General features: G+C 36.3%; 44 protein-coding genes and 2 tRNA genes (2 of these 46 cut by a window edge). 29 read left to right on the top strand and 17 right to left on the bottom strand.

Annotation, left to right across the window (positions count from 1 at the left end):
- The 4 genes from J4050_RS11175 to J4050_RS11160 all read left to right on the top strand — a co-directional run.
- Positions 1 to 591 carry the 3' portion of an energy transducer TonB gene (locus J4050_RS11175; protein WP_208154666.1) on the top strand. The gene continues 255 nt to the left of window position 1, outside the view, so only the last 591 of its 846 coding nucleotides appear in the window; its start codon lies off the left edge, out of view; it ends in the stop codon at positions 589 to 591.
- 2 nt (positions 592 to 593) lie between these two features.
- On the top strand, positions 594 to 1,811 hold the full coding sequence (locus tag J4050_RS11170; protein WP_208154665.1) for a bifunctional folylpolyglutamate synthase/dihydrofolate synthase: 1,218 nt from the start codon (positions 594 to 596) through the stop codon (positions 1,809 to 1,811).
- A 60-nt stretch (positions 1,812 to 1,871) separates the two neighbouring features.
- Positions 1,872 to 1,949, top strand: a tRNA-Val gene (locus tag J4050_RS11165).
- 30 nt (positions 1,950 to 1,979) lie between these two features.
- A tRNA-Val gene (locus tag J4050_RS11160) sits at positions 1,980 to 2,054 on the top strand.
- Positions 2,055 to 2,345: 291 nt separating this feature from the next.
- Here the strand turns inward: J4050_RS11160 and J4050_RS11155 are convergent.
- Together J4050_RS11155 and gldJ are read right to left on the bottom strand one after the other, a co-directional pair.
- Entirely contained in the window at positions 2,346 to 3,626 is a 1,281-nt protein-coding gene (locus tag J4050_RS11155; RefSeq protein ID WP_208154664.1) for a UDP-N-acetylmuramoyl-tripeptide--D-alanyl-D-alanine ligase, read from the bottom strand.
- Positions 3,627 to 3,688: 62 nt separating this feature from the next.
- Positions 3,689 to 5,368 (bottom strand): gliding motility lipoprotein GldJ, encoded by a 1,680-nt coding sequence (gldJ, locus tag J4050_RS11150; RefSeq protein WP_208154679.1) that lies wholly within the window; start codon positions 5,366 to 5,368, stop codon positions 3,689 to 3,691.
- Between the two features lie 295 nt (positions 5,369 to 5,663).
- Between gldJ and porU the strand changes: the two genes are divergently transcribed.
- The 8 genes from porU (at position 5,664) to J4050_RS11110 (ending at position 16,662) form a co-directional block, all read left to right on the top strand.
- Positions 5,664 to 9,518: a type IX secretion system sortase PorU gene (gene porU, locus J4050_RS11145; protein ID WP_208154663.1), complete on the top strand. Its 3,855-nt coding sequence runs from the start codon at positions 5,664 to 5,666 to the stop codon at positions 9,516 to 9,518.
- A gap of 63 nt (positions 9,519 to 9,581) precedes the next feature.
- Positions 9,582 to 10,871: a type IX secretion system outer membrane channel protein PorV gene (porV, locus tag J4050_RS11140; protein ID WP_208154662.1), complete on the top strand. Its 1,290-nt coding sequence runs from the start codon at positions 9,582 to 9,584 to the stop codon at positions 10,869 to 10,871.
- 72 nt (positions 10,872 to 10,943) lie between these two features.
- Entirely contained in the window at positions 10,944 to 11,426 is a 483-nt protein-coding gene (gene cdd, locus J4050_RS11135; protein ID WP_208154661.1) for a cytidine deaminase, read from the top strand.
- Between the two features lie 113 nt (positions 11,427 to 11,539).
- Entirely contained in the window at positions 11,540 to 12,538 is a 999-nt protein-coding gene (gene pdhA / locus J4050_RS11130) for a pyruvate dehydrogenase (acetyl-transferring) E1 component subunit alpha (protein ID WP_208154660.1), read from the top strand.
- Positions 12,539 to 12,541: 3 nt separating this feature from the next.
- Positions 12,542 to 14,173, top strand: coding sequence for a pyruvate dehydrogenase complex dihydrolipoamide acetyltransferase (locus J4050_RS11125; protein WP_208154659.1), 1,632 nt, complete (start codon positions 12,542 to 12,544; stop codon positions 14,171 to 14,173).
- A gap of 8 nt (positions 14,174 to 14,181) precedes the next feature.
- Entirely contained in the window at positions 14,182 to 14,940 is a 759-nt protein-coding gene (locus J4050_RS11120; protein WP_208154658.1) for a hypothetical protein, read from the top strand.
- A gap of 86 nt (positions 14,941 to 15,026) precedes the next feature.
- Positions 15,027 to 15,986, top strand: a complete 960-nt coding sequence (locus tag J4050_RS11115) for a M28 family metallopeptidase (RefSeq protein ID WP_208154657.1) — start codon at positions 15,027 to 15,029, stop codon at positions 15,984 to 15,986.
- Entirely contained in the window at positions 15,979 to 16,662 is a 684-nt protein-coding gene (locus J4050_RS11110; RefSeq protein ID WP_208154656.1) for an SDR family NAD(P)-dependent oxidoreductase, read from the top strand. The genes J4050_RS11115 and J4050_RS11110 overlap by 8 nt, the downstream gene beginning before the upstream one ends.
- Before the next feature lies 1 nt (position 16,663).
- Here the strand turns inward: J4050_RS11110 and J4050_RS11105 are convergent, their stop codons facing one another.
- Together J4050_RS11105 and J4050_RS11100 are read right to left on the bottom strand one after the other, a co-directional pair.
- Positions 16,664 to 16,963, bottom strand: coding sequence for a chaperone modulator CbpM (locus J4050_RS11105; RefSeq protein ID WP_208154655.1), 300 nt, complete (start codon positions 16,961 to 16,963; stop codon positions 16,664 to 16,666).
- 1 nt (position 16,964) lies between these two features.
- Positions 16,965 to 17,864: a DnaJ C-terminal domain-containing protein gene (locus tag J4050_RS11100; protein ID WP_208154654.1), complete on the bottom strand. Its 900-nt coding sequence runs from the start codon at positions 17,862 to 17,864 to the stop codon at positions 16,965 to 16,967.
- Between the two features lie 147 nt (positions 17,865 to 18,011).
- Here J4050_RS11100 and J4050_RS11095 point away from each other — a divergent pair, with 147 nt between their 5' ends.
- From J4050_RS11095 to J4050_RS11075, 5 genes are read left to right on the top strand one after another with little or no spacing between them, the layout of a single operon-like run.
- Positions 18,012 to 18,665, top strand: coding sequence for an HAD family hydrolase (locus J4050_RS11095; RefSeq protein ID WP_208154653.1), 654 nt, complete (start codon positions 18,012 to 18,014; stop codon positions 18,663 to 18,665).
- Positions 18,666 to 18,701: 36 nt separating this feature from the next.
- Positions 18,702 to 22,739 (top strand): FG-GAP-like repeat-containing protein, encoded by a 4,038-nt coding sequence (locus tag J4050_RS11090; RefSeq protein WP_208154652.1) that lies wholly within the window; start codon positions 18,702 to 18,704, stop codon positions 22,737 to 22,739.
- Positions 22,740 to 22,751: 12 nt separating this feature from the next.
- Positions 22,752 to 23,354, top strand: coding sequence for a SprT-like domain-containing protein (locus tag J4050_RS11085; RefSeq protein WP_208154651.1), 603 nt, complete (start codon positions 22,752 to 22,754; stop codon positions 23,352 to 23,354).
- Positions 23,355 to 23,382: 28 nt separating this feature from the next.
- Positions 23,383 to 24,465, top strand: coding sequence for a mannose-1-phosphate guanylyltransferase (locus tag J4050_RS11080; protein ID WP_208154650.1), 1,083 nt, complete (start codon positions 23,383 to 23,385; stop codon positions 24,463 to 24,465).
- A 3-nt stretch (positions 24,466 to 24,468) separates the two neighbouring features.
- Positions 24,469 to 25,947, top strand: a complete 1,479-nt coding sequence (locus tag J4050_RS11075; RefSeq protein ID WP_208154649.1) for a DUF389 domain-containing protein — start codon at positions 24,469 to 24,471, stop codon at positions 25,945 to 25,947.
- Positions 25,948 to 25,965: 18 nt separating this feature from the next.
- On the opposite strand, the gene J4050_RS11070 is transcribed toward J4050_RS11075, so the two are convergent.
- Entirely contained in the window at positions 25,966 to 26,733 is a 768-nt protein-coding gene (locus J4050_RS11070; RefSeq protein ID WP_208154648.1) for an ABC transporter ATP-binding protein, read from the bottom strand.
- Positions 26,733 to 27,470 (bottom strand): MlaE family ABC transporter permease, encoded by a 738-nt coding sequence (locus J4050_RS11065; protein WP_208154647.1) that lies wholly within the window; start codon positions 27,468 to 27,470, stop codon positions 26,733 to 26,735. The genes J4050_RS11070 and J4050_RS11065 overlap by 1 nt, the downstream gene beginning before the upstream one ends.
- 111 nt (positions 27,471 to 27,581) lie before the next feature.
- Between J4050_RS11065 and pafA the strand changes: the two genes are divergently transcribed.
- The gene (pafA, locus tag J4050_RS11060) at positions 27,582 to 29,225 is read left to right on the top strand and encodes an alkaline phosphatase PafA (RefSeq protein WP_208154646.1); all 1,644 of its coding nucleotides are present in this window, start codon (positions 27,582 to 27,584) and stop codon (positions 29,223 to 29,225) included.
- Here the strand turns inward: pafA and J4050_RS11055 are convergent.
- The 5 genes from J4050_RS11055 to gcvP form a co-directional block, all read right to left on the bottom strand.
- A complete protein-coding gene (locus J4050_RS11055; RefSeq protein WP_208154645.1) occupies positions 29,222 to 30,070 on the bottom strand; it encodes a glycosyltransferase family 2 protein in 849 nt (282 codons plus the stop codon). The genes pafA and J4050_RS11055 overlap by 4 nt on opposite strands.
- Before the next feature lie 51 nt (positions 30,071 to 30,121).
- Positions 30,122 to 30,652, bottom strand: a complete 531-nt coding sequence (locus J4050_RS11050; RefSeq protein ID WP_208154644.1) for a class I SAM-dependent methyltransferase — start codon at positions 30,650 to 30,652, stop codon at positions 30,122 to 30,124.
- Positions 30,652 to 31,440: a pyrroline-5-carboxylate reductase gene (gene proC / locus J4050_RS11045; protein WP_208154643.1), complete on the bottom strand. Its 789-nt coding sequence runs from the start codon at positions 31,438 to 31,440 to the stop codon at positions 30,652 to 30,654. Before proC ends, J4050_RS11050 begins: the two co-directional genes overlap by 1 nt.
- Before the next feature lie 2 nt (positions 31,441 to 31,442).
- A complete protein-coding gene (locus J4050_RS11040; RefSeq protein WP_208154642.1) occupies positions 31,443 to 32,501 on the bottom strand; it encodes a 3-oxoacyl-ACP synthase III family protein in 1,059 nt (352 codons plus the stop codon).
- Positions 32,502 to 32,678: 177 nt separating this feature from the next.
- On the bottom strand, positions 32,679 to 35,528 hold the full coding sequence (gcvP, locus tag J4050_RS11035) for an aminomethyl-transferring glycine dehydrogenase (protein WP_208154641.1): 2,850 nt from the start codon (positions 35,526 to 35,528) through the stop codon (positions 32,679 to 32,681).
- Positions 35,529 to 35,651: 123 nt separating this feature from the next.
- Here gcvP and J4050_RS11030 point away from each other — a divergent pair, with 123 nt between their 5' ends.
- Positions 35,652 to 36,485, top strand: a complete 834-nt coding sequence (locus tag J4050_RS11030; RefSeq protein ID WP_208154640.1) for a UbiA prenyltransferase family protein — start codon at positions 35,652 to 35,654, stop codon at positions 36,483 to 36,485.
- Here J4050_RS11030 and J4050_RS11025 read toward each other — a convergent pair.
- The 5 genes from J4050_RS11025 to J4050_RS11005 all read right to left on the bottom strand — a co-directional run bounded on the left by J4050_RS11025 (position 36,462) and on the right by J4050_RS11005 (position 41,187).
- Entirely contained in the window at positions 36,462 to 36,719 is a 258-nt protein-coding gene (locus tag J4050_RS11025) for a hypothetical protein (protein ID WP_208154639.1), read from the bottom strand. The two genes, J4050_RS11030 and J4050_RS11025, sit on opposite strands and share 24 nt — an antisense overlap.
- A gap of 3 nt (positions 36,720 to 36,722) precedes the next feature.
- The gene (locus J4050_RS11020) at positions 36,723 to 37,277 is read right to left on the bottom strand and encodes a sigma-70 family RNA polymerase sigma factor (protein WP_208154638.1); all 555 of its coding nucleotides are present in this window, start codon (positions 37,275 to 37,277) and stop codon (positions 36,723 to 36,725) included.
- 52 nt (positions 37,278 to 37,329) lie between these two features.
- Positions 37,330 to 39,360, bottom strand: a complete 2,031-nt coding sequence (locus J4050_RS11015) for a M3 family metallopeptidase (protein ID WP_208154637.1) — start codon at positions 39,358 to 39,360, stop codon at positions 37,330 to 37,332.
- Between the two features lie 183 nt (positions 39,361 to 39,543).
- Positions 39,544 to 40,023 carry a 5-(carboxyamino)imidazole ribonucleotide mutase gene (gene purE, locus J4050_RS11010; protein ID WP_208154636.1) on the bottom strand — a complete coding sequence of 160 codons (480 nt, stop codon included), beginning with the start codon at positions 40,021 to 40,023 and terminating at the stop codon, positions 39,544 to 39,546.
- A 3-nt stretch (positions 40,024 to 40,026) separates the two neighbouring features.
- Positions 40,027 to 41,187, bottom strand: a complete 1,161-nt coding sequence (locus tag J4050_RS11005; protein WP_208154635.1) for a 5-(carboxyamino)imidazole ribonucleotide synthase — start codon at positions 41,185 to 41,187, stop codon at positions 40,027 to 40,029.
- Between the two features lie 147 nt (positions 41,188 to 41,334).
- Between J4050_RS11005 and J4050_RS11000 the strand changes: the two genes are divergently transcribed.
- The 5 genes from J4050_RS11000 to J4050_RS10980 all read left to right on the top strand — a co-directional run bounded on the left by J4050_RS11000 (position 41,335) and on the right by J4050_RS10980 (position 45,438).
- Positions 41,335 to 42,447, top strand: coding sequence for an adenylate kinase (locus J4050_RS11000; RefSeq protein ID WP_208154634.1), 1,113 nt, complete (start codon positions 41,335 to 41,337; stop codon positions 42,445 to 42,447).
- A 125-nt stretch (positions 42,448 to 42,572) separates the two neighbouring features.
- Positions 42,573 to 43,568: a GTPase ObgE gene (gene obgE / locus J4050_RS10995; RefSeq protein WP_208154633.1), complete on the top strand. Its 996-nt coding sequence runs from the start codon at positions 42,573 to 42,575 to the stop codon at positions 43,566 to 43,568.
- A 15-nt stretch (positions 43,569 to 43,583) separates the two neighbouring features.
- Positions 43,584 to 44,297 (top strand): ion transporter, encoded by a 714-nt coding sequence (locus J4050_RS10990; protein WP_208154632.1) that lies wholly within the window; start codon positions 43,584 to 43,586, stop codon positions 44,295 to 44,297.
- A 50-nt stretch (positions 44,298 to 44,347) separates the two neighbouring features.
- Complete coding sequence (locus J4050_RS10985; RefSeq protein WP_208154631.1) at positions 44,348 to 44,869, top strand: DUF4136 domain-containing protein; 522 nt, start codon at positions 44,348 to 44,350, stop codon at positions 44,867 to 44,869.
- A gap of 17 nt (positions 44,870 to 44,886) precedes the next feature.
- Positions 44,887 to 45,438 carry a mycothiol transferase gene (locus tag J4050_RS10980; RefSeq protein WP_243878619.1) on the top strand — a complete coding sequence of 184 codons (552 nt, stop codon included), beginning with the start codon at positions 44,887 to 44,889 and terminating at the stop codon, positions 45,436 to 45,438.
- Positions 45,439 to 45,456: 18 nt separating this feature from the next.
- Here the strand turns inward: J4050_RS10980 and J4050_RS10975 are convergent, their stop codons facing one another.
- A complete protein-coding gene (locus J4050_RS10975) occupies positions 45,457 to 51,705 on the bottom strand; it encodes an alpha-2-macroglobulin family protein (RefSeq protein WP_243878618.1) in 6,249 nt (2,082 codons plus the stop codon).
- Between the two features lie 176 nt (positions 51,706 to 51,881).
- Here J4050_RS10975 and J4050_RS10970 point away from each other — a divergent pair, with 176 nt between their 5' ends.
- The 5 genes from J4050_RS10970 to J4050_RS10950 form a co-directional block, all read left to right on the top strand.
- Positions 51,882 to 52,835, top strand: a complete 954-nt coding sequence (locus J4050_RS10970) for a tetratricopeptide repeat protein (RefSeq protein ID WP_208154629.1) — start codon at positions 51,882 to 51,884, stop codon at positions 52,833 to 52,835.
- A 114-nt stretch (positions 52,836 to 52,949) separates the two neighbouring features.
- Positions 52,950 to 53,636 (top strand): TetR/AcrR family transcriptional regulator, encoded by a 687-nt coding sequence (locus J4050_RS10965; RefSeq protein WP_208154628.1) that lies wholly within the window; start codon positions 52,950 to 52,952, stop codon positions 53,634 to 53,636.
- Entirely contained in the window at positions 53,629 to 55,290 is a 1,662-nt protein-coding gene (locus J4050_RS10960; RefSeq protein WP_208154627.1) for a peptidase domain-containing ABC transporter, read from the top strand. The genes J4050_RS10965 and J4050_RS10960 overlap by 8 nt, the downstream gene beginning before the upstream one ends.
- Positions 55,291 to 55,301: 11 nt before the next feature.
- Complete coding sequence (locus J4050_RS10955) at positions 55,302 to 56,651, top strand: HlyD family secretion protein (RefSeq protein WP_208154626.1); 1,350 nt, start codon at positions 55,302 to 55,304, stop codon at positions 56,649 to 56,651.
- Between the two features lies 1 nt (position 56,652).
- Positions 56,653 to 57,671, top strand: partial view of a TolC family protein gene (locus J4050_RS10950; RefSeq protein WP_208154625.1) — the 5' portion only. The gene runs 385 nt beyond the window's last position; 1,019 of the gene's 1,404 nt are visible here — the first part of the coding sequence; its start codon is at positions 56,653 to 56,655; the stop codon falls past the right edge of the window.

The raw sequence follows: 57,671 nt of genomic DNA, 5'->3' as shown, positions 1-57,671 counted from the left end.
TCTCAATCCGAAGAATTATTAACAGAGGACAATGCAGAGGAAATTGCTATTAAAAGGCAAAAAGAAGCCGAAGCGAAAGCGAAAGCGGAAGCTGAACGTATTGAGCACGAGCGTAAAGAAGCTGATGAGAAAAAAAGATTAGAAGAAGAGGCTAAACGAAAAAATCTGGATAATCTTATTGGAGGCGTTAAAAATGCAGAAGGAAAAACAGATGACGGTGAAGGTTCTGATGCATCTGGAGGCAATAAAGGGCAACTAGACGGAAACAACCCATATGCACCGAGTTATTTTGGCGATTCTGGCCCTGGCAAAGGCGGCGTGGGTTATGGTTTAGGTGGGCGAGGCAGACCATCGCGACAAATTTTTAAACAAGATTGCAACGAATATGGTTTGGTAGTTGTCCGTATTGAAGTCAATAGGGCCGGAAAAGTTATCAAAGTAGAACCAGGTATTAAAGGCTCAACAAATACACATCCATGTCTTCTAGAGCCTGCTAAAAAAATTGCACTTTCCCATAAATGGCCACCAGACTCAGAGGCACCTGCCACCCAAGTTGGTTTTGTAAGTATTAACTTTGAGGTTTCACAATAGAAATGACGTATAAAGATACTTTGAGTTGGATGTTTAAACAGCTGCCAATGTATCAAAGACAGGGTAAGTCTGCGTATAAGGAAGACCTTTCCAATGCGCTTAAATTGGATGATTATTTAGGCTGTCCGCAAAAGAGGTTTAAATCTATTCATGTGGCAGGCACTAATGGCAAAGGATCAACCAGCCATATGCTTGCCTCTATTCTGCAAGAGGCTGGTTATAAAGTAGGGCTTTACACTTCGCCTCATCTTAAAGATTTTAGAGAACGTATTAGAATAAACGGAAACCCGATAAGCAAAAAAGATGTTATAGCTTTTATAACCAGAAATAAACAGTTTTTTGAAGAACAAGACCTATCGTTTTTTGAAATGACCGTTGGGATGGCTTTTGAGTATTTCGCAACAAAAGAAGTTGATATTGCTGTAATAGAAGTTGGATTAGGAGGGCGTCTAGATTCTACAAATATTATTACACCTGTTTTATCGGTAATAACTAATATTGGTTTTGACCACGTTAATATATTGGGTGATACATTAGGTAAAATAGCTTCAGAAAAAGCAGGGATAATAAAGTACAATATACCTGTAGTTGTTGGAGAGTCTCATAGTGAGACCATGTCGGTTTTCCGCAAAAAAGCTACAGAGTGCCAAGCCTCTATTGTTTTTGCAGATGACATTGAATATGGTGATTACAAAAGCGATTTAATTGGTTCTTACCAAAAGAAAAATATAAATACTGTATTGGCGTCCATTAAAACACTAAAAAAAATAGGATATACCATTTCGGAGAATAACATAAAAGAAGGCTTATTAAACGTAGTTAGAAATACTGGATTTCTGGGACGGTGGCAGATTTTAAGTGAAAGTCCAAAGATTATATGCGATACCGCTCATAATAGGGAGGGTTTAGAGCTTGTGATGACACAATTAAGTGCTGAAAAGTATAGGCAATTACATATCGTTTTTGGTACTGTGAATGATAAAAATATAGAAAGTGTACTAGACATTCTACCCAAGACTGCAAGCTATTATTTTTGTAAACCTAATGTTGAAAGGGGGTTAGATGTAGAGATTTTAGCCAATCAGTTTTCAGACCATGGCTTTATTGGAGAATCTTATGTTACTGTGCGGAAGGCTTTAAAAGCGGCCAAAAATAGAGCGCACACCTCTGATATTATTTTTATTGGAGGAAGCACATTCGTCGTGGCTGAGGTCATATAATTTTTTAGAGAAATTCTTTTGAGATAATAAAAACTAATCTATATTTGCAATCCAATTATCGGGCGCGTAGCTCAGTTGGTTCAGAGCACTTGGTTTACACCCAAGGGGTCAGGGGTTCGAATCCCTTCGCGCCCACCAAAAGTCCGCAGATATGTGGACTTTTTTTATGGGTCATTAACTCAGTTGGTTTAGAGTGTTACCTTGACAGGGTAGAAGTCACTGGTTCGAATCCAGTATGACCCACATCAAGCAGAATCCCGATGCAGCAATGCATCGGGATTTTTAATTTCAGAATAATGAATGCTTGCATTCATGGATGAGGAAATTAAAAATGCAAGAACCGATTCTTTAGAATCGATTTGGATTCTATTTGCAGAAGTGGTTTTATTCTGGAAAGACGGAGACTATCCAGTATGACCCACATCAAGCAGAAATCCAATGCACATGCATTGGATTTTTTAGTTTTATGTATTCCCGGTTTCACGGAAATGATTTTTAGATAGTTGTACTATTTGCCATTTTATATCTATTCTATTAAAGCACATCGAGAATGCGTTCAAGCGCCATACCTCGAGACCCTTTAACTAAAATTGAAGCATCTTGTATTACTGTACTTTTTATGTGCTTTTCAAAGTCATCATAAGTTTTGAATTTTTTAATCTTATCTGAGGTTTTGGCTTTGAAAAAATTCTCACCAATGAGATAAATATTTTTTTCAAAATTACTCGAAGCGAAATGAGTAATGGTTTGATGCTCTTGTTGTGCTGCCTCACCTAATTCGAACATGTCTCCTAAAAAGAGATATTTATCTTCTGCTTCGATTCTACGGAAGTTTTCTAATGCAGCACTCATACTGGTTGGATTTGCATTATAGGCATCTAGAATAATGCTGTTTGTTCCTTTTGTTATTATCTGTGATCGGTTATTCTTCGGGACATAATGTTCTATAGCTTTTTTAATTAAGTCATTTGGGACTTTAAAAAATTGGCCTAAAGCTACTGCAATGGCAATATTATTAAAATTGTAGGCACCAATAAGTTGCGTTAAGCAAACTTCATTTGAAAATTCTAAGCTTACAAATGGAACAACATCCTTAAAATTGATTTGGTAATCATTATCAGGTAAAGAACCAAAAGTAATTACGTTTGCATACTTGCTTGTTTGTTGTACTTGTTTTTTATCGTCAGTATTGACAAAAATGGTTTTATTATGGCTTTTAGCGTAATCATACAATTCTGATTTTCCTTTGATAATTCCTTGAACGCCTCCAAACCCTTCTAAATGAGCCTTTCCAAAGTTTGTAATAAAAACAAAGTCGGGCTGTGCTAAACTGCTCAAGAATTCAATTTCCTTCTGGTGATTAGCTCCCATTTCAACAATGCCAAAGTCTAAATCTTCCTTAAAACTTAAAAGTGTTAGTGGTACTCCTATGTGATTGTTGAGGTTCCCTACAGTAGCTTTTACCTTATAGGTTGTAGATAATACGGCATTTATAAGCTCTTTTGTTGTCGTTTTTCCATTACTGCCTGTAAGCCCTATAATCTTAGTAGTTAAGGATTTTCTGTGGTAGGTGGCTAGCTGTTGAAGTGTAGAAAGCACATCGGCTACCAAAATACAGTTTGAATTTATTAAAGCTCTCTTTTCGTCAATAACACAGTACTTTGCACCACTGGAAAAGGCGGTTTCAATAAATCTATTTCCATTAAAATTGTCGCCTTTAAGCGCAAAAAACATAGAATTCTCAGTTAGTTTTCTGGTGTCCGTAGAAACCCCTTGGCATTCTTTGAATTTTTTGTATAACTCCTCGATTTCCATAATTTAAAAATAAAAAAGTCCTGACTATTAATCAGGACTTTTTTTATAAAGTATCACTAAAATTAGTTACGTCTTTTACCGCCTTTTTGGGACTTTGATCCAACTCTAGATACAGCACATCTAAATCCTATGTAATCTGTTGCCATATCTTGAGGGAAATAACGTCTTTGTGCTGGGTCAATCCAGTACGCTCTGTCTCTCCAAGATCCACCTTTGTACACTCTAACTTCATCATTGATTAAAGAAGTTCTGTTATTAGATTTGTCGTATTGTCTAACTAATTTTCCATCAATTGTGTCAACAGCTACAACATGGTCTGGGGAGTTGTACATTTTACGCGTACTGTTTTCTCGTCCGGCAGAACCTTCATCAAAGCTTTCTCTATAATATCTAGAAGATCTCTTGTCACCATCTCTAAAGTTTCTGTTATCACTCTCATCGAAATTAGACCTTAAGTATGTTTCTTCAACATCAACAGGTACCTTAGCAATTTCTCCCGGTAAATTTCTTGCAATGATTTTACCATTACTTAAGGTGTCATAAACGATTTCATCAACGGTTACCACCTTAACAGTGCCATCTTCGTTAAGTGCGTTTTTGGTATATACATTTCCTCGGTAGTAATTAAAATCATTAAATTCATCATCTACAATTGGTCTGTATACATCTGCAACCCATTCGGCAACATTACCAGCCATATCATATAAACCAAAATCGTTAGGTTGGTAAGATTTAACTTCAGCAGTAATATCTGCTCCATCATCAGACCAGCCTGCGATTCCACCGTAATCACCTTTTCCTTGCTTAAAATTAGCTAATTGGTCACCACGATTAACACGCTTGCCTGACCTTGTATACTGACCATCCCATGGGTATTTTTTACGGCCTCTATATACATTGTATTCTCTTAGCTCACTTAAACCTAGTGCAGCATATTCCCATTCTGCTTCTGTCGGTAATCGGTATTTCACAGGGATAATGCCAGTTTCTCTTTTGGCATATACGTTAATTGGATTACCATTTGCGTCAGTCTGCTGTCGTCTACCGCCTTGGTGAACAGCAGTATTACCTCCATAAGTTTGAGATGGGGCATTGATATAGGTATCGGTACTAAATGTACTAGTTGCATTAACATCAGTAATGTGCGAATCACGAGCTGTAAAACCAGCATCTTGTAAAGCCATTTCAGCCACACGATCTGTTCTCCAGTTTGCATATTCAACAGCTTGAATCCAACTCACCCCTACAACAGGGTAATTGGCATAACCCGGATGACGCAAGTAATTCTCAGTCATCATTTCGTTGTAGCCCAGCCTGTTTCTCCACACTAGAGTGTCCGGTAATGCACCTTTGTATATAAGGGAGTAATTAGGATCGTCTGGCGGATATACACGCTTTAAATAATCGAGATAAAACAGATAGTTTAAATTAGTAACCTCTGTTTCGTCCATGTAAAAAGATTGCACGTGCTGTTGGTTTGGGGTATTGTTCCAATCGTGCATAGGGTCATCTTGTACTTTACCCATAGTAAAGGTACCACCTTCAATAAACGCTGTTCCTGGAGGTGTTTGTTGTTCCTTAAAATTGGTATTGTATTGAAAACCTCCCTGATTGTCATTAATCTTCCAGCCGGTAGCGCTATCAACGTTACCAGAACTTGACGATCGCTTGCACCCTACTAATGCGGTACTAAGCGCTAAGATCCATAACAGTTTTAGGTTTGAGACATTTTTCATATCCATAAGTTTAAGTAAGCTCATTAAATTTTAGACTCGCAATATAGTAATTAAAGGCAAATCCACAACTTTTTTTAGCATCAAAATGCAAAAAAATGTGCATTTCATCCCTTTTTTTTAACAGAATAACGGATTTTTACCCGTTTTATCGGTGTAATTCGCACATCTATAACGGCTCTAAAAATAAATTATTGTTGTACTTTTGAAATAAAAATTGAACCTCCATAATAACAAGATATATTCAGCGTTATCTAAACTGATATTTTTGTTTGTGTAATCGATTTTGGTAACCATTTACTTAATGAAAAAGAATATTACCTTATTATTTATACTAGTCTGTTTGATCGGTTTTGGGCAACAAAAAGAGTTTGCCCTTAATTGGAATGGATCGGCTATCTTGGAGAATGAGTTTGGTAGAGTGGAAATACCCAAGTTTGACGACAAGCACTTTAATTATGATGCGCAGCGTGGCCTTTTTTATTTTGCACAATGGAATTCTAATGGTGGTCTTATAGATGAGGATAATGTTAATCTAGTTAATGTTGTTTACGAAACTATTACTAAGGAAGAATTAAAAGATTTAAATACGGCCTTGATTCCAAACCAACCAAAATTAAACGTATACAACACCAGCGCGCGAGATAAGCGTTCATATTATTTAGAAATAAGTCCTATAATAAAGGATGAGCTAAGTGGCTTTAAAAAGATAAAATCTTTTGCTATTCAGTATAGCTTGGTAGCAGGCAGAAATACCTCTAGCATGGCAAATCAGTCCATTGTAAATTCAGTTTTAAGTTCGGGAGATTGGTATAGGTTCTATATTGAAAAGTCTGGAATTTACAGGCTTAGTAGAAACTTTTTAAATGATTTAGGTATAAACACTAGCTCTATTGATCCTCGCACTATTAAAATATACGGTAATGGAGGAAGAATGATTCCTTTACTTAATTCGGAAAATTACCCTTTTGACCCTGTTGAGAATGCTATAAAAATTATTGGAGAAGAGGATGGAAGTTTCGATAATTCGGATTTCATTTTATTTTATGGAGAAGGTCCAGATACTTTTAGTGAAGAAAGTAATACCAATATTAATCTATACACAGATAGGACCTATTATTACGTAAATGTTGGTGGAGGTTTTGGCAAGCGTATGGAAAATATGCCAACATTAACTGCTCCAGCAGATATCTCTATTAATACCTTTCAAGACTATCAGTTTTATGAGGTTGATGAACATAATCTTGCAAAGCTAGGAAGACGCTGGTTTGGCGATAAATTTGATATAGAAAGTGAGCGGTCTTATGAATTTCAGTTTCCAAATTTGGTAATGGATGAGCCACTAGATTTAAAGGTTGCCGTTGGTGCAGTTGCTGAACTTGCCACAAGCATGACTATAGACGTAAATGGTAATGCAGTATCTACCTTAGGTCTCAATCCTATAGTTGGCGGCTCCGTTTTAGGTAGCGCGGCATTATATTCTCAGTCCATTGCTGTGGCTTCCGATAATATTATTATAGATTTAGAGTATAACAATAACGGTAATCCTTCAGCAGTTGGTTATCTAGATTATATCATATTAGAAGCTGTAAGAGGTTTGCGCTATGAAGGAGAGCAGCTAGGTTTTAAAAACGATATTGTTAACTCCAATTCGGGTGTTGCAGAATATACAGTTTCAAATGCGACTAACGTTGATGAGATATGGGATATAACAGATAGGTTTAATACAAGCTATGTAAAAAACACCGAGAATATATCCGATTTTTCATTTAAAGTAGCTTCTGGCGCGGTGAGAAATTACATTGCATTTTCTTTTTCAGATGTTGCAGAACCACTAATTGATTCTAGAAGAATTGTCTCAAATCAGAACTTAAAAGGCACAATATTTAATAATGCACAAGGTGCTTTCCAAGATTTAGATTACATTATTTTGGCGCCTTCACAGTTCTTAAGTCAGGCAGAACGCTTAGCTCAGATTAATAGAACTCAATACAATCTCAATGTAAAGGTAATTGACCTCCAAACTATTTACAACGAGTTTAGCATGGGCAGTCAGGATATAGCCGCAATACGTAATTTCATTAAATATGTCTATGACAATGCTAGCAGCGCTAATAATAGATTAAAATATTTATGTTTATTTGGAGACGGTTCTTATGATTATAAGGATAGAATTCCCAATAATACCAACCTAGTACCTTCATGGTACTCCAATAACAGTTTTAACTTAACGAGTTCTTTTGTGTCTGATGATTTTTATGGTATGATGGATACTGACGAAGGCACTATGAATAATGCTGATAGGCTAGATATTGCTGTAGGACGAATTTTAGCAGAGAATCCGCAAAGGGCAAAAGAAATGGTTGACAAAATACAAGCTTATTACGAAGCTGAGGCCTATGGCAGTTGGAGAAATAATGTTTTGCTTGTATCAGATGATGTAGATGTGCAATGGGAACGCATATTACAAGAAACAACTGATGGTATTGGTACTACTGTTGAAGGCGATAAGTCATTTATCAATATTGTAAAAATACATTCAGATGCTTTTGAACAAGAATCATCAGCTGCTGGAGATAGGTATCCAAAAGTAAATAAAGCTATTAGAGACGCCATTGAAGTAGGTGCATTAGTGGTTAACTACTTTGGTCATGGAGGTGAAGATGGGTTAGCTAAAGAGCGTATTTTCGATAAGTTCGATGCTCAGGAGGTAAATAACATATGTAAATTCAACTTATTTGTCACAGTGACTTGTGAGTATACAAAGTTTGATGACCCAAATAGGCCAACTGCAGGAGAATTTACCTTCTGGAATACTAACGGAGGATCTGTTGGTTTAATTACAACAACAAGACAAATTTTTGTTACCGTTGGCGTTAATTATAACGAAACCCTTGATGATTATTTGTTTGCTTTGGGAAGTGATGACTATCCAACCATTGGAGAGGCGTTAAGATTAACTAAAATTGATCCCGTTGTTGCTGGATCATCCCAAAAGAGATTAGTGTTTTTAATAGGAGACCCAGCAATGAAGTTGGCCTTCCCTAAACCAAATATTAGACTTACAAAGATTAATGACGTAGATATTTCCCAACCTGTAGATACATTGAAAGCCTTAAGCTACACCAAATTATCAGGTGAGGTAACAGATCCTAGCGGAAACCTACTTTCTAATTATAATGGTGTATTAACTGCGACTGTTTTCGATAAACAAATTGAACGTCAAACCTTGGCAAATGATGGTGTTAATGATAATAATGGTCCTATTATTCTAGATTTTACCACGCTTGGTGAGATATTATTTAAGGGTCAGGCTACTGTTGAAAATGGCCAATTTGAATTTGATTTTATTGTCCCTAGAGATATAGGTATTCCCGTTGGTAATGGACGTGTTAGTTTTTACTCGCAAACAACTAGTCCTCTATCGGATCAAGCAGGTGCTAGTTTCGATATTTTGGTAGGTGGTATCAATGAGAATGCCCCAGAGGATAATATTGGTCCGGTTATTAACCTCTTTATGAACGATGAAAATTTCGTCTCTGGAGGTATTACCAATGAGTCTCCAACATTTCTAGCTAAGCTCCAAGATGACAATGGAATTAATACAGCAAGTGGAATTGGTCATGATATCACAGCAATCATAGATGGTGATGAGACAAATCCAGTTGTTCTAAACGATTATTATCAGGCTGATATAGATGATTACACTAACGGAACAGTCTCCTATCCATTTAGGGATTTAGAACCAGGTCCGCATACCTTAACATTAAAAGCCTGGGATGTGTATAATAATTCATCTACCCAAGAAATACAGTTTACTGTATTCGATAAAGATGAAGAATTAGTTATTGATAATGTACTCAATTACCCCAACCCCTTTGTTGACTATACGGAGTTTTGGTTTAATCATAATAGTGTAGAACCTCTAGATATTTCAGTTCAAATATTTACAGTCTCAGGTAAAATAGTAAGAACACTAAATGGCCAAACCACAGGAGGCGGTAAATCTACAAGTTCCTTGTCTAAGGATATAATTTGGGACGGAAGAGATGATTTTGGAGATAAAATCGGAAAAGGTGTATACATCTATAAACTAAAAGTGAGATCTAACCGTTTAAATAAGCAAGTTGAAAAGATTGAAAAACTTGTAATACTGTAATAATCAATTATATTTGCTAACCAATTAATGCCATAACGTATGCATTAAGATTAAAGAAAAAACATGAAAAAATACGTATTAACCCTTATCGTTTTAACCACTCTTAACCTAGTAAAAGCCCAAGATGCAGTTCAGGTAATTCCAGACCCAAATGATAGCCGCGTCATAACAACTGGGATGCCTTTTATGCTTGTAGCCCCAGACGCCAGATCTGCTGGGATGGGTGATGTGGGTGTTGCTACTTCTGTTGATGGATTTTCTCAGCAATGGAACCTGGCCAAATATGCTTTTTCGGAAGCTAAATCTGGAATTGGATTAAGCTACACGCCTTATTTAACAAGACTAGTCAACGATATATCCTTAAGTTACGTAACTTATTTTAATAGAATTAATGACTTCAGTTCCTTTTCTGCAAGTATTAAGTTTTTCTCATTAGGTGAAATTGTGCTAACTCAAGATGCCAATGATCCTGGAATCGCGGTTAAGCCAAACGAGTATGCAATAGATTTAGGGTACTCCTTACGCTTAAGTGATCAATTTGCCATGGCTGTCGCTCTGCGATATATGCGATCGGCACTAAGAATAGATACGGTAGACCCAAATGCTAATCCAGGTAGCACTTTCGGAGCGGACATTACGGGATACTACCAAAGTGAAGAACAAGCCTACAATGATTTTAATGGAAGATGGCGTGCAGGATTTGCAATCCAAAATCTTGGACCAAAATTTAGTTATGATGATGGAGCTAGAGAAGTGTTTCAGCCAACCATATTGAGACTTGGAGGTGGTTTTGATTTTATTTTTGATGAATACAATAAGTTAGGTGTTACTGCTGAGGTTACTAAATATTTGGTACCAACACCTCCTTTGAGAGGAAACAGAATTGTATTTACAGATGTCGATGGTGATGGTGTTTTTACACCGCCTGCCGATGAAAATGATGTCCAACCAGGAGAGGATTTTCAGACGCCAGAACAAGAAGATGCATCAATCACAGACAATAGCTATATTGTTGAAGGACAGGATAACGATGTAGGTTTTATGAAAGGTGTATTTCAATCCTTTGGCGATGCACCAGGCGGATTCAGCGAAGAACTCAGGGAGTTTACTTGGGCGATAGGTGCAGAGTATGTTTATAATGATTCCTTTGCCTTTAGAGCAGGTTACTTTAGTGAAGCCGAGGATAAGGGTGCGCGTAAATTCTTTACCTTGGGAGCAGGATTTAAATATTCTACAGTAAATATAGATTTGTCTTACTTATTCTCTGCGTCTCAGGTGCAGAGCCCATTAGAGAATACATTGCGTTTCTCCTTAACGTTTAACTTCGGGGCTGGCGAGTATAATGAGTATTAAAATTTAATTTTAACGAAGTCAGAAAAACTATTGTTCCAAAGCAATAGTTTTTTTGTCTAAAAGTAAATTGAAATGAAGGAAGTTAAGCTAGAAACCGTTTTAGAGGTTTATGAAAACTTACAGGAACTTCCTGAGTCTATCCAAGCACTTATGACCACTGCAATAGAGGTGAGGAATTCCGCTTATTCACCTTATTCCAAATTTAATGTTGGAGCAGCAATACTTATGGATAATGGTGAGGTTGTAGCCGGAAGCAATCAAGAAAATGCATCATATCCGTCTGGATTGTGTGCCGAAAGAACAGCTATTTATTATGCCAACGCCAAATATCCAAATGCTAAGATGCAAATCATGGCGTTGAGCGCTTCATCTCAAACAAAGGTTACAGATAAACCTATCCCACCTTGTGGTGCTTGTAGGCAGGCTATTGCAGAATACGAAATAAAACAGAATGAACCTATTCAGATTTATTTTATGGGAGCTCAGGGAAAGGTGGTAAAGTCCGCGTCCCTAGCCAATCTCTTACCGTTAATTTTTGACAATTCTGTTTTATAGGCCGTTTAATAAATTATATTCAATCTTAAGGCGTTATTTTTAGGATTTACAGTTTCAACATTAGTGCTGAAAGTGTTATTTTTGTTATTCGTTTTTAAAGAAAACAAATACACATGCGAAAAATAACGAAAGAAGTTTATCTCAATTGGTACGAGGAAATGTTGTTTTGGCGTAAGTTTGAAGATAAGCTTGCCGCCGTTTATATCCAACAAAAAGTTAGGGGATTCCTTCACTTATATAATGGACAAGAGGCTGTTTTGGCTGGTGCATTGCACGCCATGGATTTGACAAAGGATAGAATGATTACCGCATACCGCAATCATGTTCAGCCAATAGGTATGGGAGAAGACCCAAAACGTGTTATGGCAGAATTGTTTGGAAAAGCAACCGGTACCTCAAAAGGATTGGGTGGTTCTATGCATATCTTTTCAAAAGAACATCGTTTTTATGGTGGGCATGGTATTGTCGGAGGTCAGATACCACTTGGTGCAGGTATTGCATTTGGCGATAAATATCACGAAAGAGATTCTGTTACACTTTGTTTCTTTGGAGATGGAGCCGCACGACAGGGATCATTACATGAAACCTTTAATATGGCTATGTTATGGAATCTTCCAGTTGTTTTTGTATGTGAAAATAATGGTTACGCTATGGGTACTTCAGTAGAACGTACAGCGAACCATACAGATATTTGGAAATTAGGTCTTGGGTATGATATGCCTTCGGGACCGGTTGATGGTATGAATCCGATTAAGGTAGCGGAGGCATTTGATGAGGCCATTGAAAGAGCAAGAACCGGAGGAGGGCCATCATTTTTAGAAGTAAAGACTTATCGTTACCGTGGACACTCAATGTCTGATGCACAACATTATAGAACCAAAGCAGAAGTAGAAGAATACAAGAAAATAGATCCTATAACACAGGTAAAGGATATTATTTTAGAGAAAAAGTATGGTACAGAAGAAGATATTAAAGCAATAGATAAGCGCGTAAAATCAAGAGTGTCAGAGTGTGAAAAGTTTGCAGAAGAGTCGCCTTATCCAGAAAAGAACGTAATGTATGATGCGGTTTACGAACAAGAAGATTATCCATTTATACCACATAAATTATAAGCTATGGCAGAAGTAATAAACATGCCAAGACTTAGCGATACCATGGAAGAAGGTACCGTTGCAGCCTGGCTTAAAAAAGTTGGAGATAAAGTTGAGGAAGGCGATATATTGGCCGAGATAGAAACTGATAAGGCGACAATGGAATTTGAGTCTTTTCATGAGGGAACCCTTCTTCATATTGGTGTTCAAGAAGGTGAGACCACTAAAGTTGATAAATTGTTAGCAGTAATTGGAGAAGAAGGTGAGGACATTAGTGCTATTCTAGATGGAGATAATGGTACAACTTCAGAGAATGAAGCTGAAACACATGAGTCTGATTCCGATGATAGTTCTGAAGGTGAATCCACAGAACCAACAGAAATTCCAGATGATGTTACCGTTGTAACCATGCCAAGATTAAGTGATACCATGGAAGAAGGAACAGTAGCGACATGGTTAAAGGCAGTTGGTGATACTGTTGAGGAAGGCGACATTCTTGCAGAGATTGAAACGGATAAGGCTACGATGGAATTTGAGTCCTTCAATTCAGGTACTTTATTGCACATTGGATTAAATGAAGGCGAATCAGCAAAGGTAGATGCATTACTAGCCATTTTAGGTCCTGAAGGAACTGATGTTAGCTCCATTGTAAAAAACTTCAAATTAGGTGGTAGGTCTGAAAAAGAAGAGCCAAAAGAAGCCATTAAAGACGCTCCAAAGAAAACTACAGAAGTTAAGAAAGAAACGAAAGTAGAAGAATCCGCAAAGCCTATTGCTACAGTCTCTAGTAACGGACGAATTTTTGCCTCGCCATTGGCCAAAAAGATGGCTGAGGAAAAAGGTATTAGTCTTAATCAAGTTCAAGGTAGTGGTGAAAATGGCAGAATTATTAAGCGCGATATTGAGAATTTTACACCTCAAGCTGCTTCAGCAGGTTCTTCAGCACCGGTGGCGAAATTTGTCCCTACTGGTCAAGAAGATTTTGATGAGGTTGCAAATTCTAATATGCGAAAAGCTATAGCAAAGAATCTTGCCAAGTCTAAATTTACTGCGCCACATTATTATCTTAACGTAGAATTTGACATGGAAAATGCCATGGCATTTAGAGTGCAGTATAATTCCATGCCAGATACTAAAATATCATTCAATGATATGATTGTTAAAGCCTGTGCTTTGGCTTTACGTCAGCATCCTCAAGTTAATTCTCAATGGTTTGATGATAAGATGAGACTTAATAATCACGTTCATATTGGTGTTGCTGTTGCAGTACCAGATGGATTAGTAGTCCCAGTTGTTCGGTTTGCCAATGAGCAATCACTTACGCAAATTGGTGCGGCGGTTAAGGATTATGCAGTTAGGGCAAGGGATAAGAAACTTTCATTAGATGAGATGGAAGGAAGTACCTTCACTGTTTCTAACTTAGGTATGTTTGGTATTGAGAGTTTTACTTCAATAATCAATCAGCCTAATTCAGCCATTTTATCTGTTGGAGCTATCGTCGAGAAACCTGTAGTTAAAGAAGGTAAGGTTGTTGTTGGGCATACTATGAAACTATCCATGGCTTGTGATCATAGAACGGTAGATGGTGCTACAGGAGCATTGTTTTTACAGACCCTTAAAGGATATATTGAAAATCCTGTAACAATGCTTATTTAGAAAACGATATGACTCAACCAACTAACGCAAATTATTTAAGACCATTTGTTGCTGCACTTTTTGTAGCGTTTTTCTTGTTTGGTAATGCCCAGAAAAAAAAGGTAGCTGTTGTTTCGTTTTTTGTTGATAAAACAATTGACCTATCTGAAGTTGATGCAAGTGCGGATTTTATAGCGCAAAACACAAGCCTAAGTGATAATCCAAGTTTTAATTTAAGTAAACCTCTTAGTGATTTTTATGATGCCTTTTTTAGTAATTATGTAAGTAAGTTTGAATTTGAGCTTATACCCGAGGAAAAAGTTTTGAAATTACCCGAATATCAAGACTATGAGGCACAATATGGAGGGTCTAAAAATATCGGTGGTCAAGATACATATGAACAAATTGATGGGTATAAGGTTGTTCAAAATTATGGTAAAAGAACTGAGGTTAAAAAATTGAAACCAATCGCTGACGCACTAGGGGCGGATGCAATCATGTTTATTAAATTAATGTATAAATTTAAGAGAACTGGGATAGGGTCTCTCGGATACTACAGTATTCAAGCGATTGTTAGTATTGACTTGTTCTCAAAAGATAATAAGAGTATTTTTCAATTTAATGAATTGGCAGGGTCTAAGAAAAAGGCCATGATGATTGGAGGAATTCCTGTTATGACTCCCGAGGAAATTCAACCTATGTGCGAAAGTGCTACTGAGGAATTAATAAAGGATATGAATAAAAAAATCACTAGACTCTCTAAAAAAGCTAATAAAAAGTTGAAATAATAAGTTAAGGAAAAATTTTAAAGAAACCTTTCTCTGAAATTATTTTAGAGAAAGGTTTTTTTATCTTTAGACATCAAATAATTATTATGAAAACATTGCTAAAACTCCTATTAATCTGCTTGTTTGTAGCTTCTTGTTCATCAAGTAAAAAAGCACCAACGGATAGTCCAATACAACCTATAACTGCTGAAACTGTAAAGAAGAGTATTGAATATTTGGCATCGGACGATTTAGCAGGACGCCAAACGGGAACAGAGGGTATTGAAATGGCGGCTCAATACATTGAGAATTATTTTAGAGAAAATAATATTAAGCCATTTTATGAAACCTATAGAGACTCATTTAATTTCAACTCTATAGTCGGTTATAATATTGTTGGTTTAATTGAAGGTAACGACCCTAAACTAAAGAATGAGTATATTATTTTAGGAGGACATTACGACCATATAGGTCAGGGTACAGAGGTAAATGGAGATACCATTGCTAATGGTGCCAATGATGATGCTTCAGGCACAGTGGCCGCCATGGAACTAGGGCGTTATTTTGCACAATCAAAATCCAACAAGCGAAGTGTGTTAATAACGCTATATGCCGCGGAAGAAATGGGGCTTAAGGGTTCAGGACATTTAGCGGAACGTCTAAAATCAGAAGAGATAGATGTTTACAACATGATAAATTTTGAGATGATTGGAGTTCCAAGAGCGGCAGACAAATCTATGGCTTATATGTCTGGGTATAATAGGTCTAACTTTGCGTCTACATTGAATAAATATGCAGGTGAGGAAGTTATAGGCTTCTTTCCTAAAGCTAAAGAATTTCAATTATTTTTTAGATCAGACAATTATCCATTTTATAAAGCGCTAAATATTCCAGCGCATGCTATATCAACATTTGATTTCACTAATTTCGATTTTTACCATCATGTTGATGACGAAGCTGATAAAATGGATTATGAACATATGGCGAGTTTTATAAATAAAATGGTTCCTGCCTTTGAAGGCATGATGAATGCATCAACTAAAGAGGTGATATTAACAGATGAGTAGAAATATAATAATTACAGGGACTAGCAGAGGCATAGGTTTTGAACTAGTGAAATTATTTCAGAGCAATGGTGATAATGTATTGGCACTATCCAGAAACTTTAAGCCAATAACAGATTTAAATCTAAAGAATGTGATCTCCTTTGGTTGTGACTTGTGTAACACCAATGATTATATCAAAGTAGAGCAGTTTATTGAGCAGAATTGGGAGCATGTTGATATTCTTATCAATAATGCTGGGCAAGTTTTAAATAAGCCTTTTAAGGATACCAGTTTATTGGATTTTAAAAGAGTTTACGAAACAAATGTATTTGGTGTATCAGAAATGACTAGGGTGGTTTTACCTTTTATGAAGAAGGATAGTCATGTGGTCACAATAAGTTCAATGGGTGGCATTCAGGGGAGTATGAAATTCCCTGGTTTGGCAGCTTACAGCTCTAGCAAGGGGGCTGTCATAACACTAACGGAACTTTTGGCAGAAGAATATAAAACTTCTGGGCCTCAATTCAACGTTTTGGCTTTAGGTGCTGTTCAGACCGAAATGTTAGAGGAAGCTTTCCCTGGTTATCAAGCACCAACAACTGCTTTAGAAATGGCAGAGTATATTTTTGATTTTTCGTTAACTGGTAATAAATATTATAACGGAAAGGTATTACAGGTCTCTAATTCAACACCATAATTTATTGGTCACCTTCGAAACGATGAAGCCTATTTTTCAGGCTATTGATTTCTGATGTTAAATTTTCTATTCGCCTCAATAGATTGAATACGGTATCAATGCCTTCTAAATTGAGATTTAACTCTTGGTGTAGCCGTATTATTTTTTCAATATCCACAATTCGTTCTTTATGGACATAATAGGTTTCTTCTAAAGCGTATATTTCAATTAGGCCATAGTCATTTAAATCATTGAAAAATGACATCTCCATTTTATAATGATGGCATAAAACAGGTAATGAAACTAGATTCTCTTGATTCATATTACTTTAATTTAGATAATTTTTCAAAAAGTTCTTTTTCCTCCTTACTCAATTTACTCGGTAAATTGACATTGAATGTTACATAAAGGTCGCCATATTGACCCTCCTGTTTATACTTGGGAAAACCTTTGCCTTTTAACTTAACCTTTGTTCCATTTTGAGTTAATGGCTTTACGGTTAATTTAACTTTACCGTCAAAAGTGTCAATAGTTACTGCTCCACCAAGGATGGCCTTATATAAATCGAGATTTACATCGGTGTATAGGTTATCTCCATCACGCTTAAAGTTTGTATTGTTTTCAATATTAAATTCGATATACAAATCACCAGGTGGTCCACCATTAATTCCTTTTCCACCTTTCCCTTTAATTTTAATAATCTGGCCATTAGCTACTCCAGATGGAATGGTTAAGCGAATAGTCTTTCCGTTTACGGTTAAAACTTGCTTGTGTGCATTATAGACATCTCTTAAATTTAGTTTTAATTGTGCGTTATAGTCTTGCCCGCGAAACCTCGCATGGGATCTATGTCTTGAATCTGAAAAGCCACTCCCAAACATAGATTCAAAGAAATCTGAATAGTCTCTCGAGTCATATCCTCCAAAGTCTGCCTGCTGTTGACGGCTGCCTTTTTGCTGCTGCTGCTGCTGCCGTCTCGCTTCTTCATAAGCTTCACCTTCCTTCCAATGCTCACCATATTTGTCGTATTTTTGTCGAAATTCTGAATTGCTCAATACCTCATTAGCTTCATTTAATTGTTTAAACTTTAATTCAGCTTCCTTATCGTTGGGATTTAAGTCTGGGTGATATTTTCGAGCTAGTTTTCTGTAGGCTTTTTTAATCTCAGCCTCAGAAGCATTTTTATCAACACCTAATATTTTATAATAATCAATAAAAGCCATGTTTTTTGATACCTGAATTTATATTTTTATCTAATAACATAACAAGTTAAATGTATAAATAATCACTAACAATGATTTACTTCAGCTTATAAATATTTTTAATTAAAAAAGCTTACGGTTTAATTATAGTAACACTATTTAAATTTTATGGGTAAAAGAGAAAATAAGTATCAATGTGTAATTTTTGATTGTGATGGTGTTTTGGTGGATAGTGAGCCCATAGGAAATCAAGTCATGGTTGATATGGCAAATTCATTAGGAGCTAATATTACCTTAGATTATGCCTACCAACATTTTAAAGGAAATGCCTTATACAAGTGTATGGAACACATTAGGGATTTAATTGAAAAAGATTTGCCACAAGATTTTGAAACACAATACAGAAGCATAACATTTCAGAAATTTAAGGATGAGGTACAGCCGGTTCATGGCGTTGTGGATGTTATTAGGAGCCTTGATATACCTTATTGTGTAGCTTCTAGCGGACCAGTGAACAAGATCAAGCTTAACCTAGAATCAACAGGCTTGCTCGAGTTCTTTGAACAGAATATATTTAGTTGTTACACCATTAAGAAGTGGAAACCAAATCCGGCAGTGTTTATATGGGCGGCAGAAACCATGGGTTTTAAGAATACTGATTGTGTAGTCATTGAGGACAGTAGCCTTGGTGTTGAGGCTGCTTTAAATGGAGGATTTGATGTTTTTGGATTTACGGCTCACGACTATAGGGATGAACTGCAAGAAAAGGCGACCAAAACCTTTGATAGCATGTTAAATCTAAAAGAATTGTTAATGATATAAATCAAATTTTTATTTTAGTAAAAAATTGAATGGACGATGAAGAATCCTCTCGTATTTAGAATCTTAGTTATACTCTTTTTTGGTTGTGGTTGGGGAAGCTTTTTCTTAAATGCTCAGGTCTTTGAGCGTATTGAAGACGTTGTAGGTTTGAGCGTTTTAGAAAAAAATAATGGTATAGCCGTTGCAGATTATGATCGCGATAACGATCTAGATATTTTTGTTGTTGCTAATGCCGTGGAAGATTCGGATGACCCGTCAAGCTTTAGCCGCCTGTTTAGAAATAATAATGACGGCACATTTACAGATGTAACTGAATTTGCTGGTTTTGTTGATCTACTTACTCAAGACGATAACCCTGAGGAAACCTTAGCTCAACAAGGATTTAAATTTAGTGCCTCATGGGGAGATTATAATAATGATGGCTTTCCGGATCTATTTTTAACATATTCTTTAAAAGTACAGTTATGGCGTAATTTAGGAAACGGAACGTTTGTAAACGTTACTGCAATTTCTGGATTTGATTCAACAGATAATTGTATGAATACTGGTGCAACCTGGTTTGATTATAATAATGATGGGTTATTAGACATTTATATTTCGGATTGGAATAGGTGTGGGTCAAATTCTTTGTACAGAAATAACGGAAATAACACATTCTCTAATGTTACTGCTGATTTGGGCTTAATAGAAACTGAATCACGCCTTAGTTATACGCCATTTCCTGTTGATATTAATGAAGATGGGTGGATGGATTTAATAGTTACCAATGATGTTGAAGACGCTAATTATTTTTACTTAAATCAATCTGGGACATCTTTTATTGAGATTGCGCAAACTTATGGTTTAGATAGCATGATTGATGATATGGGTATTGCAATTAGCGATTTTGATTTAGATGAAGATTTCGATTTTTTTATAACAGGAATTGACGAAAACGCCTTGTTAGAGAATAATGGTGTTTTAAATTTTTCAGAAACATCAGCAAACTATGGTATAGGTGGAACAGGATGGTCTTGGGGAGCACGATTTGCAGATTTCGATTTAGATACAGATGAAGATCTTTTTGTAGTTAATGGATATGACTTTTTTTCAAGAGGTGCAGAGCAGAACGTTTATTTCAGAAATTTGCATGGCCAAGGTCAGCCAATGTTTGAAGACGCCTCCGTTGAATTAGGACTCAATGCCTTAACGGAAAGTGTAGAGGCTCTAGATTTTGATTATGACAATGATGGCGATTTAGATATAATAGTAACCAATGGTGATGGCGGAGTCCTCTTTTACGAGAATAAACTCTTAAACTTCGATGATACGCAGAGTACTTTGAACTGGTTAAAAGTTCAGTTGGAGGGTACTGTTTCAAATCGTGATGCTATAGGTACAGAACTCACACTAACTACTAGTAATACAGTTTTAAAGCGCCATCATTCAGGAGTTGGCTTTTTTAGTCAAAGTCTGAAAGGAGTTCATTTTGGGCTTAATGATATCACAGATATTCTTAGCTTACAAGTAAAATGGCCTTCAGGACTCATTGAAACCTATAATGATTTAGCTTCTAATACTACCGTAAAGCTAACCGAGGGTCAAGGTCTAGAGGTGCTTGATATTTTACCGAGTCAAAAGATTTATGGATGTACAGACCCTTTATCTTGCAGTTACAATCCTGATGCAAATGTTAACGATGGATCATGTACTTACATAGAATCACAACCTATCGTTGGGAGTTTGAATAGTTCTTTTTTAAGCGTAGAGACCTACTCTTACAACCTTAATGCAAATTCTACTGCAAATTGGCAAGTCCAAGGTGGTGAGATATTAAGCGGTCAAGGTACGGGAAGTATCACCGTACGCTGGCATATAGAAGACACAGGCATGTTAACGGTTGTAGAATCTGATAGCCAATGTTCTAGTTTAGAGACGTCTGTAACTGTAGATTTAGGCATCAACACACTTTCACCAGATATTTCTATTGCGCGCTTGTGGAACGAAGCATTATTGCAAGCCATTAGAGGTGATTTTGCAAGGCCGACAGTCCATGCAAGAAATTTATTTCATAGCAGTGTTGCCATGTACGATATTTGGGCAATATATGATAATGTCGCAGAGCCATATCTTATAGGTAATTCTCTTAATGGATTTGACAGTTCATTGGATGCCTTCACGCCGAATGAGTCCATTGACGTGTCAGTTGAAAAGGCGATTAGCTATGCAATGTATCGACTTTTGACACATCGCTTTCAAAATTCACCAGGTGTAGAGTCTAGCCAAGCTATTTTCGATTTATTAATGCAAAGGTATGGTTATGACACTTCAGTATCTTCATTGTTATATCAAGATGGCGATGCAGCAGCACTAGGTAATTATGTGGCGCAAACGCTTATAGATTACGGTCTTCAAGATGGATCTAGAGAAGCAACAGGCTATGATAATGCATATTATGAACCTGTTAATGCACCTTATGCCTTAGATTCTAATGAAAACGCGCCAATTAATGACCCAAATCGTTGGCAACCTTTAGGATTAGACACCTTTATTGATCAGGGTGGAAACTTGGTAGATGGTAATGTCCCTCCGTTTTTAAGTCCAGAATGGGGAAATGTTTTTTCCTTTGCGTTGAAAGAAGAAGATAAGGTGACTTATGAACGGGAAGGAAATCAATTTAATGTTTTCCATGACCCTTCGGATCCGCCATATATAAGTTTAACGGATTCAAATGCCTCTAGCGACCAATATAAATGGGGTTTTACCATGGTCTCTGTTTGGCAATCGCATTTAGATCCCTTCGACGGTGTAATGTGGGATATTTCGCCAAACTCCATAGGTAATGTAGATATTAGTACTTTCCCAACAGATTTTGCAGATTACCCTAACTTCTATGACTACTTTAATGGAGGCAGTACGAGTGCTGGGCATGCATTAAACCCTATAACCGGAAGTCCGTATGAGGTTAATATGGTTCCAAGAGGAGATTACGCAAGGGTGCTAGCTGAATTTTGGGCTGATGGTCCAGATTCTGAAACACCTCCAGGCCACTGGTTTACCATTTTAAATTATGTGAGTGATCATCCACAGTTTGAGAGACGTTTTCAAGGAGAAGGCGCTATTCTAGACCCATTAGAGTGGGATGTAAAGTCTTATTTCGTTCTTGGTGGCGGAATGCATGATTCTGCTATAGCAGCATGGAGCGTAAAGGGCTGGTATGATTATATAAGACCAATTTCTGCTATCCGTTCAATGGTTGAACGTGGTCAAAGTACAGATTCAAATCTAGACAATTACGACGTCGGAGGGATTCCCCTTATAGATGGCTATATAGAAATTATTGAAGAAGGGGACCCCTTAGCAGGCTTTGTCAATCAATATGTTGGAGATATAAAGCTCTTTACATGGAAAGGGCACGATTTTATTGACGATACAGACACTGACATGGCTGGTGTAGGTTGGATACGAGCAGATGAATGGTATCCTTATCAAAGACCAACGTTTGTTACACCACCTTTTGCTGGTTATGTTTCAGGGCATTCTACATATTCTAGAGCAGCTGCTGAATTACTAACGATGATGACTGGTAGTCCATTTTTTCCAGGAGGCTTGGGAGAGTTTGTGGCCAAGCAAAATGAATTCTTGGTATTTGAAGAAGGACCTTCTGTTGATGTAGTATTACAGTGGGCTACTTATCGAGATGCTTCGGACCAAACGAGTCTCAGCAGAATTTGGGGAGGAATCCACCCACCTGCAGATGATATTCCAGGACGTTTTATTGGACAAGCAGTGGCAGAAGACACTTTTAATTTTGCATTACCTTATTTTGAAGGAAATCTTAGTATAGATGAAAGTATATTTATAAATCAGGTTGCCTTTCCTAATCCTATGATTAATAGTCAAATTACTGTAAGTAATACCTTGATTTCGGATAGTATTAAGTTTTATGATTTAAGAGGGAGAGATATTCCTGTAGTTTCTAAAAATTTTGATAGTAATTCCAATAGTACAACCATTAGGTTTAACGACCTTACCTCTGGTCTGTATGTTTTGGTTGTCAATGGGAACTCCCATAAAATAATGGTAAGAGACTAAGGCTACAGTTCGTTGAATACACGTCAAAACTTTTTTCAGTTCATTCCTGTAAATGCCCAAAACGCAGTAAGTGCTCTTTTAGATGCGGATCATTTAATTGTAAAAGTAAAGCAAGAACGAAAAACGAAACATGGTGATTACAGGAGTCTTTCTAATGGAAAGCACCAAATTACTATTAACGCTAATTTAAATCCGTACCGATTTTTAATAACGCTTATACATGAAATAGCCCATTTTGAAGCTTATCAAAAATTTGGTTTTTCTGTAAAACCACATGGTAAAGAATGGAAGCGTACCTTTCAGCATTTAATGTTGCCTTTTCTTAAACCAGATATTTTTCCAAATGAACTTTTACCACTTTTGGCAAAGCATTTTATTAATCCAAAAGCATCGAGCGATACAGATACGCAACTGGCCTTAGCATTAAAGCAATTCGACGAAGGTGACCCAAAAACTTTTGTTTTTGAATTACCTTTGGGTCAAAGATTTAAAATCTATAACGGAAGAACATTTAAGCGTAGTAAAAAACGAAGAAAGCGTATTGAATGTATAGAGTTAAAAACAGGAAAAGTATATTTATTCAATCCAAATGTTGAAGTAGAACAAATTAACTAATTGTCTCTCTCATCAAATTATATGGCACATGAAAAATAAGAACTATTATGCAATATTAATGGCTGGAGGAGTGGGCTCAAGGTTTTGGCCAGTAAGCACTCAAAACTTTCCTAAACAATTCCATGATATGCTAGGAACAGGTGATACGCTAATACAAAAAACCTTTAAGCGGTTAGCACATCTTATACCAGAAGAAAATATTTTCATCTTAACTAATGAAAGGTATAACGATTTGGTTTTTGAGCAGCTTCCATCCGTTACCAAAAGGCAGGTAGTTTTAGAGCCAGCCATGCGAAATACCGCGCCTTGCATTTTATACGCCTCATTAAAAATTAAGAAAGAGAACGAAGATGCCGTTATGATTGTCGCACCAAGCGATCATTGGATAGAAGATGAAATGGCTTTTACCCATAATGTGAAGACAGCTTTTGAGTATTGTCAATCCAACAATGCTTTAATGACATTGGGAATTACTCCAACATTCCCAAATACAGGCTATGGATATATAGAGTATGATAAAATATCAGAAGCAGAAATAAAACAGGTTAATCAGTTTAGGGAAAAGCCTAACTATGAAATGGCAAAATCATTTATAGAGCAAGGTAATTTTTTGTGGAATGCTGGTATTTTTATGTGGAGCGTAAAAGCCGTAGTAAGAGCTTTTGAGACTAATCAACCAGAATTGTTTAAGCTTTTTAGCGAAGGATACAACGTTTATAATACCGAATTTGAAGATGATTTTATAAAAGCTAATTATGCCGAGGCTGAGAATATTTCTGTTGATTATGCTATAATGGAAAAGAGCGATAATGTGTTTGTAATACCTGCAACCTTTGATTGGAATGATCTTGGAACTTGGGGAAGTCTTTATGACAAGTTAGACAAAGATAAAAGTGAAAATGCAGTAGTGAATTCTAAAGTTCTCCTTGAGAATGCCTCAGGAAATATGATTAGAACAGAAACAGATAAAATAGTTGTTGTAGAAGACCTTAACGATTTTATTATTGTTGATAAAGAAGAAGTTTTACTTATCTTTCCTAAACAAAAAGAACAAGATATTAAAAAAGTTCTACAGAAAGTGAAAAATAAGTTTGGCAAACAACATGGTTAGTATATGAGTGAAGAAAGTAAGTTTAATTTTTCAGAAGAAGAGCAAAAGCAAATTGCTAAAGATAAAGCTGTAGAGGATAAAAAAGAAGCTGTTAGAAAAGACGCCAAAGGACTTTTTTCGAGCATCACTACTTTTCTAAGTGAATTACTAGATTTTAGGGAAGACACAGATAGAGACGCCACTATAACTGCTATTCAAGAAGATATATCTTTTAAAGGTGCCACCGCTTGGATTTTGGTTTGCTCAATTTTTGTGGCATCCATTGGTCTAAACGCTAATAGTACGGCTGTTGTAATTGGTGCGATGTTAATTTCGCCTTTAATGGGGCCCATTTTAGGGGTAGGTATGTCTATTGCAATTAATGATATTGACACACTGAAAAAGTCTCTTATTAACCTGGCTACAATGATTGTGCTCAGTTTAATTACGGCTTTTTTGTTTTTCTGGTTTTTTCCGTTAAGCGAGGATACCTCAGAATTATTGGGTCGCGTTAAACCTGATATACGAGATGTTCTAATTGCGTTTTTTGGCGGTTCTGCCTTAATTATTGCAAGAACAAAAAAAGGAACTATTGCTTCAGTAATTTTTGGTGTGGCAATTGCTACAGCTCTGATGCCACCACTTTGTACGGCAGGATATGGTCTTGCTAAAGCAAATTGGAGCTATTTTGGAGGTGCCATGTATCTTTTTACCATTAACACTATATTCATTGCATTGGCAACGTTTTTAGTCCTTAAGGTGTTGCGTTTTCCCATGATTAAATATGCCAATTCTAAAAAGCGCAAGCGTATTGCTAGAATAGCATCTGTGTTAGCAATCATAGTTATGGTCCCTGCCGTTTTGACTTTTGTTGATGTTTTGAGGGAAAGTAGATTTGAAATCGCAGCGAAACAATTTATAAATAATGAATTAGAGACCTTACCGAATAAAAACTACATTAAGAAGAATGCTAATCCAATCTATGACCCAGAAGGTAATTCAATAATTGAATTAATGCCTTTTGGTACCGATGAAATTTCCGAGGATACGCGTCTTTTGTTAGAAGCTAGGTTTAATGACTCTGATTATGCACCGTTGCGAGGTACTAAGCTATCTATTAATCAGGTTCGCAATAGAGCTATTAATAATTTAGAGTATATGGAAGAACTTAGAACAAGGGATTCCTTAGATTTATTATCACAAGAGCAAAAAATCACGTTTCTCGAAAACAGAGTAAAGAGTCTTTCGAGGCTTGAGCGTGACCAAATTCCTTTTGAAACCATTATTAAAGAGGCCAGAATCAATTACGAAACGCTTGAGAGTATAACTTATGCCCAAGAAATAACCTCTAACTTTAGTAAGATTGATACTATGGCAGTCTTTACAGTTAAATGGATAGACTCATTGACTACACCTGCTTCTGTAGCTAAGAATTCTAAAAAGTTAGAAGAATGGCTTAAGGTAAAATTAAATCGAGATACCTTGGTGGTAAAAGGTAAGTAATAGAAGATATATTGTAGCTTATTCATTTTCTTCAATATACATGCGTCTTACTTTTTTGAACAATTCTGAAGAATAAACAAAGTTGGTAACCGCTTCGTTGTCAGTTTTAAAAATGGAGTCTTTGGAGCCTTCCCATTCCTTAATTCCATCCTTTAAGAAAACAATTTTTTCACCTATTTCCATCACTGAGTTCATATCGTGAGAATTAATAACCGTGGTGATTTGAAATTCGTCAGTAATTTCTTGAATAAGATTGTCTATTACTATTGCGGTTTTTGGATCTAATCCAGAATTTGGTTCATCACAAAATAGATATTTGGGATTATTAACTATTGCCCTTGCGATAGCAACACGCTTCTGCATACCACCTGAAGCCTCACTAGGCATTTTGTGATGTGCGTTTTGAAGATTCACCCTATTTAATACAACATCAACTCTGTCTTGCATTTCACTTCTACTTTGTTTGGTAAACATGCGTAATGGGAACATTACATTTTCAGCGATTGTCATAGAATCAAAAAGTGCACTTCCTTGAAAAACCATTCCAATTTTTGCTCTTAGATTACGTTTTTCATCTGTGCTCATTTGACTAAGAACCTTACCGTCATAGGTAATTTCCCCTTGTTCAAAATCGTATAAGCCCAAAAGACACTTTAAAAAAACTGTTTTGCCAGATCCACTTTGACCGATAATGAGATTAGTTTTTCCTGTATCAAAAGAAGTGCTTATACCTTTGAGTATTTTGTTGCTGCCAAATGATTTATGTAAATCTTTAACCTCTATCATTAGCCTAAAAGTATACTTGTTATGAGATAATTCACTAATATAATTATAACGGATGTCCACACAAAAGAGGTGGTACTTGCTTTTCCTACTTCTAAAGCTCCACCTTTCATAAAATAACCGTAAAAGGATGGAATTGTGGCTAAAATAAAGGCAAATGCCATTGTTTTAATAAACGCGTAGGCCATATGAAAAGGAATAAAATCAATGCGAACGCCTTCTATGTAATCCTCAAAAGTTCCATATCCTCCATAAACGCAAGCCGCTAAGCCACCTAAAATGCCTAAGAACATGGCAATTGAAATTATAAAAGGATACAACGTTAGAGCTATGAACTTTGGAAAAACTAAATAATTTATGGCATTAATACCCATAACCTCCAAAGCGTCGATTTGTTCTGTAACACGCATTGTACCAATACTGGAGGTAATAAAAGAACCCACTTTCCCAGCCATTATAATAGATATAAAGGTAGGTGCAAATTCTAAAATGATGGATTGCCTTGTTGCAAATCCCACTAAATACTTTGGTATTAATGGGTTGCTAATATTCAATGAAGTTTGAATGGCGACAACACCACCCACAAAAAATGAAATAAACGCTACAATACCTAATGAACCAATGATGAGGTCATCGATATCTTTGAGTATTAAGGTTTTCATTACCGACCATTTCGTGGGTTTACGAAACATGTCCTTAACCATTATAAAATAAGTGCCAATATTATGAAGGTACTTCATTCAAGAAAGTGTTAACGCTAAAGTATAAAAAATGATTAGTTTAATAATGTTAATTTAAATTAAGATAGCTTAAAATCTGTATTTTTGAAATAGATAAAATATATTGGTTTTATGAGAAATAGCATAACTCTAGCACTTTGCATAATATTTGTCGTAAGTGGCTTTGCCCAAAATAAGATAAGCTCCAATGCAGCACAAAAACCTAAATTGGTTGTAGGGATTGTTGTTGATCAAATGCGTTATGACTATTTAACACGCTTTTACAATAGATTTGGAGAGGGTGGATTTAAACGTATGATAAAGCAAGGCTTCAATTGTAAGAATAATCACTTTAATTATGTGCCAACCTATACAGGCCCAGGACACGCGAGCGTTTACTCTGGTACTACCCCAAAGTATCATGGCATAATTTCTAACAATTGGTATGATAAAGAAGTAAAAGAAATGGTGTATTGTGCCTCAGATAATACTGTAGAATCTGTTGGTACTGAATCTTCAGCAGGAAAAATGTCTCCACACAGAATGCTTACAACGAGCTTTGCAGATGAAAATAGATTGTTCACTCAAATGCGAGGCAAATCAATTGGAATAGCAATTAAAGATAGAGGCGCAATTTTACCGGCAGGTCATGCGGCAAACGCGGCGTATTGGTTTTACGGTAGAGATGAGGGCATTTGGATAACGAGCACCTTTTACAGAAGTGATCTGCCAAAATGGGTAAAGGATTTTAATAACTCTGATCAAGCAGAATCGTATTTTAAAGTTTGGGACACCTATTATCCTATTGAAACGTATTTAGAAAGTGGCGCTGATTTTAATTCATTTGAAGGAGGTTTTAGTGGTAAGGACGAAGCAACATTTCCGTACGATTTAGAAAAGCTAGCAACAGATAATGGGAATTTTGAAATTATTAAAGGCTCTGCTTACGGGAACAGTTTAACAACAGATTTTGCTATGGCTGCTGTAATCGGAGAATCTTTAGGCATGGATAATGATACAGACGTGCTTGCACTGAGTTATTCTTCTACGGATTATGTAGGCCATAATTTTGGTGTAAATTCTAAAGAGGTCCAAGATACTTATATCAGGTTAGATAAAGATTTAGAGCGTTTTTTTAATTTTTTAGATAAAGAGGTTGGCGTTAGCAACTACACCGTATTCTTAACGTCTGACCATGGTGCTGTCAATGTACCAGCATTTCTAAAATCCAATAGAATACCTGCTGGATATGTAAGTAATAATAACAGAAAGAAACGTTTTCAAGAATTTTTAAACGCAAATTATGGAACCTCGGATATTGTAGAAAACGTCAGTAATGATCAGGTTTTTCTGAATAAGGCAAAACTAAAGGAACTTGGACTTAAGTTCCACGACGTAGAGCAAGCTATAGTAGATGAGCAAATAAAATACCCAAATATTGCCAAGGTATATTCAGCAACTATAATGAACAGTACTAACTTTACAACAGGGATTGAGGCCTTGCTCCAAAATGGATTTAATCAAAAGCGATCAGGTGATGTCATAGTAGTAAATGATGTGGCTCATATTGCTTATGGCAGAACGGGCTCTACACATGGAAGCGGATTAAATTATGATACTCACGTACCCTTGTTGTTTTTTGGAAATGGTATTAAGCGGGGTGAAACATTGGAGAAAACCGTAATTCCTGATATTGCACCAACGATGTCTGCTTTACTTGGAATTAGTTTTCCTAATGGTAGTACGGGACGACCGTTAGAGTTTGTTTTAGATTAAGCTATTTTTTCAAGGATACCTTTCCAGCGTAATTGCCTTATAAACTTACCTTCTTCTTTGCTCACTAAGGGTTCTAGTCCTTGGTTATTAGCTGTGAAATACCCCTTTAAATAATCTTTGAAATACGTGAAGCTCCCTTTTTTGTAGGCAAGTTTAGCCGCAGATATTAAAGTAATCCAAAAGCCGTAGCGCATCTTATACATAGCTTCACCTTGTAGGTATTTGGCGGCTTTGTTATAAGACTTCCCAGTAGGTTTGAGATGTTTTACTTTGAGTGTATCATCCGTTAAAATTTCCCAGCCATGGTATTGCGCCAATAATTCGTCAACGGTATCCCAACCCATGCTAGGTTTTAATTTCCCAATGTCTATAAAGCACTGCTTTCTGTAGGCTTTTAAGGCGCCTCTAATGTGATCTTTTCTGGTTAGATCCTCTATATTCCATGTATTGTTTTTCCTTAAATAGCAAAATCCTGAGGCCATTCCTAATTTATCATTAGATTTAAAATGATGTACTAAGCGTTCTAGATAGTTTGAGGGAAAAATTAGATCAGCATCGAATTTACAGATAACATCATAATTGTTGTCAAGACTATTATAACCTCTGTAAAATGCATTTATGATTTTACTTCCTGGCATATGCTCATCTGAAGATGTGTTATGAACTTGGGTTATCCAGTTATATCGCTCACAATAATTTTGAGCTACAAGTGATGTTTTATCACTCGAGTTGTCGTCAACAACCACTACTTTTTTTGGAGTCAGGGTTTGTTTGGTAAGCGATTCAAGGGTGAGACCTAAAGTCGCTTCTTCATTATGTGCAGGTATGACGATATAAAATTCCAAATAGTATTAATCAAAACCCAAAGCTACATAAAGGGAATTGGAAATTGGAAATTAAGTATTGGATTTTTTTTCTGCGTAGATGATATAGTATCTGTCTGTGAATAACCTTAGCAAAGGTCTAATGCCAAGTTTTTTAGTTGGATTGGTCCATTTCTGTCGTGCTTTAATCTCCCAGCCTGTTTTTTCTAGTAACCAGTCAAATTGCCAATCTTCAAATTCGTGAAAATGCCTGTCCCACATATCGGTTTTGCTTTGATAAGCTGGTGAAAACCATAATCTAAGGGGGACACTCACTACCAATTTATTCGCCTTTATGGATTTTAATACAGTAAAGGGAGATAATAAATGTTCAAAAATTTCAAATGCAGTAACTACATTTGCTGTTGAGGTTGTGATAGCTGATGTATCTAAATCCAAGTCTTCACCTTTTGTGTTTTCAACTTTATATCCTTCAGAAATCATAATCTTGGAGAATGGATTTTCAATACCCAAATCGAGTATGGTATCTGATGTATGTATATGAGACTTTAAGAATTGAAGTGTGTGCCTGAAACGTTTATTAGGGTATGTCTTCTCGTACATTAGTCAGAAATATTGTCATAAGACGTTTTTATTCCTTTAATTAAGGCCGAAGAAAACCCACCATGTTCCATTTCATTCAAACCAGCAATAGTACAGCCTTTAGGTGTAGTGACCTTATCTATTTCTGCTTCTGGATGGTTTCCTTGCTGCAATAGTAGCTCACTGGCACCTTTTACGGTTTGAGTAGCAATGTCTGTCGCTGTTTTGGCATCAAAACCAATTTCAATACCTCCTTGAATCATACCTCTAATAAATCTTAAAACATAAGCAACACCACATGCGCCTAGTACTGTTGCGGCATCCATTAAGGATTCATCAATTCGTATAGTCGTACCTAGTGCATCAAATATTGACTTCACCACAGTCTCATCCTTTGTTTTTGCATTATTGGAGGCGATACAAGTCATAGATTCATTAACGGATGAAGCTGTATTTGGCATGGCTCTAAAAACCGTTGGGCTTGATGTTAAATGGGCATTAATCTCTTTAATACTATAGTCGCTAACTACAGAAATTAGGAGATGTTCTTTTTTAACCTCTGGTTGAATTTCCTTAAGAACCGATTCAATTTTATAAGGTTTTACAGCGATGATAATAACATCCGCTTCTTTGACGGCCTCCGCATTATTGGATGTTACATGAACACCTAGTGTTTTAAATTTTGAAAGTAATTCCGTTTTGTGTCGTGTAATGGTAAGTTTTTTAGCCGAGAAGCCTTGCGATAATAGACCAGACCCAATAGCTTGCCCTAAATTTCCACCTCCGATTATCGCAATATTATTTTTCATGCTTAATAGCGGTAAACAATAGCATTGATGTGCATTCCAGCACCAACAGATGCAAAAATAATGACGTCGCCTTTATTGATTTGATGTTGGTCTAGTTTATTATTTCTTATTAAATCAAACAAGGTCGGAACTGTTGCAACGGAGCTGTTGCCCAGCTTATGAATACTCATTGGCATTATATCTTCTGGAGCTTTTGCTTTGTGTAATCGGTAAAAACGCTTTACAATAGCATCGTCCATTTTCTCATTAGCTTGGTGGATTAGGATTTTTTTAACCTCCGTAATATCAGCACCACTTTTGTCTAAACAGTCTTTCATCGCTTGGGCCACATTAGTTAAGGCAAATTCGTAAATTTTACGACCATGCATTTTTATGTAGCGCGTATCAGGGCAAAGCTCCTTATTATTAGAATTACCAAAATACAAATAATAGGCCTCATCATAAGTAAAAGATGCTGATTCATGGGCTAAAATTCCACTGTCTGAATCGGTAAATTCAACTATACTTGCTCCAGCACCATCGGAATAGATCATAGAATCTCTATCGTGCTTATCTACCACACGAGAAAGCGTTTCTGCTCCGATAACTAAGCATCGCTTAGCCATTCCTGCTCTAATAAACGCTTGGGCTTGTATAACACCTTCTAGCCAACCAGGACATCCGAACAAAATATCATAGGCGACGCACTTAGGATTTTTTATCCGAAGTCTGTGCTTAATTCGTGATGCTAAACAAGGAAGAATATCACTTTGTACAGTATTATATTTAACATCCCCAAAATTGTGAGCACAAATAATATAGTCTATAGATTCTGGGTCAATATTAGCATTGTCTAAAGCTTTTTGAGCTGCTAGAAATCCCAGGTCTGAGGCAACTAATTGCTCGTCAGCATAGCGACGTTCGGCAATACCTGTAATCGCTTTAAATTTCTCAACAATCACCTCATTAGGATGGTCAATGTGTGTGCCATCGGCATTTAAAAACTCGTGATTATGAAAGTCTTTATTTTTCTCAATAGATTTTGGGATATAACTTCCGGTACCTGTTATTTGAATTGCCATTCTTAACGCTTTGTATAGGTTTAATTTACTAATCTAACCAATAATCTGATTTTTGATGTATTTTGTCTGAAGAAAACCACCATTTTTTTAATATTCTCAGATTTTGATTAAAAAATATTAAATATTAATAAAAAAGCGTCCATTTTGGACGCCTTTTTATTCTAGCTTTATCTGTATCTATATTTCAATATAATCTTCTATTGGTGCACAGCTACAAATAAGGTTTCTGTCGCCATAGGCTTCGTCCACACGTCTTACGGTAGGCCAAAACTTATTGTCTCTTACAAAGTCTAAAGGAAAAGAGGCCTTTTCTCTAGAATAGGGAAACAACCATTCATCTGCTGTTAGCATATCTAAAGTATGCGGTGCATTCTTTAGAACATTGTTAGGTTCCTCTTTAGTGACTGTATTAACTTCTTCACGAATAGCAATCATGGCATCGCAAAAACGATCCATTTCCGATTTATTTTCACTTTCTGTAGGTTCAATCATCATTGTTCCTGCAACAGGAAATGAAACTGTCGGTGCATGGAACCCATAATCCATCAGGCGCTTTGCTATATCAACCACTTCAATGCCATTAGCTTTAAATGCGCGGCAATCAATAATCATTTCGTGAGCAGCACGTCCGTGTTCTCCAGTATATAAAGTTTCGTAATAACCTTCTAATCGTTCTTTGATATAATTGGCATTTAAGATGGCTACCTCAGTAGCTTCTTTTAGTCCTTTAGCTCCTAACATCTTTATATAGCCGTAAGAAATAATACAAGCTAATGAAGATCCAAATGGTGCGGCGGAGATAGCAGTAATAGCTTCATTACCTCCTGTTTTAATGATTGGATTTCCTGGTAAAAATGGTACAAGTTGTTTGGCCACACAAATTGGTCCAACACCAGGTCCACCGCCACCATGAGGTATTGCAAAAGTTTTGTGCAGGTTGAGGTGGCAAACATCAGCACCAATATTTCCCGGATGCGTTAATCCAACTTGAGCATTCATGTTGGCACCATCCATGTAGACTTGTCCACCGTTGTCGTGGATAATTTGTGTAATCTCTTTTATTGCAGACTCGTAAACACCGTGTGTAGAGGGATAGGTAATCATCAAAGCCGCTAAATTATCCTTATGTAATTCTGCTTTAGACCTTAAATCTTCCACATCGATATTTCCATCTTCAGAGGCTTTAGTTACCACAACCTTCATGCCTGCCATGACGGCACTTGCTGGATTGGTTCCGTGTGCAGAAGAAGGAATCAAACAAATATTTCTATGTTGATCTCCACGAGAGTGGTGATAGGCTCTTATTACCATTAACCCTGCGAATTCGCCTTGCGCTCCAGAATTGGGTTGCAATGATGTGCCTGCAAAACCAGTGATTTCTGTAAGTTGCTCTTCAAGAGACGTCAGTAATGTTGTATAGCCTTTAGCTTGTTCGATAGGAACAAATGGGTGCATATTTCCCCAACTACTCCAGCTAAGTGGAAGCATCTCAGAGGCGGCATTTAATTTCATAGTACAAGATCCAAGGGAAATCATAGAATGATTTAATGCTAAATCTTTGCGCTCTAGGCGTTTAATGTAACGCATCAGCTCTGTTTCGGAGTGATAAGAATTAAAGACATCAGCTGTTAAGAATGACGATTGACGCTTTAATTTATCTGGAATGGTATCGGCTGCATTTAAAGCGGTGATTTTATCTGCTGATTTTCCCGTTAATTCTTCGAAAATTGCAAGAATAGTATTTAAATCTGCAAGAGAAGTTGTTTCATTAATGGAAATGGTTACAGTTTCGTCGTTTGGATAGTAAAAATTAACCTCATGTTTCTCAGCAATGCTTTTTACCTTGTTGGCATTTGCTTTTAACTGAATAGTATCAAAATAAGATGTGTTGCCTTGTTCTATGCCTAGAGCTTTCAGATGTTCTGCTAAAGTTGTTGTGGAAGCATTAACCCTATTAGCGATAAATTTTAATCCCTCTGGGCCATGATAAACGGCATACATACCAGCCATAACGGCCAACAATACTTGAGCGGTACAGATATTAGACGTGGCTTTATCGCGTTTAATATGTTGCTCTCTGGTTTGAAGCGCCATCCTTAGGGCTCGGTTGCCACTAACATCGCGAGTAACACCAATGATACGTCCAGGAACATCACGCTTGTAAGCTTCTTTTGTTGCAAAATAAGCTGCATGTGGACCCCCATATCCCATAGGTATACCAAATCTTTGAGTGGTACCTACTACAACATCAGCACCAAATTTACCAGGAGCTTCTAGTTTTATTAAACTCAAAATGTCAGCAGCAACAGCAACTTTTATGCGGTTGGCATTGGCTTTAATAATAAAGCTTTCAATATCCGTAATTTCACCATGTTTTCCTGGATATTGTAAAATAGCTCCAAAAAATTCTTCGGAGAAATTGAACTTGGTTTCATCACCAACCACGAGTTCAATTCCAATTGGAGTTGCTCTTGTTTCTAGTAATGACAAGGTTTGAGGTAATATTAAATTAGATACAAAGAATTTATTAATTCCTGCTTTTTTCTGATCACGTTCTCTAACAGCAAACAACAGGCTCATAGCCTCTGCTGCAGCTGTACTTTCATCGAGTAGTGAAGCATTTGCTATTTCCATACCTGTAAGGTCAATGACCATAGTCTGAAAATTCAAAAGGGCTTCAAGCCTGCCTTGGGCAATCTCTGCCTGATAAGGGGTGTAGGCTGTATACCATCCTGGGTTTTCAAGGATATTTCTTTGAATCACTGCTGGCAAATTGGCCGGGTGGTAACCTAATCCTATGTAAGATTTAAAAATCTTATTGAGTTGAGATAATTCGTAGATGTGCTGCAAATATTCTTGCTCGCTCATAGCCTTGTCCAAGACTAAATCTTTTTTAAGCCTGATTTCTGAAGGTACAGTTTCAGATATTAACTGTTCTATACTTGTAACACCAATAGTGTTCAACATGGCTTTCTGCTCCTGTGGACCTGGGCCAATGTGTCTTAATGCAAAAGAGGTTGTATCCATTCCTTTCGTTAGCTTGTTTTTTTAAAGTGCAAAAATACGGATTTACCCATTTTATTTAGTTAAGGTTTACTAAAGTTTTTAACCGAAACATGGCGTTATTAACACTTTAATTACTTTTACTTGGTGAAGTATTTAAAAGGCCTTTTAAATTTTTATATCAATAGTAGTATTCACGTGGCTTTGGCAGCTTACGCCTTAACATGGGTGACCTTGATACAATTACATCTAGAATATGAAGAATCTAGTCTGTATTTTGTGTTTTACGGGACCATTGTAGCCTATAATTTTGTGAAGTATTTTGGGTTGGTAAAATTTCATCACAGAAAATTTACAAGCTCACTTCAAGGAATTCAAATTATTTCTGCTTTGGCTTTTACAGCCATGTTTTATTATGTTATACAATTAAATAGTACTAGCCTTATTCTTGCAGGTGTAATTACTGTAATAACTTTTTTTTATGCTATACCCTTTGTTCCAAAACGACTATTGTTTGATGAGCAGCGTAACCTTAGGCAGATTAGTGGACTTAAAATTTATGTTATTGCTTTGGTCTGGGCCTTAACTACCGTTCTGTTGCCAATAATTAACAATTCTATTGAAATTAACACTGATGTCGTCATCTCCTTTGTTCAGCGTGGGTTGTACGTTATTGTTTTAATGCTTCCTTTTGAAATCCGTGATTTAAAATATGATAATCTTAAGCTTGCTACAGTTCCTCAAAAAATAGGAGTAAGAAATACAAAGCTTTTAGGAAGTGCATTATTGCTAATGTTTGTGCTATGCGAAATGCTTAAGAGTAATACATATTTAGAACAAGTCATAATTACTGCAGTACTCTCTTTTATAACATTATTGTTATTGCTTTTGGCAAGTAAGAATCAATCTAATTATTACAGTGCTTTTTGGGTGGAAGGTTTGCCCATACTGTGGCTCCTATTGCTCTTGGTGTTTGGCTAATTCTTTCTGAAAATCTTCTTCCATCTTAGCTTTGGACTTTTCGTCTAGGATTTCAATACCAGCGGATCTTAGTAGTTTGGTTAAAACAGAATTTCGTTTAGAGTGTTCACGGCAAATTTTACAATAGCTATGATGGATTTTTAATTTAATGATTTCCCACAGACCTGCCTCGCTATATTGACTTTTGTCACAGATATGTCCAGCTTCATTACAATTTACATTGAATAGTCCCATAAATTAAAACCAATTTTTATCTAGGCAACTAGCCATGGCAGTTCTTGCTCTATGGATAATTACCCAAAGGTTAGACGCTGTAATGTTTAATTCATTACAAATCACTTCAGTTTCATAACCTAATACCGTTTTCATTTTAAAAACCTCTGCTTGTTTTTGAGGTAGCTTTTCCATGCAATTAAGAATAGCCTCTCCTAATTCTGAATTTTCAAGAGTATCTTCTGCAGTTTTGTCAAAAGGGTCTGCAACGCGCTCTTCCAGCCAGTCGCCGTCATTTTCATTGTCGCTACTAAATGTCATTCTAACTTCTGCCTTCCCTTTGTTAGAATTTATTTTGCGATAATAATCAATGATTTTGCGTTTTAATATTGAAATCAACCAAGTACGTTCACTAGCTTGTCCCTTAAAATTCTTCATGGATTTGAGGCCTGCCAAAAATGTTTCAGATACCAAGTCTTGTGCTGTTTCGCGGTCATTTACACGAGTTATCGTGTAATTGAAAAGATAATCTGAATACGATTTTACCCATGTATTAGGGTCTAAATGGTGCTTTGGCATTTTGCTGATAGTACTTCATCAAAAATAAAATAAAAAACTGAAAACACTTGTCTTACTTCAATAAACCAGCACGCCTCAATAAAGCCTCAGGTTTTGGCTCATGTCCTCTAAACTTCTTATAAAGGGTCATTGGGTTTTCAGTTCCGCCTTGAGAAAGCACATAAGTTTTAAATTTATTAGCTACGGTTTTATTAAAAATACCTTCTTCTTTAAAATACTCAAAGGCATCAGCATCTAGCACCTCAGCCCATTTATAACTATAATACCCGGAAGAATAGCCACCTTGAAAAATGTGTGCAAAAGCCGTACTCATACAATTTTCTGCAACATCAGGATATAAAGTAGTTTCTCTAAAGGCTTTTAACTCATGAGCTTTCACATTTTCAATTTCTGTTGGGTCAATTCCATGCCAGGCCATATCCAACAAGCCAAAACTCAGTTGTCTTAGTGTTTGCATACCTTCATGAAAAGTGGCAGAGGCTTTAATTTTGTCAATAAGGTCCATTGGGAGGACCTCTCCAGTTTTATAGTGCGTAGCAAACAGTTTAAGCGTTTCTTCTTCGTAACACCAATTTTCCAAAATTTGACTTGGCAGCTCCACAAAATCCCAGTAAACATTGGTTCCTGAGAGACTTGGATAGGTAGTGTTAGCTAGCATGCCATGAAGGGCATGACCAAATTCATGAAATAGTGTGGTAACCTCATTAAAAGTGAGTAAAGATGGTTTGGTGGTTGTGGGTTTAGTGAAATTACACACAATAGAAATATGTGGCCGTTCATTGACTCCGTTTTTAATCATCTGAGGTTTAAAGGAAGTCATCCATGCACCATTTCGTTTGCCTGGCCTTGGAAAAAAGTCGGCGTAAAAAATGGAGACTAAATTTTCTTCAGCGTCCAATACTTTATAGGTAATTACCTCTTCATGGTATTTATCAATAGTGTCAATTTCCTTAAACTCTAAGCCAAATAATTTTTTTGCTACTGTAAAAGCACCATTAATAACATTTTCTAGTTTAAAATAGGGTTTGAGCTGTTCGTCATCTAGGCTAAAGCGTTTTTGTTTTAGCTTCTCACTGTAATAAGCAGAATCCCATTTTTGAAGTTCTTCTATGCCGTCAAGTTCTTTTGCATAAGCCTTAAGGTCTTTAAATTCTTTGTAGGCTGCAGGCTTGGCTTTTTTTAATAGGTCTTTTAAAAATTCATTTACTTTTTCGGGAGTTTCAGCCATACGCTCTTCCAGTACAAAATGGGCATGTGTTTTATACCCTAGAAGTTGGGCTCTCTTAAACCTCAGTATTGCAATGCGTTTAACGATTTTTTGATTGTCTAGTTCGTCATTTTTAAACCCTTTACTACCAAAGGCTTTAGAGAGTTTTTGTCGCAAGGATCTATTCTTGGCATATGTCATAAATGGAATATAACTAGGGTAATCTAGGGTAATCAGCCATCCAGATTTATCTTTACTTTCAGCCAATTGTTTTCCAGCCTCCTTAGTTCCTTCGGGTAAACCAGCAAGGTCAGATTCGTCTGTAATATGTAATTGAAATTGGTTGGTCTCGGCCAAGATGTGTTCGCCAAATTTTAATTTAAGCTGACTAAGTTCTTTATCAATTTCTCTTAATTGATTTTTTTTGTCCTCCGGGAGGTTGGCACCATTTCTTGAAAAACTTTTATACTTTTTATCTAATAAGGTTTCTTGTTCAGTATTTAATTGTAATGATTCCTTAGAGTCATAAACTGCCTTAATACGTTTAAATAAAGCTTCATTTAAAGTGATGTCATTACTGAATTCTGAAAGCATCGGAGAAACTTCTTGAGCAATTTTTTGGATGCTATCATTAGTTTCGGCAGAGTTGAGGTTAAAAAAGATACTAGATAAACGGTCTAAGCTTTCGCCAGAATAATCTAAAGCTTCAATAGTATTTTGAAAAGTTGGATTTTCTTTATTTAATGTAATAGCATTTATTTCTGCTTTAGCTTGTTTTATGGCTTCTTGAAAAGCAGGTAAATAATCCTCTGAATTTATCTGGCTGAAAGGAGCTGTTTTATAAGGAGTCTCAAAAGGTCTATTTAAAATACTCATTTTTTCAATGTCTTAAATTTCTTACGTATGTATTTGATTTACTGAATTTTAACGGATTTTTATGAGATAAAAGTAACCCGATAAACGTTTGTTTTAACTATATTTGCACATCTTTAAAAGCACAGTCTTTGTGTGGATAGAGTTGGTTAATAGCTTTAAGCCTTGGTGTAACTGCCAAGGCTTTTAAAGATTTTTGGCTGATTCCTCGACCTTAGCTTTCAATCCTTCTTTATAAACTATAATTTTATCCAAAATGCACTGGTCGGAGCTTCCTAAGATTTGGGCCGCTAAGATTCCAGCATTTTTTGCTCCATCTAGCGCAACTGTTGCTACTGGTACGCCTCCAGGCATTTGTAAAATAGATAATACTGAATCCCACCCATCTATTGAGTTTCTACTTTTTACAGGAACGCCAATAACAGGTAAAGGAGATAGAGAAGCAACCATGCCCGGTAAATGGGCCGCACCTCCTGCTCCTGCAATTATAACCTTAATACCGCGCTCGTGGGCATATTTACCATAATCGAAAAGTTTATCTGGAGTTCTGTGTGCCGAAACGATATCAACTTCAACTTCAATATCAAATCCCTTTAAAATATCAATTGCCTCTTGCATTACGGGCAAATCACTTTTACTACCCATTATTACGCCAACTTTACTCATAATCTATTCACTTATTACTTCTATGGTTCGTTTTACTTTTTCTGCAATTTTTCGCGCTTCATTAATATCCTTGTTTACAATGGTTACGTGTCCCATTTTTCGGAATGGTCGTGTTTGTTTTTTACCATAGATGTGAGGAGTTACGCCATCCATGGCAAGTATGTTTTCTATGTTTTTATACACAACATTTCCGTTGTAATTTTCAGCTCCAACTAAATTTACCATAACACCTGCAACCTTACTGTCTGTTTTACCTAATGGTAACCCAAGTATAGCACGAATATGTTGCTCAAACTGATCGGTATAGCTACCTTCAATACTGTAGTGGCCAGAATTGTGAGGTCTTGGAGCGACCTCATTGACCAAAATATTATTGTCTTGTGTTTGGAACATTTCTACTGCAAGCAAGCCCACATGTTTAAACGCTGCCGCTGTCTTAAGTGCTACCAATTCCGCTTTTTTGGCGATTTCATTAGGAATCCTTGCTGGACAAATGACATATTCTACCTGATTTGCTTCAGGATGGAATTCCATTTCAACTACAGGATAAGTCTTTAGGTCGCCTTTTTCATTTCTGGCAACAATAACAGCTAATTCATTTTTAAACCGAATCAAATCTTCCGCAATACACTCAACATTCGGCAAATCTATAAGGTCGGTATAGCGTTTAACTATTTTCACACCTGTACCATCATATCCAAAGCGCGCACTTTTCCAAACAAATGGGTAGCTTAATCCGCCATTTTCAATCGCCTCTTCAATTTCAGACGTGTAAGCAAATCTAGAAAAATCAGCTGTTGGAATATTATGATCTCGATAAAATAATTTTTGATGTGCCTTATTCTGTATGGTACGCAACGTTTTAGATGAAGGAAAGATTTTAATACCTTCATCTTCTAGTGTTTCTAAAGCATCAACATTAACATTTTCAATTTCAATGGTAAGGATATCAACCTGTTTTCCAAATTCTAATACAGTATCAAAATCCATTAAATCGCCAACAGTAAACTCATCACAGGCTAATCTTGCAGGTGCATCCTTACTTGGGTCCAAAACGCAAGTGTAAATATCGTATTTACGCGTATGGTAAAGCATCATTTTACCGAGTTGACCACCACCAAGTATTCCAAGTTTAAAGTTTGAAGAAAAATAGTTTACGGACATAGCATTAATGATGAGGAATCAAAAGATTCATTCTACTTAATTTCAACACAAAAATAAGCTAAATAATAAAAGGGTCTTTAAAATCGTGGTTATAAAATCGGCTTACATGCTTCAAATTTTTATCTTTGTTTTCCTATATAAAAAACAATGGTCTTAAAGCTTCACGATTTATATTTCAAACCCTTCATTTCAGAAGATAGAATACAGAAGGCGGTGCAGAAAATGGTCGATGCTATTGCAGCTGATTTGGGTGATGAAATGCCAGTTTTTGTTGGGATTTTAAATGGCTCATTTATGTTAGTGAGCGACTTTGTGAAGAAGTATCCTAAGCCGTGTGAGGTAACCTTTATAAAATTGGCATCTTATGAGGGCGTAAAGTCAACAGAAGATATCCAGCGTTTAATCGGGCTTACACAAGATTTAACAGGAAGAACGGTTGTAATTTTAGAAGATATCATAGATTCAGGTAATACCCTGGAAGAGGTGCACCGAATATTTAAAAATGAAAATGTAAAGCAATTACTAATTGCGACTTTATTTTACAAACCTGAAGCATACGATAAAGATTTTAAACTTCATTACGTAGGGATGGAAATTCCTAATAAATTCATTGTTGGGTACGGATTAGATTATAATGGATTAGGAAGAGATTTACCAGACGTATATCAATTAAAAACAACACAACACATGACGAACATTGTCCTATTCGGCCCTCCAGGAGCAGGGAAAGGAACGCAAGCAAATTTTTTAAAAGAAAAATACGATTTAATACATATCTCAACAGGAGATGTGTTTAGATACAACATTAAAAATGAAACAGCCTTGGGTATGTTGGCCAAGTCCTACATGGATAAAGGCGAATTGGTTCCGGATCAAGTTACCATTGATATGCTAAATAAGGAAGTTGAAAAAAATACGGATGCCAAAGGATTTATTTTTGATGGTTTTCCAAGAACAGATGCGCAGGCTAAGGCTTTAGATAATTTAATGGATTCTAAGGATTCTCAGATTAACGCTATGGTGGCATTAGAAGTAGACGATGAAGTTTTGGTGGAGCGATTACTAGAGCGCGGTAAAACAAGTGGCCGTGCCGATGATGCTGATGAGAGTATTATAAGAAACAGAATTAAAGAGTACTACAATAAAACTGCGATTTTAAAGGACTACTACTCAAATCAAGATAAATATTTTGGTGTTGATGGTGTTGGTAGCATAGAGGAAATAACCGTTAGGCTGAGTAAGGTTATAGATACACTCTAGCCATTGCTATATAATAGTTGAGAGTTGTGTAAATACCCAATTATTATGGGTTTTGGCATTAATAGAACTACAGTGCGTGGCTGTTAGATATTATTCATGCCGCGTATTAATAAAGCACAGAAATTATGACTGAAGGGAACTTCGTGGACTATGTAAAAATGCATGTGGCTTCTGGCAACGGAGGTAAGGGTTCTGCGCACCTGCATCGCGAAAAGTATATTCAAAAAGGAGGTCCAGATGGTGGAGATGGAGGACGAGGCGGCCATGTTATAATTAAAGGAAATGCCAATCTTTGGACATTACTTCACCTAAAGTTTAAAAGACATGTTAAAGCTGGCCATGGCGAACATGGTAGCTCTGGCAGAAGTACAGGTGCAGATGGAGAAGATTATATTGTCGAAGTACCTTTAGGCACAATTGTCAAGGATACAGATACAGGAGCAATTTTATTCGAAATCACTGAGGATGGGGAAGAGAAGATTGTAGTAGAAGGCGGTATGGGCGGTCGTGGTAACTGGCACTTTAAAAGCTCTACCAATCAAACACCCAGATATGCTCAGCCTGGAATTCCTTCCGAAGAAAAAAATATAACGATTGAGCTTAAAGTACTTGCTGATGTAGGTCTTGTTGGTTTTCCTAATGCAGGCAAATCAACTTTGCTTTCGGTACTGACTTCAGCTAAACCTAAAATTGCAGATTATGAATTTACTACTCTAAAACCTAATTTAGGGATTGTAAAATATCGAGATTATCAGTCGTTTGTAATGGCTGACATTCCCGGGATTATCGAAGGAGCGGCAGAAGGAAAAGGACTAGGGTACTACTTTTTAAGACATATTGAGCGGAATTCTATTTTATTGTTTTTAATCCCTGCAGACGCCGATGATATTGTTAAGCAATATGATATTTTGGTTGATGAATTGAAACGTTACAATCCAGAGATGTTGGATAAAGAACGGTTTGTTGTTGTTTCAAAATCAGATATGTTGGATGACGAGTTAAAATCAGAAATTTCTTCTATTTTAGATAAAGATTTAGAAACAGATTACATGTTTATATCGTCTGTAGCCCAACAAGGATTAACTGAATTAAAGGACAAACTCTGGCAAATGCTCAATTAAGTGTGACTTTCACCTATGAAAGAGGCTATAAAAAAAGTTGTAGAAAATAATGATACTAGGCTGAGTAAAGGGTTTGATTTTTTTATTCAATTCCTTATCGTAGTATCTGTTATTACATTTTCAATTGAAACCTTGCCTAAGCTAGAGCCAAAAACACGTTTTATTTTAAGTGCTATTGAAATATTTTGTGTTATTGTCTTTACTCTAGAGTATTTAGCACGAATCTACATTGCAGAGAAAAAAGGTAAATTTATTTTTAGCTTTTTCGGTTTAATTGACTTACTGGCCATCCTTCCTTTTTATTTGTCCTTTGGAGTTGATCTGAGGTCGTTAAGGATTTTAAGAATGTTCCGTCTGTTTCGTTTACTTAAGCTGGTGCGTTACAATAAGGCGATGAGACATTTTACTAAAGCCATGTTGCTTGCGAGGGAACAGATTATATTATTTATGGCCGTGACCTTGGTACTCATTTATTTTTCTGCTGTGGGTATTTATTATTTTGAAAACGAAGCACAGCCAGATCATTTCGCTTCTGTTTTTGATAGCCTCTGGTGGTCTATTGTAACTTTAACAACAGTAGGTTATGGTGATGTCTACCCGATAACAGCAGGAGGTAAAATTTTTACATTCTTTATTTTGTTGATAGGTCTTGGCATTGTGGCTGTTCCAACGGGAATTATTTCTTCTTCATTGACAAAAGCCGTGGAATTAGAATCCGAAGAGAAATAGTTAAAATCAAAAAATTCAACTTTTTTTTTTAATACCTTTAAAAGAAAAACATGAGACTGATAAGTCGCTTTTTCCTTCTATTGATTCTGACTTCATGTGGTGCTGTGATTAATTATGATTACGAAAGTTCTACGGATTTTGACAGTTATAAGACTTACGGTTATTATGACGATATGAAGACTGGGTTAAGTGAATTAGACACCAAACGCCTCATTAGAGCTATTGATGCTAAGCTACAGGCTTTGGGTTTTCAACGCGTTGATGTTGCCGATTTCTATATAGATATACAAAGTCAAGAAATAATTAACCGCACTAATTCTAATGTTGGAGTTGGCGTAGGAGGAACTGGTGGAAATGTTGGTGGAGGTGTATCGGTAGGCATTCCTCTTGGTGGTAGCCAATACACAAGAGAAATTGTAATTGAATTTGTTGACGACTCCAAAAACGGAACCTTTTGGCAGGCGATTGCAGAAACCAGTTTTAATCCTAATGCTAAACCAGAAAAGCGTGAGGCTCAATTCATGGCTTTAGCAGAAAAAATATTAAGTAAATATCCACCTCAGATTAAATAATCCTGATGTCAATCATTATGAAAATTAATTCGGTCCTATGTCTTTTTATTACCTTATTTGTCTCTGCTACTTCGTTTGCTCAAAATGAAATAAAACCTCCTCGAGGGTATTCTAACGATATTGGTAATATGATATCAATGTTAGATAATTTGAAACAGCGTGTAGAGCGATATGTTATTAACCTCGACCAAGAGGGAACAGATTTTTTATTAGACGAAAATTCTAACAGTCCTGGTGCTATAATCTATCACTTGGCCGCAACAGAGGCCTACTACCAAGTGTATACCTTTGAAGGAAGAGGTTTTAATGCTTCAGAGAAGCGTAAGTGGGAAACGGCTCTTAACCTAGGCGAAAAGGCTAGGAACGAATTTAAAGACAAACCCATTCAATTTTATTTGGATATTTATGATGAGGTGCGAAAAAAGACAAAAGAGCTTTTAAAAACTAAGGGCGATGATTGGTTTAAAACCAAAACAGGTAATATGAGCATGCATTGGGCGTGGTTTCATGTTATGGAGCATCAGGCCAATCATATGGGGCAATTGGCTTACATTACTAAGCGCATATAAATAGTCTTTGGCTAGCGATTAGTTTTCTACTTTTATTCTAAGTCCTTCACTATGGCTGCTAAATTCTGGCGCATACATGCTTTGTACAGTGCTTATGCCATTACTCATTTGCCCTGCATTATTTACACGTAAATCATATTCAAAAACATAAATACCTTTAGGTAGAAAGTCAATGAAAAAGTTGGTTGCCGCATCTTTTGTGCTTTCGTAATAGCCCAAACCATCTTGCCATTTGTATTGGGAAAGCACATTAATGGGCTCTAATCCTGCTGCTCTCATATCTTTAAGGTGAATAAATTCCATCGGTCTATCCGTTCTTAGTTCAATACGTACTTTTATTAAATCACCAACGGTTAAATTGGTTTCTGGTGTTATCTCAGAAATGACTTCACCCACAGGTGAGTTGGATTTTAGATAAAGTTTTTTGCTCAGATTTAATGGTGTTTGGGAAGGAGTGATTTTATCTAAATCCTCGAAGTATTGCCAATATAAAGCTCCCCAAGCTACTGCATTTTGGTTATTTGCCAATGTTACATTTCCCATTTTGGGTTCAATTTCAGAACCTGGCCATGTGGTTTTAAAGTATCCTGTTCCTGCCTCAATGGCAACATCATCTCTAGTCTCTGGGACAATAAGTTCTCCACCAACTTCAATTTTAACGATTTCATCAATACTGAGCCAGTTTGAACCTTGGAGCAATAGGGCATAAACAGCTTCTGTCGTTGCTTTAGTGGTTTTCCATGTATTGGTCTGTTTATGTCTTAGCAACCATATTTTAAGGTTGTCTATAATTTTGGGGTCGTTCTTTATTTCGGCGAAGGCTTCAATAAGCAAGGCTTGTGTTTCAATAGGCGCTTTGTACCAGTGCCAAGAGTTACCGTTTTCTTTCCAGTACATTCCTAATTCTTCACTAATTACGCTATTCTCTTCTATTGATTTTAAAATGGCGTTTGCTGTTTCTGCACTATTCATTCTATGCATTGTTAAAGCCATGAGCCCTTTTGCATAGAGTGAACGTTTTAGCCAATAAGATTCAATTTGGCTTTTATAATAGTCGATAACGTATTCAACTTCTTTAGATGGTTTTAATTCAGGATAAAAACTTCTGGTGTATAAATAATGTAATTGCATATAAGACAATTGGTCCTTATTTAAATCCACTTTGTCATTTTGTTTTTTTAGGTCATTGAATTCTTTTACGAATGCTTTGTCTAGGTAATTCAAGGCACTTTGAATCATACTTTGGTTATCATTTTGATTAATGCCTAAATGTTTTAAGTGCCCAAACCCTGCAACAATATGTTGAGTGATATACCTATTGGCATAACCACCGTTAAACCACGACCACGCTCCCGAAGCTTGCTGATTTGTTCTCAATTTTAATTGTGCGAATTGCAATTCGCTCGAGACCTTATTGAGGTCAAATAATAGTCCTATTCGTTTTTTTTGCTCCGATTCGGATTGTGCATCTCTGAGCCAAGGTGTTTCTTGAATGAGTATAGCTTTTAAGTCTTGGTTTTTCTCTAAGTTAGAAATTAGCGCATCCTTGGAATTCCATTGCTTAAAAACAGCTTCAATTTTTGGGTTGGAGGATACAATATGTCTGGCTAAGGCATTAGCATAGTAGCGTGCAAAGATTTGCTCGTTGCAATCGTATGGAAACTCCATAAGGTAAGGTAGGACCTGTATGGCATACCAAGCTGGATTAGAAGTTAATTCTAAGGTAAGTCTATGATATTTAAGTGATACCGACGTATTTGAAGTTAATTTATCTAAAGTGAAAGTTTTTTGTTGATTCGACCGGATCCACATTGGTAAAGCCTCTGTGACTAAAATGCGATTAGTTAAAACAGGTAATACATTTTGTTCGCCATCACTGAATTTTTTTGTTTTTGCAATGACCTTGTATTGAATTGCTTCAATACCATCAGGTATTTTTAAATGCCAAGAGACTTGGGTATTTCCTTTAGCATCTACAGAAAAAAGTGTATCTATTTCACCGATTTCTGAAATTAAAATTGAGGTGATATTGGTGCCTGTTAAAGCGTTTGATAACTGTATACTAGAAATGCCGTTAAGAGATTTATCAGTAAGGTTGGCGATTTTGGCACTTATAGTGATTTCATCACCTTCCCTTAAAAATCGCGGTGCGTTAGGAATGACCATGAGCTCTTTTTGGGTAATGGTTTCATACTGACCTACTGTACTTTTTAAATTTTTTGTGTGGGCCAGTAATTGCAATTTCCATTTGGTCAAGGCCTCTGGAGCTGTAAAATTAAAACTCACGTTGCCATCAGAATCTGTCTGTAGCTGTGGAAAGAAAAATGCCGTTTCTTGGAGGTTTTTGCGCACCTTAATTTTTAGTAAATCTTCCTCACCTTTTTTTGTGGTGATAACAACAACACCATTGGCGCCTTTTTTACCATAAATAGCTTGAGCCTCATCAGGCTTTAATATTTTGATTGATATAACATCCTCCTGTTTAATTCGTCTAAAATTAGACTCTGTTACTATTTCTCCATCAATTACATACAGCGGTTCTTTGTTTCCGCCTATGGAACTAGTTCCTCGGAGAATTGCCAAACTATCAAGATTAGACTGTCCAGAGCCTGTTGAGATAATTAAACCTGGTATTTGTCCTGATAGTGATGCCGAAATATCTGCTATTGGTGTTTCTGAGTCTTCTTGAACGGCGACAACACCGTCTGCTGGAGCATCCATACGTCTAGCTAAATACCTATGGTTGTCACCATCAAAATAGAACCCAAACCAATTTAAATGGTCAAAGCTCTGATGTTGGTAAGATGCTGGTCGTGCAAAGCTGTTGTAAAATCTAAAACCAGTGAGACCAAAGCTTTGGTTGTAGCGTTTAGGGATTTGACTATAGTAGTCCCAGTTTAGTATTGGATTAAAGTCCCAACTATGTGGCAAGAATTCATCTAATGAAGCGTCGTACATACTAGCTAATAATTCGGCTGTGACCTTTTCAGATTTAGGACCTTTTATGCTAAAGCTCCAGGTTTCTTCAGAGCCTGGTTGTAATTTATCTCTAAACGTTTTAGTTTCAATAGACAATTCGGTTTTGGGATAGGGTACATTAACCTGTAGACTTTTAACGTTGTAGCTATTGTATGCAGCAAAACTACAATGCACTACAAAACCTCCTAAATCAGATTTTAGAATAGGAATATCCAAGGTCTTCTTTTGGTTATTTAGGTCTATACGATGTGTTGCGATTATTTTGTTATTCTTTTCAATTTCAACAGTAATGGTTAGGTCTTTGGCGGCTGTACCTAAAGTAAGTTTTGCCATGCCCTGATTAGTGTAACTAACCTTGTCTAAATAGGCTTCAAATAAGGTATTGTCGGCAAGTGTATTTTCGCTATCATCATAAATTGAAATAAATTGTTTTTCTTCTACCTGCTGGCCGAATTTGTCAGTGCTTTTTACTTCAATAATATACTTGCCAGATGGCCATTTTTTTAGTCGTTTTAATACTATTGTATTATCATCTTGTGTGTTAAAGTTTCTGCTGAATACCTTCTTTCCTTTATTCCAATTCTGAATCAGATGTTCGTTTTTGTAAGCGTCATGAGGGAAAAGTGCTTTAAATTCATCCTTTGGCAATACTTGGTAGTCTGGAGCGCGCCAAGGGCGTGGTCTTAAAACTGTTTTTGGTGGTGATAGCTTATAGATGCTTAATAGTCCGTTTGCAGGAATTCTTTCGCCATTAAGGTTTTGGGCTATGATTTCTAGCTCTGGTTTATGACTGTTTTTGTCAATCTTGTTTTTTACATTGAGGTTTAAAGTCATGGCATGATAACCTACGTTTACCGTTCTAGAAGCCGAATGGGTTTCTCCATTGATATCAGTAATGTCTGCAGTAACTTCATATCTAAATACAGGTAAATTTTCTTTTGGTGCATTAGAATCTGGTATGGCCTTGAACGTAAGTTCAAATTCGCCCTTTTCATTGGTTTTGGTTTCACCAAAGGTGATTTCTTGTGGTGCAGAATTCCAGTAGGGATTTCTCCAATAATACCAGCTAGGGAATTGTACTTGCCGCTTTACACGATATGCTACTTTTGCGTTAGTAATGTTATTTCCTGCAAATGCAATGGCTTTACCGGTAACCTTTATGTTGTTATTTATCTTAAAGGTTTGAGTGATAGGTTCAAATTCTACTTCAAATTTTGGACGCTTGTATTCTTCTACAGAAAAGTAAGTAAAACCACTTCCAATTTTATCTGATTGTGTTTTTATGTAAAATTGACCGGTTAATCCTCCAACCGGAAGTATAAATTCACCGTGTACTGACCCAAAATCATTAGTTTTTAATGCAATCTCTCCAAGCTTATCACCGTTAACATTGTGAAGTGTTGTAGTGATATTTTCCCCATCTAACACTCTCGTTTTTCGCTCTGAATTTAGAGTTTCCGTTACAATACCTTTAAAATATACAACTTGACCTGGTCGGTATAGGCTTCGGTCTGTAAATAAAAAGGTGTTGTAGCTATATTTGTTTTGCTTCAGTTTTTTATACTTACGGCCCATTGAGTATTGTCCAAAGTAAGCAGTTTGCTTATCATAATTCGCTTGTATTTCAATGCGTCGGTAATAGTTGTCGTCTTTATCTAAATAAAATTTACCGTAGGTGTTGGACGTGGTCTTCTTGGTAAGTTGTGTTTTCGAATTATTGTAATATTTAATTTGTACCTCAGCATTGGCAATAGGCATGCCAGTCGATCTATTAATCAATTGATATACATTAGCCTGTCTTTCCCTATTCTCAATGAGTGCGAAATCAGTCACCTGAATATGGGCCGTGGCGAAAACATCACGGCCTTTAGGTGTTTCTGCTTTAAGGAGGTAAAGTCCATTTGGCAAACTTGGAATAATAAGTTCCGTACTATGATTTTGAAAATCGCCTTCATTTTTTAAACTACTCTTAAGATCATTATAAACCCTAAGCTTATCTATAAAGCCTTTTCTGTCTTTAGTATTATAAAAGCTGTTATAGGTGTTGAGCTGCTTTTTAGTTACCTTAAATATTTTTAGATTAAATTCATTGAGATTTCTATAGTTTACCAGTACTCTAGATGCTGCGGATACAGGTATGAATGTTTCGGCTTGGAGTTGTAACTCCGGATATAGAATTTCATCTTTAAGGGCTTCACACTTCTTTGCGCCAGGACTGTTCGGCCACTCCTTAATTACTTGGGTGCATAAATTATAGGCCTCCTTGAGCTTCCAACGGGTACTATCGTAATTTGAGATATTTTGATTTTGACTATTAAATTTATTTCCTTCCTCTTTAAGAACTTTGGCGATTTCAAAATTATATAAGCTTGATTGTTCTGAAGATTCAATATTTAGTGCACTTTCCTTCAAAGTTGAAAGTAGAAGCTCCGTTTTTTTTGAATTGACGGAATTTTGATATACAAAGCGAAGACGTTCAATATCTGAATTAACAAAAGCTAGGGACGATGGGTTGCTACTGTGAAACCGAAGCAAGCTTTGATAAATTTTTAAGGCATTTAGTTGCAGTGATGTACTATCCTCAGAAGCGATGTTTAAATTGATGAACTTTTTGCTAGGACTTAAAAAGGCTTCATCCGCTATAACAAACTTTTGGGCTGGCTGTGTTATACTATTTTCGTCCGTTTGGTAGAAATTTAGAGCGTTATGGCTTAATAAATCAAATAGCGTGGGCCTGTAGTCCTTAGAGTTTTTAGCTTCGACTAGTAGTGCTTTATAATCGGTTAGTCGTTCTTGTTGCAGTAAAATACCATTGCGCAATGACCTCTGGTAATAGCTGTGGATTTCATTAAAAAGTGTTTTTAAGTCCCAAGTTCTGAAGTCATCGTTTGGTTGTATTGCGGTTTGAGAACGTTGGTAGAATTTGTATCTGTTTTGTTGAAAGTATTGCCAATACATTGTGGCAAGGATGTTTTCTAAAAGATGCTTTGTTGGTAAAGATGTTGTGGTCTCAATTTCTGATTTAAATTGTTCAACAATTTTTAGTTGAGCATTTTCCTCTAGGATTAAGCCATATTTGCTTTTGAATAATAAGGCTTTTACCACTTGCTGGTGGATATTTTGAGATTTGGCCTTATTGTAGATTACGTCAACTTGTTCTGCGGCACTTTTTGTTAATCCTTTTTGCTCAAAATCGGTAACCATTGCCCATTCCTTATCAAAATTATTTTGGGCATTCGATAATGCTGAAAGGCTTAATAGTATAAAAACAAGTCTAATTTTTTTCATAATTCTAGTATTTCATTCAAATCTAGCTTCAAAAGCTATTCCAAAAACAGAGGTAATGCGCCAGTAATGTGTTATAATGAGTTAAGTTACACATTTTGTTAGTGAAACAAATTGTTAGTTGAATTTACTTTTACGACTAATCGCTAAAGCTTATTTTTGTTTAAAGCCCAATAACAATGCTACGTTATTTAATACCATTTTTTATTGTTTCATTTAGTTTTTCCCAGACTGTTATTGATAATGCTGAGATGTTAATGGATAAAAAGCAATATGGTATAGCAGAAGAACAAATAACAGAATATTTACAACAAAACCCCAAAGATTTAAGAGCTGTAGAACTATTAGGTGATGCTTATGGGTATCAAAGACAATGGGATAAGGCCATTGGTAAGTATGAGTTTCTCGTTAAGGAACAACCAAATAGCGCTAATTATAATTACAAATTTGGTGGTGCACTAGCTATGAAGGCACAGAGTGTTAGTAAGTTTAAAGCCTTGGGTTTAATTGGTGATATGAAACGTGCTTTTTTGAAAACCGTGGCTTTAGATTCAACCCATATCGATGCCCACTGGGCGCTTGTTGATTATTACGTTACATTGCCAGGGATAGTAGGGGGAAGCTATTCTAAAGCCCTAAAGTTTGCGGATAAATTACAGGCCATATCTCCTGTTGATGGTTATTTAGCAAAAGGGTATGTCTATGAGTATGATGATGAGCCAGAGTTAGCAGAGAAATACTATAGGCAAGCTATAAAGGTAGGAGGGTCAATAACATGTTATAATAAATTATCTGGATTTTACAGTCGGCAAAAAAAGCCAGAAAAAGCTATCGGTAATTTTGAACAGGCACAAAAAAAAATACAAAGAAATGCATTGCACTATCAAATAGGAAAGGTGTGTGCAGATTACAATATTCAATTAGATAAAGGCGAGAAGTGTCTAAATACGTATTTAGAGAACTTTTCGGCAAAGGATGGTGTTCCCAAAGAATGGGCCTATTATAGGCTTGCCCAAATATATAGACACAAAGGAGATAAATCCAAGGCGATGGAATACATCGATATGGCCTTGTCCATTAGGTCAGACTTTAAACAAGCCCGCATAGAAAAAAATCTCATTTCAAATTTATAGGATTAATCCGATTTGTATTTCCTGAGATACCGCATATTATAAGGTACTAAATATTTGTTAATTATTTTTAAAGTAATAGTAATGCTATTATGTTTGCAATCAAATATTTCGGAAATGTTGAATTTACTATCAAATTTAAAGATTTCAGTACCTGATAAGATTTTTATTAAAGATCCCGAGTCTTCAGATTTAGGAAAAAGGATTATTGAGCATAGTATTTTATTGATTGAGGATATTGGATTTGACAGTTTTACTTTTAAGAAATTGGGAGTGGAAATTGGATCTAATGAAAGTTCAATTTATAGGTATTTTGAAAGTAAACATAAACTACTTTTATATTTAACATCATGGTATTGGGCTTGGATTGAGTACCAAATGGTCTTTGCTACTTATAATATTCCAGACCCAAAAGAACAATTACTTAAAGCAATTGAAGTACTAACGCAATCCGTTAAGGAGGATAAAACGTTTAAACATATTAATGAAGTAGTTCTTAACCGCATAATTATTAATGAATATTCCAAGTCCTTTCTCACCAAAGAAGTAGATAGTGAGAATAAAGAAGGGTATTTTGAAGTTTACAAAAGACTTATAAAGCGGTTGAGTGAAATTATAGCTAAAGTTGACGACAACTACAATTACCCTTCTAGTTTGGCAAGTACTATTGTAGAAGGTGCTTTACATCAACATTTTTTAAAAGAACATTTTACTTCAATCACAGATTGTGGCGAGGATGTGACACCAACAGATTTTTTTAAAAATCTAACATTAACTCTATTAAACTCTCCAACAAATGAATAATAAAAAACCGATGTTAACACCTTGGCAGCGCTTTGTGGGCTTGCTAAGACTAGAAAAAAAGGATTTGTTGCAAGTTATTTATTACGCTGTTTTTTCAGGGCTTATAAGTTTAACGCTTCCATTAGGTATTCAGGCAATTATAAATTTAATTCAGGGAGCCCAGGTAAGCACCTCTTGGATTGTATTGGTTGTTCTAGTAACAATAGGTGTAGCTTTTGTTGGTGTGCTACAGCTTATGCAAATGCGAATTATAGAGACCGTTCAACAGCGGCTCTTCATGCGTGCGTCATTTGAATTCACGTATAGATTTCCAAAAATAAAAATGAAGGAACTCTACAATTACTATCCGCCAGAGTTGGCCAATCGGTTTTTTGACGTTTTAACCGTACAAAAAGGATTAGCAAAGCTATTGTTGGACGTACCTACAGCAGCATTACAGATTGTTTTTGCATTAATCCTTTTATCGTTTTACCATCCGTTTTTTATAGCCTTTGGTATACTGTTAATCGTGTTGATTTATATCGTATTTAAATATACCATACAACGCGGTATGAAAACCAGTTTGATGGAGTCCAAGAAAAAATATGTTGTAGCGCATTGGATTCAAGAAGTGGCGCGTTCTATAATGAGTTTTAAGTTATCGGGCACAACATCTTTAGCACTTGATAAAAATGATAAATTAACGGATAAGTACTTAATAGCGAGAGAAAGCCACTTTAAAATTTTGATTTTGCAATTCATTCAAATGATAGGCTTTAAAGTCATAGTTACTGCTGGACTTTTAATAATAGGAGGATTATTGGTACTAAATCAGGAGATGAATATTGGACAGTTTGTAGCTGCCGAAATTATTATTTTATTGGTTATCACTTCGGTAGAAAAGTTGATTCTGGGATTAGAATCTTTCTACGATGTCTTAACCTCTCTCGAAAAAATGGGGCAAGTAGTCGATAAAGAAATCGAAACTCAAACAGGAGAAGTCATTAATATGGATAAGGACTTTGCGATTGAACTAGAAAAAATATCTTATGAAGTTCCTGGGCGAAGTATTCATATTTTACATAATATTTCTTTACATATCGATGCTAAAAGTCGCATACTAATTCAAGGTGAGAGTGGTTCGGGTAAGTCTAGTTTACTAAGAATTATAGCCGGATTATTAAACCCAACTTCTGGACGTATTTTTCTCAATGAGCAAGCTTTGGGTAATCTAAAACTTAATAGCTACAGGTCCCAGCTAGGTATGTCTTTGGCCGATGAAACTCCATTCGAGGGAACTTTAAGAGAGAATCTAACTTTAGGAGATAAGTCGATTACCACCGATGATATCATGGAGGTTTTAGAAAATGTTGGTTTAACATCTTATCTCAAAGAAACAGAGCTTGGCGTAGATACCGTTATTTACCCAGAAGGTAGGCAAATATCCTTTACAGTTGCTAAAAAGCTCATTTTGGCAAGAGCTATATTGAAACAACCCAAATTAATGATCTTAGAAGAGCCTTTAGAGCATTTTGAAACAAGTGAAGCCAAAAGAATTATACAGTACCTTACTGATAAAAAGCATCCTTGGTCTCTTGTTGTTGTGAGTTTCAATGCACAATGGGCAGAAAGTTGTTCGCAGGTTATTACCCTAAAACAGGGAGAAATCATTTAAAGCACTAAACCATGTTAAATATATCTAGAAACCCTATAAATACTAAAGTTGATTTAACTAGTTACAAGTCGGCTAAGCATGTGTTTTTTAAGGATTATTATAAACAATCAAAACGTTTTCTAACAGGTTTTGCAATTGCAGGGCTAATTATATTGTTTTTGCCTTGGACCCAAAATATTTCTGGTAGAGGTCAAGTAACATCATTAACTCCAAACCAGAGACCGCAGACGATACAGTCACCAATTCCGGGTAGTATCCAAGATTGGTATGTACAAGAAGGTCAGTTTGTTAAAAAAGGAGATACCATAATGCGTATTGCTGAAATCAAAAGCGAGTATTTTAACCCTAACTTGGTTGAGTTAACTCAGCAGCAACGCAATGCCAAGGCCTTTTCCGTTAAATCTTACCAAGAAAAAGTTAAGGCTCAAGAATCACGAATTATTGCTATGCAACAAGAGCGTGGCTTAAAATTAGAACAAGCTGAGAATAAATTAGAACAGTCTAGACTTAAGGTCAAAGCAGACAGCATTGATTTAGAGGTCGCTAAAACAAATTATGGGATAGCACAAATAAAGTACAATCGGGCAGATACTTTATTTTCTGACGGTTACACGGCCAGAAAAGATGTAGAAGATGCTAAGATTAAATTACAGGAAACCCAAGGTAAGCTTGTTAGCCAGGAAGCTAAATTATTAGGAAGTAGGCAGGGTGTTATAAATGCAAGGATAGAAATGAATAGAATTAGAAATGAGTATGCAGAGAAAATATCTAAAGCACAAAGCGAGAAGTTTTCAGCACAGTCCAGTCAATTCAGTTCGGAGGCAGAAGTGCAAAAATTAGAAAACGATGTATCAAATTATTCTATTCGTAGAGGTTTACTCTACATTACTTCACCTTATGATGGATACATAAATACTGCTCATCGTGGTGGTATTGGACAAACATTTAAAGAAGGTGAAGAATTGGTTGGTATTATTCCTGCAGATATTGACCTTGCAGTAGAAACTTATGTGGAGCCCATAGATTTACCATTGATACACAAGGGTGAAAAAGTGCGTATTCAATTTGACGGTTGGCCTGCAATTATTTTTAGCGGATGGCCTAATGTATCTTACGGTACTTATGGTGGAGAAGTGGTTGCCGTAGAACGTTTTATTAGCGATAATGGTAAGTTTAGAATACTACTTAAACCAGATCCAGAAGATCATCCATGGCCAGAAGATATTAGAGCAGGGTCAGGCGCCTTTACTATGGCTTTATTAGAGGATGTCCCTATTTGGTTCGAATTGTGGCGACAGCTTAATGGATTCCCGCCTAATTATTATCAGCCAATAGATGCTGAAAAATCTAAAAAAAAGTAACATGAAAGGTCTATTATCAATAGTTCTTTTAACCTTAAGTTTTTCATCTTATGCACAATTGGACAGCTTAGATAATGTGCTGCGATTTGATGAGTATTTGGGTTATGTAAAAAAATTCCATCCCATTGTGAAGCAAGCAGAGTTGGTCATTGACGAAAGTCAGGCTAAGCTCATGAAATCTCGAGGTGCGTTTGATCCAAAGATTGAAGTAGATTACGATAGAAAGAAGTTCAAAGGGACTGAGTACTGGGATCAACTTAACGGAACATTTAAGATACCAACCTGGTTTGGTATAGAATTAAAGGCTGCTTTTGAAGAGAATAGTGGAGATTTTCTAAATCCAGAGGCTTTTGTGCCAGATGATGGTCTATATAGTGCTGGTTTTTCCGTGCCTATAGGTCGTGATTTATTAATTAATGACCGCATGGCTTCATTAAAACAAGCACGCCTTTTTAGAGAGCAGGCTAGGGCAGACAGAGATATTTTTGTAAACAATATCCTTTTTGAAGCTTCTTTGGTTTATTTTGAGTGGTTAAAGGTCTACAACGAATTTAAGTTATTTGAGAACTTTTTAGTCAATGCGCAGTTTCGGTTAAGAGGTATAGAGCGCGGAGAAGAAGTAGGGCAAAATGCACGAATTGAAATCGTTGAAGCACGCATAGCACTTAATAATAGACGCTTAAGCTTAGAACAGGCCAAAGTGAAGCTGATTAATGCCACTCTGGCGCTATCAACATTTTTATGGCTAGAGAATAACATCCCAGTTGAGTTACAGCCTGATGTTATTCCAGATGTAAATACAGAGCCTATAGTTGATGCCGTATTTAATGTCAACCAATTAAGGGAAGAAGAGGTCATTATCGAAGAGCATCCTAAGATGGTATCTTTAGATTTTAAACTTCAAAGCCTTGATGTAGATAGGCGGTTGAGTGCTAATCGTTTGTTGCCGCGTTTTGACGTAGAGTATAATTTTTTAACCGAAGTGCCTGATGTTGCTAGATCTTTTAATACTGCAGAATA

The sequence above is a fragment of the Winogradskyella pelagia genome (genome assembly GCF_017581965.1).
In the GTDB taxonomy this organism is placed as follows: domain Bacteria; phylum Bacteroidota; class Bacteroidia; order Flavobacteriales; family Flavobacteriaceae; genus Winogradskyella; species Winogradskyella pelagia.
This window is presented reverse-complemented; position numbering and strand designations above follow the sequence as displayed.

Coding starts and splice junctions, on each gene's coding strand:
- gcvP (WP_208154641.1), bottom strand. CDS start 35,528: ATGGATACAACCTCTTTTGCATTAAGACACATTGGCCCAGGTCCACAG.
- J4050_RS10965 (WP_208154628.1), top strand. CDS start 52,950: ATGTTGAATTTACTATCAAATTTAAAGATTTCAGTACCTGATAAGATT.
- J4050_RS11050 (WP_208154644.1), bottom strand. CDS start 30,652: ATGTACGAGAAGACATACCCTAATAAACGTTTCAGGCACACACTTCAA.
- pdhA (WP_208154660.1), top strand. CDS start 11,540: ATGCGAAAAATAACGAAAGAAGTTTATCTCAATTGGTACGAGGAAATG.
- J4050_RS11115 (WP_208154657.1), top strand. CDS start 15,027: ATGAAAACATTGCTAAAACTCCTATTAATCTGCTTGTTTGTAGCTTCT.
- J4050_RS11065 (WP_208154647.1), bottom strand. CDS start 27,470: ATGAAGTACCTTCATAATATTGGCACTTATTTTATAATGGTTAAGGAC.
- J4050_RS11020 (WP_208154638.1), bottom strand. CDS start 37,277: ATGCCAAAGCACCATTTAGACCCTAATACATGGGTAAAATCGTATTCA.
- J4050_RS11025 (WP_208154639.1), bottom strand. CDS start 36,719: ATGGGACTATTCAATGTAAATTGTAATGAAGCTGGACATATCTGTGAC.
- J4050_RS10960 (WP_208154627.1), top strand. CDS start 53,629: ATGAATAATAAAAAACCGATGTTAACACCTTGGCAGCGCTTTGTGGGC.
- gldJ (WP_208154679.1), bottom strand. CDS start 5,368: ATGGATATGAAAAATGTCTCAAACCTAAAACTGTTATGGATCTTAGCG.
- porV (WP_208154662.1), top strand. CDS start 9,582: ATGAAAAAATACGTATTAACCCTTATCGTTTTAACCACTCTTAACCTA.
- J4050_RS11080 (WP_208154650.1), top strand. CDS start 23,383: ATGAAAAATAAGAACTATTATGCAATATTAATGGCTGGAGGAGTGGGC.
- J4050_RS11100 (WP_208154654.1), bottom strand. CDS start 17,864: ATGGCTTTTATTGATTATTATAAAATATTAGGTGTTGATAAAAATGCT.
- proC (WP_208154643.1), bottom strand. CDS start 31,440: ATGAAAAATAATATTGCGATAATCGGAGGTGGAAATTTAGGGCAAGCT.
- J4050_RS11125 (WP_208154659.1), top strand. CDS start 12,542: ATGGCAGAAGTAATAAACATGCCAAGACTTAGCGATACCATGGAAGAA.
- J4050_RS11095 (WP_208154653.1), top strand. CDS start 18,012: ATGGGTAAAAGAGAAAATAAGTATCAATGTGTAATTTTTGATTGTGAT.
- J4050_RS11075 (WP_208154649.1), top strand. CDS start 24,469: ATGAGTGAAGAAAGTAAGTTTAATTTTTCAGAAGAAGAGCAAAAGCAA.
- J4050_RS11070 (WP_208154648.1), bottom strand. CDS start 26,733: ATGATAGAGGTTAAAGATTTACATAAATCATTTGGCAGCAACAAAATA.
- pafA (WP_208154646.1), top strand. CDS start 27,582: ATGAGAAATAGCATAACTCTAGCACTTTGCATAATATTTGTCGTAAGT.
- J4050_RS10985 (WP_208154631.1), top strand. CDS start 44,348: ATGAGACTGATAAGTCGCTTTTTCCTTCTATTGATTCTGACTTCATGT.
- J4050_RS10955 (WP_208154626.1), top strand. CDS start 55,302: ATGTTAAATATATCTAGAAACCCTATAAATACTAAAGTTGATTTAACT.
- J4050_RS11005 (WP_208154635.1), bottom strand. CDS start 41,187: ATGTCCGTAAACTATTTTTCTTCAAACTTTAAACTTGGAATACTTGGT.
- J4050_RS11170 (WP_208154665.1), top strand. CDS start 594: ATGACGTATAAAGATACTTTGAGTTGGATGTTTAAACAGCTGCCAATG.
- J4050_RS11000 (WP_208154634.1), top strand. CDS start 41,335: ATGGTCTTAAAGCTTCACGATTTATATTTCAAACCCTTCATTTCAGAA.
- J4050_RS11110 (WP_208154656.1), top strand. CDS start 15,979: ATGAGTAGAAATATAATAATTACAGGGACTAGCAGAGGCATAGGTTTT.
- J4050_RS11015 (WP_208154637.1), bottom strand. CDS start 39,360: ATGAGTATTTTAAATAGACCTTTTGAGACTCCTTATAAAACAGCTCCT.
- obgE (WP_208154633.1), top strand. CDS start 42,573: ATGACTGAAGGGAACTTCGTGGACTATGTAAAAATGCATGTGGCTTCT.
- J4050_RS10970 (WP_208154629.1), top strand. CDS start 51,882: ATGCTACGTTATTTAATACCATTTTTTATTGTTTCATTTAGTTTTTCC.
- J4050_RS11120 (WP_208154658.1), top strand. CDS start 14,182: ATGACTCAACCAACTAACGCAAATTATTTAAGACCATTTGTTGCTGCA.
- J4050_RS11105 (WP_208154655.1), bottom strand. CDS start 16,963: ATGAATCAAGAGAATCTAGTTTCATTACCTGTTTTATGCCATCATTAT.
- J4050_RS11155 (WP_208154664.1), bottom strand. CDS start 3,626: ATGGAAATCGAGGAGTTATACAAAAAATTCAAAGAATGCCAAGGGGTT.
- J4050_RS11040 (WP_208154642.1), bottom strand. CDS start 32,501: ATGGCAATTCAAATAACAGGTACCGGAAGTTATATCCCAAAATCTATT.
- J4050_RS10980 (WP_243878619.1), top strand. CDS start 44,887: ATGAAAATTAATTCGGTCCTATGTCTTTTTATTACCTTATTTGTCTCT.
- J4050_RS11090 (WP_208154652.1), top strand. CDS start 18,702: ATGAAGAATCCTCTCGTATTTAGAATCTTAGTTATACTCTTTTTTGGT.
- purE (WP_208154636.1), bottom strand. CDS start 40,023: ATGAGTAAAGTTGGCGTAATAATGGGTAGTAAAAGTGATTTGCCCGTA.
- cdd (WP_208154661.1), top strand. CDS start 10,944: ATGAAGGAAGTTAAGCTAGAAACCGTTTTAGAGGTTTATGAAAACTTA.
- J4050_RS10990 (WP_208154632.1), top strand. CDS start 43,584: ATGAAAGAGGCTATAAAAAAAGTTGTAGAAAATAATGATACTAGGCTG.
- J4050_RS10975 (WP_243878618.1), bottom strand. CDS start 51,705: ATGAAAAAAATTAGACTTGTTTTTATACTATTAAGCCTTTCAGCATTA.
- porU (WP_208154663.1), top strand. CDS start 5,664: ATGAAAAAGAATATTACCTTATTATTTATACTAGTCTGTTTGATCGGT.